This window comes from Sporosarcina sp. P20a (genome assembly GCF_002743175.1).
In the GTDB taxonomy this organism is placed as follows: domain Bacteria; phylum Bacillota; class Bacilli; order Bacillales_A; family Planococcaceae; genus Sporosarcina.
The window spans coordinates 1-57,671 of sequence record NZ_PDYT01000010.1 but is presented as its reverse complement, the minus strand read 5'-3'; the positions used below and the strand labels follow the sequence as shown (position 1 = coordinate 57,671).

The following is a 57,671-nucleotide window of genomic DNA, read 5'->3' as shown; positions in this document are numbered from 1 at the left end:
GTACTTTATTTCCATTGAAACTTTTCGATATCCCGCTCATCGCAATCATCTCTGTACACCCACTTTCAGAATATGACGCCTGACTGGACGATAATATTGGCATAAGGTGTCGACTCTCCTGTACGAATAATAACTTTCGATTGTCTTGATTGTTCTTTTAATTGATCATGTGTCAGCTCATCTATCGGACATTCTAGTTGTGTAATTTCATTATAGACTGTAGGGTTCTCTACTTTTATTTCGCCTGCAATATATACTTTTTCTGCTTGAAAGTCTTTCAGTAGTTCCAATAAAATTTCCGTGAATCCTGGTTTTCCAAGCGTATACGAAAGATCGATACATGGAATACCTTCAGGAATCGGCAGACCGCAATCTGCAATCGTTAATTGATCGGTGTGACCCATTTTAGCCAACACGGCCGCAATATCGCGATTGATCATGCCATGCTTTTTCATCGACTTTCCTCCAAACGCGCTTCCACTTCTTCAAATGAAGGCATACCACCTTGTGCACCGAACTTTTCCACAGAAAGTGAAGCCGCCGCATTGGCAAAACGAACCGCTTGTTCCAGTTCCATTCCCGCTACTATTCCATGTGCAAGAGCTCCGTTAAACGTATCACCTGCGCCTGTTGTATCCACGACATTTGTCTTAAAGCTTTCTACGATGACATGCTTTTCTCCATCAAAGAATCGCGCCCCGTCATCACCTAACGTGATAATTAAACGGTTCGGATACTTCTCTAATGCACTCACCATATCCATGCCGAAGATTTGTTCACATTCCGTTTCATTCGGCGTTAAATACGTAATTGAAGGCATCATATCGAGCTCGAATCCACGCGCTGGAGCAGGATTCAACATCACCGGAACGCCAATCGCTTGGCACTTCGCTAATGTATAAACAACAGTAGGAATCGGAATTTCTAATTGAAGCATCACCAAGTCACTGCGCTTGATAAGGTCTTCTATTTCGTCAATATGAGACGGCATCAACAATGAGTTAGCACCTGGTACGACAATAATCCGATTATCCCCTTCCGACAGCAAAATATTTGCGATGCCAGAAGCTCCGTCTACAGTAGCTACACCGGTGACGCCAACTGTATTCTGTTGAAGGTTATTCACAATACTCGTACCGAATAAATCATTTCCTACACACGCAACCATATGTGTTTCACTGCCAAGTCGCGCCGCAGCAATTGCCTGATTCGCACCTTTTCCACCTGGCACTGTATCGAATACATTTCCAAGAACCGTCTCGCCCTGGTCTGGGAAATTCTCCGTGCCAACTACCAAATCCATATTGGCACTGCCAATCACCGTTATCATCATGCTTCACTCCTTGTTGTTTGGCGAATGAGCAACTCTGCCGGAATCAATACTTCACGCTCCGTCAACTCTTGCCCTTCAATTAATTTAATAAGCATCCTCGCTGCCATCGCACCGATTCTATACAAGTCCTGCGCTACCGTCGTCAAACCTGGTGTTAATTGGCTCGCCAACATCGTACCGTCATACCCAACGATTTGAAGCTGACTCGGTACATGAATCCCCGCTGAATACGCAGCTTTCATAGCGCCAGCTGCCGTCACGTCACTGCTCGCAAAAATTCCGTCAATCGGCACTTCTTGCAACACCTTCTTCACCATCGTCTCCGCTACATCAAACTGGAATGGACATTCAATAATATGTGTTTCTATGTTCTTCCCCTTCACCGCATCATTGAACCCAGCAAATCGATCATCTGCAGGACCTAATCCTGAAGGCCCCCGCATACAAAGAATGTTTTTACAGCCGCTATCCAATAAATGCTGCGTTCCAATACGAGCACCTTCGCGGTTATCCGTTGCAATATACGGTATCGACGAATGAATTCTTCGGTCAATCGCGACAATCGGAATATCCAAGCCCATATAATGATCCGCTTCTACATGACTCGACGCAACAATAAACCCCGCCACATATTTCTGTTGCAGAGTCTTTACATAATTAATTTCCTTTTCAAGATTTTCATCTGAGTTGCACAATATCACCGTGTATCCATACACTAGCGCAACATCCTCGATCGCACGCGCCAGTTCCGGGAAAAACGGATTGACGATATCCGGAACAATCAAACCAATAAAAGTAGATTGTTTCGTACTAAGAGAACGGGCAATCATACTAGGCTGGTAGTTCAACTCATCCACCGCCTTAGCAATCACCCGTTTCGCCTCTTCACTTATGTATCCTTTATTATTTAAATAGCGTGAAACAGTCGCTACCGAAACACCAGCAGCCTTAGCCACATCCCGTATATTTGCCAACTATTTCACCTACATTCTGTTCTATGTGGTACCGGTTACACATAATGATAACAGACTGGGTTTTTTAGTGTCAATAGTGAAGTGGTTTTGCGTGGGAGCGGGGTTTATTGAGTGAATATTGGGTTAGATGGTGGGGTTGTCTGGGGTGGGATTGAGCGCTTCTGGATAGGCATTGAGCGGATGGCGTGGGCTATAGAGCACTTGAGCCAACACATTGAGCGGTCGCGGACTTGGATTGAGCGGATGGCGCGGGCTATAGAGCGCTTAGGCCAACACATTGAGCGACCGCGGACTTAGATTGAGCGGGTAGCGCGGGCTATAGAGCACTTGAACCCACACTTTGAGCAGCCGCGGACTTGCATTGAGCGGGTAGCGCGGGCTATAGAGCGCTTAAGCCAACACATTGAGCGACCGCGGACTTAGATTGAGCGGATGGCGCGGTCTATTGAGCACTTAAACCAACACATTGAGCGGCCGCGGATTTGGATTGAGCGGGTGGCGCGGGCTATAGGGCACTTAAGCCGACACATTGAGCGCTCGCGGCCTTGCTTTGAGCGTGATGGCGCGGGCTATAGAGCACTTGAACCTACACATTGAGCGGCCGCGGACCTGGATTGAGCGGGTAGCGTGGGCTATAGAGCACTTGAGACTACACATTGAGCGACCACGGACTTGCATTGAGCGGATACACATCTACATAGAGCGCTTAACCCAAACAATAGAGCACTCACCGAACAACAATGATCACTTTCCTTCCACACAATCCCTCAAGCCAATCAAGTTATCTTGTCTATACATATCTATAGAGGTAAAATGAAATTAGAGTCATAGATAATATCCATAGAGGAGAGATCCGCATGACGAATTATCGAGAAAACGAAACAGTCCAATATGAAATACCTGTGGACTTACGCAAAAGTATAGATTACGTCAGTGGGAATTTATTTATTACAAATCAACGTTTCATCTTCCAGCCATACAATATGCATTTTAAAAGAGATATTTTAGAGTTCAATATTACCGACATCAATAATATTGACTCTTCTTATGTGTTGGGTATTGTCCCAAACGGAATTACCGTCGAGTTAAAAGATGGTACTCTGCATACATTTGTTTTAGAGAGTTCACTTTTTGTGAAGTGCGATGATATTATCAAGACGGTTTGGGATTTGATGTGAAAATAATTAAGATTGAAAGAGCTGTTCCAACTTGCGGACAGCTCTTTTTGTTGTGCCGATGATACATAATAGCGCTGTCCCCCCCACCTCTCCAAACCAAAAAAAGACTGCCACTAGAAGCCATCACAACAAACATGACCTCTAGCGCAGTCTTTCTATCTACCCAATCTTCCATCACATCACAATATTACTTTCCTTCGCCTTCTCAATAAACTTATCACTCGATTTATTAAAGAACTTCTTCAATCCAAGTCCTACTACAAGCGATAACGCGAAGTAGATCATTAAAAAGAGGATTTGTTTTAACGCTACTGCCCAGATAATTCCGCCGATCGATTCACGCAATAACGTAATCGCATGCGTGAATGGCATAAATGCAGAGATCTTTTGGAAGAAATCTGGTGCCATTTGGATGGGGAATGTACCGCCTGATGCACCGAGTTGCATGACCATCAAAACGATGGCGATAACTTTACCGGTGTTACCGAATACGGACACGAGTGTGTAGACGATGGAAACGAATACGACACTGATCAGTACACCGAATAATACAAATGGTATCTTGTCGACGACGTAGACATTCATAATGAATAACTCGCCGAGTGTGACGATCAACGACTGAACCGTACCTATACCAGCGAAGATAATTAACCGTCCAAGATACGTTTGATAGCTCTTGAATCGTGTCTTCTCTCGGATATCCACTTTCAGCGTGGATACCATGAGCAATGCGCCCACCCACAATGAAAGGGTCGTATAGAATGGGCTCATCGCGGAACCGTAGTTTGGAATTGGATATAACGCATGTTCATTTAAAACGACCGGTTCAGCGAGAAACTTACTGACGCCTATCGGATCTGTTGAGAGAACATCCAATAATTTATCCAAGTCTCCTTCATCTTCTAACTTACGGATTTTTTCTGCCATTGTTTCAATCGTATCACGAGCTTCAGGGAAGAGTTGCTGAGCTTTCTCCAAATCTTTCTTCCCAAGAACCACTCCTGCATCCGCTTTTTCAAGCGCAGTACGTAAACGTGGAATCCGTCCATTTACTTCATCTAATACGTCTGACACGTCATACAATGCATTGGTTGCATCACGCATCGCGGATTTATACTTTCTCGTCAAATCACTATTGACGAAATCGATAGCTTCACCAACTGAACGATCCAATTCGCCTGATACACGATCGACTTCAGCCAAATGTCTTTTGCCGTTCGCTTTTGATTCATTGATTCGACCAACTAGACCATCAACGGATGAGTTGGCAGATGACAAGCTTTCTTGAACCGTTTTAATTCGTTCGATTTCGCCAGACAGCTTATCCGAATTAATGAATTTCTCAAGATCCTTTAATCCATTGTTAATGGAACCAATTGCTGAAAGTCCATTATCGATTCGGCCGACCATCGTTTGAAGAGCACCGATCGTAACCTTAGGATTTTCTGCTGTCTCTAGCAAGCCTGCGAGCTTCTCATCAATTTCTGTCTTCGATGCTTGTAGTTCATTGAAACGATCACGCAGTCCCTCATCGAAAGTTTGTAACTGTTCAATCGCATCTTTTATCGCTTTTTGGCTATTCGCATCAAATTGATTTCGTGCATCGACAATCTTTTGCTGACTCGCCTGTAGCTGTCCTTGAAGTTGATTCAACAACTCGAGGCTCGGTTTCTCCCCTTTATTGATGGCAGCTTGCACTTTATCGATAGCTTGTTTAGTCGACGATAACTGATCACGCAACGCGACGAATCGTTGTTGCAGACCGCCAAGTACGTCACTGCCTGTCACTTTACCCGCAGCATCTAAAACAGAAATCACAGAATCCACTTTTCCAATCTGACTTTCTATTGCAGTGGACATACTGTCGAGTTGTTCCTGATATTGGCTAAAATCAATAGATTCACGCTTATCGATCAAGCCTTGAACGACTTTCTGCGCATTGCTATTCACTTCAGTCGCACGATCCAATAAGCCCGTAATATTCGCAGACAGCTCATTTAGCTGTTTCATCAGCTTTTGAGTTTGCGGGGATAATACATTTTCGTAATTGCCTTTAATTTTATCCATATCTTCAGCGAGTTTATCCGACAACGATTGTGTTTGCGTAATTAAATCGGTCGCTGGGTTTTTACCGCTCTGCAAATCGGAAATAATTGTTTCCAAATTCTTTTTCAGACGGCTTAAATCTGTGGCGCTTTCATTCAACGAACTCTGCAAGTCCTTAATATTTGTTGAGTCTTTTAGATTTTGATCCTGTTTTTTCAAATATTCATAAATATCATCTAAGCGTGCATTCGTATCTTCCAATTTGCCTTGCTTATCACGAAGCGAATCGACAATGCGATCGACGTCTTCCCCTTTGCCTGACAGTTCACTCGTCAGATCAGGTACTTTACGGAATGCTGTTTGCGCACTCTCCAAGTTGGATGTAATGACGCGCAACGTGTTATCCACGGTCTTTTCATTCTCTTGCAACTTACTGATCAAGCGTGCATTCAACTTTTTCGCATTGGCATGCACCGCATTGACGTCGTCAAGCACAAGATCTACGCGATCGATAGAAGTATCTGCAAAATCCAAGCCTTTATCTACCATCTGTAATTTTGAATATATATCTGGAATGTCATATTCCAATTGATAAATTAAATCACGTAGCTTTTCGATATTTCCACGATTGCCTTCCAGTTCAATCCCCAAATTATTAAATACCTTGATGACTGCTTCATTCGCTTGTTCAACGAATGTTTTATCGATATTTTCTACGATAGCAGACGCACCTTTCCCCGCTACTTTCGGGGAAATCGCATTGATTTTTTCATTAATATAATAATCCAATGTCGGCTTTTTCATATCGTCCGTAACGATACTGCTTAAATTCTCTGAGAAATCTTCAGGAATGATGATCGCAGCATAGTAATCGCCATGTTTCACGCCTTTTAACGCTTCTTCTTTTGTTACGAACTGCCAGCCGAGATCATCGTTGGTGGTCAGCGAGACAATTACTTCATCTCCGACATTGAATTCCTTGTCCTCGATTTTCGCCCCTACGTCTTCACTGACGATCGCGACTTCCACGCCTTTCGTATTGGAATACGGATCCCACGAAGCGAGGATATTCATCCAGGCATAAAGGGAAGGTAGAAACGCAATCGCCGCAATGACAATGAGTGCTGCTTTATTCTTGAAGATATTCCGGAGATCCCGTCTGACTATAAACCATATTTTTTTCATTTAATATAAACCCTCACTCTATATTCCGTCATGCGCACGTTATACTAACAAACTGGAGAAGATGGTACCGTTCAAAACGTCCGTGATTTGCTTCTCTGTCAGCTGTTCATCATGCGTTTTTGACCAATCATTAACTAGTGCTAAATAAGATCTGAATAAAAGAAATGCAATCAGCTCGCTGTTACATGGCTTTAATTCACCTTTTGCGACGCCACGTTCAATCTTTCCTGCAATGAATTTCAATATTTCCTTCTCTATAGAAGTTAAAGCATCCCCTACAGCCGGTGTGCGCAACTCTTTCTCTTCTTCAATTAATTTAATGAATAACTGATGCGTCTCGCGAAATTTCAGCAACTGCATAATACGTGCATGGGCATTCTCTTGAAACGACGCACCTTCAATAGCTGTCCGTTCAGAAACATCTTTCATTTCTCCAACCATTTTCCAGACAATCGAATGAAATAATTCTTCTTTATTCGAGAAAAACGTATAGATTGTGCCCTTCCCCACATTCGCAATCTTCGCTACTTGATCCATCGTCGTTGCTTTATATCCGAACATCGAAAATGATTTTTCAGCCGCCAACATGATTTCTTCTCTGCGATCCATTATGACACTTCCTTTAAAAATGACCGAAATACCGTTTCGGTCTGTTAGTCATTATATTACATAGATTGATGGATGAATGCAAGATATTGCACAAAAAAACTATCATACAAGACATATTTTATGACTTGTATGATAGTCTACAATTTTATTTGATTACAAATACTTTTCGAATAGGTTCTATAATGATAGTACCATTTACTGATTTTACATCAGTAATTGTTAAATAGTATAGTTCGCCTTTAGTATAGCTAGTAATCGGCTTAATCTTTAATGACTTTCCATCTTCTCCGAGCGTTGTAGAAACGTTAACGATTTCGCCCGTTGCACTTCGCACGACTACTTTTTCTAAGTTCTTAGTATCATTTTTCAACGTACCAGTAAACTTAATGTTCCACTCTTTTGTTGCTTCAACTTTACTTGCAGTTGCGAAATAATTATACGGTTTGTCATTATCGAGTACTACAACTTGTCGTGTTCCTGAAGGCAGTTCAAGACCTTTTAACGCATCCTGTACTTTATCCGTTTTCCCGATTTGAACAACCATAATTCCGTCAACCACTTCTGTTTTCCCTATTTTTGCAGGTTGTAATTCCCCTGTCTTTTCATCTTTCACCTGAATTTGAAGCTTTCCATCGGTAATGGTTACTTTGACGTTTTTAGGCGCTTTGACTGGTAGTTCAGGTTTTGGATCTGGGTTGGGTGTTGGATTCCAAGTATCTCCTAAGTCTGCTCCCAAGTCCCTTGTATACTGCCAACGTAAAATATCACCCTTCTCTAATTCATAGATTCCAGCACTATATTGCGGGAACTCTCCATTTACTGAATACATCCACCCGCTTTGTGGGCCGCCATCAAATTCACCTAAATTATTAATACTCTTCACGTATATGGTTGGACCTGCACCACTATAAACGAATGGAATGGAACGACTTTCTACTTCGCGTTTTAGTGCCGTGAATGCCGTATCTCCCGATTGTATTTCAATCTGTTTCGGGCTGATAATATCCCCAGTACCCATTGTCCGTGTTTCTACAGAAAACGTAATATACGTTGGATCTGCAGGTGGAGTTACTACTGGCTTAATTATTGATTTCTCATATTGTGTAATCGCTTGTTTCAAATCACCGATTGCTACAATTACCTGTTGCTGATCTACTTCTACATTCACTTCAATTGCTTTCGCAGCTACGATTGCTGATTGCAGTTGATCACGTGAAGCTTTTGTGAATGTTCCTGCAGTTGTTCCTTCTTGAGTGGATGCTAATTTTTCCTCTGCTGTTTGAATAGCCGCTGTTAATTGTGCTTTATCAACAGTTTCTACTGGCGGCTCTACATTTTCCACTTCAGAAAATTGTTGCCAAACGGATTTGCCTGTTTTGATTTCTTGAAGCGCAATTAGGGATTGTTCTACTGCTTTCGTATTGACCCATTGATCAGCAGGTAAAGTAAAGGCAAATGCTCCATTTTTCGTTTGGAATTTGCTTAATGCATCTACAGGTGATTTTCCACCTTTTTGCCACTCTGCCGACGTTACGTCTTCTCCTAACGCAATAAGTCCTGAAATTACAGTCGCAATACTATTGGAGTTTTCTCCCCAAGTTCCCCAGCCAGCTGTATCAAGTTGTTGTTCGCGTAAGACGTGTTTTGCACGTTCAATTGCGGCATTCACCGCACTATCATCTTGATAATTTGCTAGTGCCAATAAGACCATGCCTGTCATATCAGGATCAGCTGCGTCTTTTGCATCTAATGAAAGCGAAAATCCGCCCTTTTCTTTTTCTTGCTTTAACAATTGTTGCAACGCTTTCTCTTTCGCTGTGTTATTCCATGTTCCTACATCTTGTCCGCGCTTCTCACCTGTATCTAAAGCGAGCATCGCCCAGGCGTGTTTATTTATAGCACCAATCGATCCATCTGCCTTTTGTTGTGCTGCTAGCTCTGCATAAAGATTTCGTTTAGTTGCCCATGCAGTAGATGGATCTTTTCCTACTGCTAGCAAACCGAAGATATAGCGAATATGAGCCGTATCTGATTCATCTTTCTGTAATCCAGGATCTTTAGTAAGCCAATCCGGCAATTGTGAACTAGACGCACCCAATGCAACCAATTCCGTCCAACTAATTCCAGGCACATTCCGTATGAAATTAGCCTTATTATATCTCTCCACTTCATAGAAACGTAACGTATCCGCAAGCATATCGTCTACCGTACGAATAATTTCTGGTATAGACGGAGTATTATACGCAGTAGTTTTTACATTAGACTGCACTGCTTTAGAAAGTCCAGTTATGGATAACACTTCATTTGGTACTTCACCTTGCAAAGGTAGAAGTACTTTTTGGTTACTTTCAACCGTAACAGAGCCAACTGTTAGAACTCCATTACCTATAGTCCAGTTACTAGCGTCTGAAGCGGCTTCCGTAAACGTGTCTCCACTTAATGTGAGTTCAATAGTCGGATCCTTGTCCCCGACTTTCAACTTCGTAATGGATTCAAGAACTGCATTGCGTTTATAGAAAATGTGAATCTTATCATTTTCATTGACTGCGTTATCAATTAGTGAAGTAGATGATCCTTCATTAACATCAACAACCCACTGATCACTGCCATGTAAGCTTCCATTTTGAACGTTGTTAATCGATACAAAATTCTCTTTCGCTTGATCCAACTCGTAAGGAATATTTTGTTCTTTTAGCAACTGTTCAACCACTTGTACAATCGTACTGCCTGTTTCGAAAGTTACTTCAGTATCTGAAAGAATCGGTGCATCTAACCCATCGATGTTCACGTGGGCTGCAGGTTGCTCTGCTATTAAAGCAATTCGATTCCAAACAGAATTTCCCGCTTTCATGTCTGCAAGCGCAAGCAATACTTGTTCTGTTGCCATTAAGTTCGCTCTCGGATCTTTAGCTTTCCACTTATAAGAGCCATCTCCAAACTGGAAACCTTTTATTGCATCTACTACTGTCTGATCGCCTACATGCCAATTTTCTGCTAGTACATTTTCATTGACTGCAGCTAGACCCCAAATCGCTGTCGCTGTGGAGTTGGCATTATCACCCATTCCAATTTTACCAGGTGAATTAAATCCACCAGTGGTTAAATCTAATTGTCTAGCTCGTAATAAGTTCTTCGTTCTCTTAATAGCTGCATCTGCCGCCTCTTCCCCTTGATAGTTCGACAAAGCAATCATGCCCATACCTGTCATATCTGGGTCTGAATCCGGACCGAAGAATGAATATCCGCCATCTTCATTTTGGTTATCGATTAAAAACTGGAGTGCTTTTTGTTTCTTATCCGCATTCCACTCGCCTAAATCGGCACCTAGACGTTCGCCTGTATCCATCGCAAGCAAAGCCCACATATGTTTATTAATGCCGCCAAATGAGCCTGTCTCTTCATTTTGTTGTGACGCCAATTCTACATAAAGATTCCGATTCGTTTCCCATGCATCAGCTGGATCTTCGTTCATTGCAAGTAATCCGAAGATAAAGCGAATATGCTCTGTGCCATGATGTATAGGTTCCAGATTACCTGGATCTTTTCTTTGCCAATCTGGTAATTTCCACTTACCATCATTCAGATCTTCACCTGCCGCGTAAAGTCCGACTAATGTTTGCCATGAATCCAATTTCATTCCTTTGTTTTTATAAAACTGAACGGTTTTAGCTAGTAATTCTTCCACATCTGTCTGCTCGACAACTGTTCCTTTTGTATTCTCTACACCTGTATCCACCGCTTGTACTGTCGGGGTTACAAACGACAATACCAACATCAAACTTAGCAACACAGATAATATCTTACTTATTCGACTACCATTCCTCAACGACTCCTACCCCCTATTTTTTTCAATAAAAAAATCCCGCCTCCGGAAAGAGACAAGGATGGATGGATGCGTGTTTAGACATACATAATACAACACAACATACATACCTTTTTCCGGAAGGTTGTAAGCATGGTATTATGGTAAGTCTCCTGACTTTTGGATACAAACGCAACTTCACCCTTCCCAGTACGAATACCAGTGGTTGTCTGAAGTCACTTTCCAATTACAGTGGCCGGACCGTCCAGGATTTTCACCTGATTCCTTTTTAAGTCTTGCAAGCTAGCAAGACACCAAAATACGCTATAAACTACTATTAATCATAAGGAGTCGACATAACAATTGCAATAGCAAGATTTTTGACGTGTAAGGTGTTTTCCAAATTCCTATAATTGACCAATTTATTCCTGTCCTATCTTGACTATCTTTTCAGACTATGTAACGATAAGAGATGGATAAACACTAGGGGTGCTTTAGCTGAGAGAGGCATTCGCCTTAACCCTTGAACCTGCACTAGATAATGCTAGCGGAGGGAAGTGGACATATGACGGATTTCGACCGTACTATGCAACCGCTTCGCACATAGAAGTGGTTTTTTTTGTGTGTATTTTTTGAGGAAATGAGAAGTGGTAATCATATGACTACTAATGTTTTAGAATTTACGAATGTATCCTTTCATTATCAAGCAACGAACGCTTCGAAACCAACTGCTATTTTCGATCAAGTCGATTGGCATGTGAATGAAGGCGAATTTGTCAGCATCATTGGACCAAGCGGATACGGAAAAAGCACGTTGTTCCGACTCATCACGGGTCTTGAGAATCCTGACAGTGGAGAGATTTCATTGAACGGAGAAGCGACAGCAAAGCGGTTAGGCAAAGTCGGTTATATGCCGCAGCAAGACTTACTCATGCCATGGCGAACCATTCTTGAAAATGTTCGACTGCCACTGGAACTTCAAGGAAGTACACCTTCATCAGATGAAATTATCCAGCTACTCGCTGATTTCGGATTGCCTGGAGAAGAAAACGCCTACCCTGGAAATTTATCAGGCGGGATGCGACAACGTGTTTCCTTTTTGCGAACAATCTTAACAGGTTCCACTATTTTCTTGCTGGACGAGCCATTCAGCGCTCTAGATGCGATTACACGGCTGACGATGCAAGAGTGGTTAATCGACCAATGGCAAAAGCTCGACAAAACGATCGTCTTCATCACACATGATATCGACGAAGCACTATTTCTATCGGATCGCATCTTTGTACTCGCTGAAAAACCGGTGCAGACGATTCGCGAAGTCATCGTACCACTCAGCCGACCACGTACTATGCGCGACTTGGCACGACCTAAACTGATAGAACTGAAAGAGCAACTCATCAGCGAGCTTCGTTCGGAGGCGCGGCTATGAAGAACATCACTTCGTATAGTTGGTCACTACTTTTCGTTGCGATTGTACTTGGTTTATGGGAAATCAGCGCACGTCTATACGACAAAAGCTTTCTCTTCCCGTCGCCCTCAGCGATTCTGATTCGATTATGGGAGCTGAAAACGGAGCTTTTTATCCACCACTTACCTCCGACAGCGTTAACGATTTTGATTGGCTTATCGATTTCGATCATAATCGGATCGACACTGGCAATTGCCATGTATAGTAAGAAACCGATCGAGCAGGCGTTTTACCCTATTCTGATCGCGTCGCAAACGATTCCGGTGATCGCGCTAGCACCGATTTTCGTCTTGTGGTTTGGCTACAGTATTTGGAGTAAAGTGGCGGTCACCGTACTGATCACGTTTTTCCCCATTACCGTCAGCGTTTTTGACGGCTTACGCTCGTCAGATAAAAACTTACGTGAATTAATGCTGACAATGGGCGCATCAGCAAAAGATATCTTCTATAAATTAGACCTACCTTCCGCTTTGCCGTCTTTCTTCTCCGGACTCAAAGTGGCGGTCACACTTAGCGTAATCGGTGCGGCTATTGGGGAATGGCTAGGCGCTCAGGCGGGGCTTGGGTATTTCAGCAGAAGAATGATGACGCAATTTGACAGTGCCGCCGTCTTCGCACCGATCGTCTTGCTTTCTGCAGTAGGCATTATCTTCTTTCTACTCGTCGTCGTATTGGAAAAACACTTTTTACAATGGAGGAATCACCAATGAAAAAACGTCTGTTCCTTAGCCTTACGTTTCTACTTTTATTGCTAGCTGGATGTACGAATAATACGCCTGCTACAGATCAAGAAGAGACACCGAACAATGAAAAGAAAAAAGTCAGCATCATGCTCGACTGGTATCCGAATGCAGTACATAGCTATATTTATGTAGCCCAGGAAAAAGGCTATTTCAATGAAGAAAACGTGGAATTGGACATTCAATTCCCTGCCAATCCGACAGACCCTATGAACTTGACCGCAGCAGGAAAAGTGACACTTGGACTGTATTACCAACCGGATGTCATTTTAGCGCAAGCCAATGAAGACATTCCAATTAAAGCAATCGCTTCTATCGTGCGTGAACCGCTAAATTACACCGTCATGCTAGAGGAAAGTCCGATTCAATCTCCTAAAGATCTCGAAGGCAAAACGATTGGCTACCCTGGGATTCCATTAAACGAATCTCTAATTAAAACGATGGTCACAAATGACGGCGGCGATTATGACAAAGTGAATATGATCGACGTTGGATTTGAACTCGAATCTTCACTCGTTTCAAAACGTGCCGATGCCGTGACAGGAACATTTATTAACCACGAAGTGCCTGTCATGAACTCAAAAGGATTCAAAACGCGCTACTTTAATCCAGTAGACTATGGTGTACCGAATTATAGTGAAATCGTGTTGTTAACGAGTGACGATACGTGGGATAAAGAACGAGACGCAATCCAAGCGTTCTGGCGGGCAGCACAAAAAGGCTATGAATTCATGGTAGAACAGCCTGAAGAAGCTCTCGACCTCTTGCTGAACAACCAAGATCAAGCAAACTTCCCGTTAGACAAAGCAATTGAAACAGAAAGTTTGAATGTGTTATTGCCGAAGATGGATACAGAAGGTGAAGCATTTGGGACACTGGACGAAACGTCTTGGGAAGAAGTACGAGACTGGCTACATGAAATGGAAATGATCAAGACAAAACCTGAAATCGACGACATGATTTTAGATATCAGTACGGGTGAAATGTTTTCTAAAATTACAAAGTAACACATAAAAAAGGCTATTGCGGATGTCTCCATGACTGATCGCAATAGCCTTTTTCAATTATATGAGATTAAGGTAACACCGTAAACTTCACAGCAAACGACTTCTTCATCGCAACGCCACTTTTATTCTGCAACCCTTTATCCACGCGTAAATAATGAACGCCTTGTTGCCATTCGGTAGTGGGTGTAATGAGTAATTGCATACTGTTTATAGGATCTACTCTTGCTGTAAAACTTTCGATACGTTCTGCACTATTTGGCGAGCGGGTAATATAAATATGTCTTGCATATTCTTTTCCAAGTAGCAATTCGCTAGTGAATTTGATGGTAAATACTTTATTCGTTAGTACATTTAGTTCTGGAAAATCGCCAGTAAACTCATTCGGCGGCGGGGGTGTAGCTACAGCTGGCAACGCATGGCTAAGTCGTTCTATATTAACTAATCCTGCACCGTAATACACATCTTTTCCAGGTGCCCCTAAATCCGTTGCGGTCATTTCAAGTAACTGTCTGATTTCAGCTGGCGTTGCTTCAGGCTTCAAAGATTTCACCAAAGCGGCTGCGCCTGCTACCATAGGTCCTGAAAATGAAGTTCCACTGACTGACTTATAGCCATTATGGATGGAAGTGGTATAGATTGCTGCGCCCGGAGCAACTAAGCTCACGTGAGAGTTATAGTTCGAAAACGAAGCACGCTGATTATCACTTTCCGTTGCCCCAACTGAAATAACTGTAGAATAGGACGCGGGAAACATGATCGAATTCCCCTTTGTTGCATCATTTCCGGCAGATGCTACGACCGTGATACCCGAGTCAACTGCACGCTGAATGACCTTTTCCTCCAGTTGAGATCGGTCGCTGCTTCCGTAACTCATATTGATCACATCAACTTGTTTCTTAATGGCGTAATCAATCGCCTTGATACTATCCGACACTTTACTGAGGCCGTTCAGATGCGTGATTTTCAACGGCAATATTTTGGTGTCATATATTCCCGCAATACCCACTACGCCTAGATTATTCCCAGCCTTAGCCGCGACTACACCTGCGACAGCTGTTCCGTGACCATTGACGTCTTGAACATTCGAATTGTCGGCATAAAAGTTATAACCACCCGGCTGAATGCGCCCCTGCAAATCTTCATGTTTTAGATCAATGCCAGAATCAATGACCGCCACGACGGTCTTTTTCTTTTGCTCCTGCACCCTAGACCAAAGCAACTGTGGCTTCATCTGGGGAATCCACCACTGCTTCACAAGAATAGGATCATTGAATACAACGTGCGAATAACGCTCATAATTGGGCTCAACATGTAAGACGTTCGGATCTTCTAGTAATTGTTCCTTCATTAACAGCATGTCATCTGAATCTGTAAAGCTCCATAACTCTACTTCATCCGTAATTGCTTCACGGCTTTCTACTCCAGGTAAGCTTCCATCCACAGAAAATGTCTGACGATTTTCTTCATACTCTACCAATAATTCATTTGAAAAATCTTCCGCGCTAACTATCCCTTGAAATCCGAGTAACGCCAGCAATCCAATGCATACACTCAAAACTATATGATGCTGTCTTCTCATTCGCCCCTCTTTTCTTCCCTGCCACACTTTAGTAATATGGGATTCTTTTAAACCATTATAACTCACCTTTTACCATCTTCATACATCTTACTCGTAGGATGGAACTACTTAAAATGACGGATTTTGAAAGTTCCACTGTTATGAATATCCTGCGACCTACTCCCTTTATGCAACATTCTTCCTTACTTCTAGAATAATCCCGTCAGTCATAGTATAATCTTGACTACATTGGTATCTATACTTGCGTTCAAAAGATAGAGCCATAGCATGAAGTAGGAGAATTTATATGAAAAAGTGTCCGATATGTAATGAAATGAATACAAAACAGCAAGAGTACTGTACAAACTGTAAAGCACTCCTTGCATCACGCTATTCCAATAAAAAACGGTCGTTACTGAAAACATTGCTGTCACCCATTGTATTAATAGTGGTTGTACTAGTTGCGATTACAAGTTATTACCTTATGGAAAATAAATACGGTCGGCATGCCACAACCGAGCAATTCATTTCTGCACTGATCGAGCGAGATCAAGACGCGTTGCATGAATTGATTGTACCGAAAGATAGTCGTATTTCGGTCGACGGAGAAAGCATTCAAGCCTTGCTTACATTGGTCGAGAAAAACCCTTCCATCGTACAAGTAATTGAAAACAATTTACAAGAAAACACCGACGATGGCATGTTCTCCATGCGTGTAGCAGGAAAGCGATTCGGCCTTTTCTCTTGCTATACGATCAATCCAGCAGGCTATATCCTCAAAGTGAAATCAATTGGAGAGGAAACCGTACTATCAATTCACGATACCGAGATGGGCTATATAAAAAAGAGTAAAGAACAAGCAGAATTCGGCCCGTATATGGCTGGGATTTATCCAATTAAAATGACGACAACATTGAATGACGAAAGTGTGCGGGAAGAAATTCAGGCGAATGTATTTGGCGCAAAACAATCGGTTCATCTCGCTTTTGATTCCATCAAAGAATTGGCCGTTGCAACCAACGTGGAAACCGACAATGATTTGCCAGTCGTACAAAATGACGTCCCGAAAGAAGAACCCGTCGAAACCGTTATTGTCAAAGAAGTGATTAAAGAAGTGCCAGCTGGCGGTTCTAACGAGAATTTCATCATTTCGTACAGCGGTGACGTGTTCCTCGACGAATCCGACTTAAAAGGACTGTCAAAAGATGATTTACGTTTAGCGCGCAATGAAATCTACGCTCGACACGGCTATGTATTCCAATCAAAAGAACTGCAAAACTACTTCGGCTCACAGTCATGGTACGAACCGAATCCATCCTTCGATGGAAAGATGACCAAGTGGGAGAAGCATAATATTGAATTGATCAAGTCGCTGGAATAAAAGAAGGAGCCATTCGGGAAGTCATCATGACTTCTCGAATGGCTCCTGTTTATTTGTAGTTTGGCGCAGTGATGACGCATAATAGCGCGATCTCAAGCTAACTCAATCAGCCTCTTCATCTACCTGACTACCACTTTCACCATCTACTACCAACTTCTTCATAGCCCTCGCTTCATACGTCACCCAATCTTCATCTGGCTTATTAATCAATTCATCCAGAATCGAAACAGCTTGAGTATCCTCACCAAGCTTCCACAAAGCACGGCTTTCTTGAAGATGGATTCCGTCTCGGTAAGGGGATTCCTTATAATTCTCATCTTTTTCTTTACGGAAAGCTTTCGCGATTTCCACAACGTCTTCATACTTCTTCTCGCGCAAATAACTTGATGCGAGGAAGTACGAGGCATCATCCGTGAAGTAATCCGTATCTTCCGTCCGCATAGCATATTCAAAATACACAACCGCTGCTGGGAAGTCTTCCTTTACGAATTGTCTATAGCCTTCATTATAATACATATTCGCTGCTTCAGTTGAAACGAATTCAAGCACGGCTGGTTCTTCAGGTTTTACGACTACCTCTTGAACAGGCTCGTCCTTCTTCGGCTCTGTCTCCGTTATGGCAGGATTTTTCACCGGTGCTGTAGCTTTCGACTCCGTAGCAACCTCAGGCTGTGACATGAGGTTGGCAATTAACCAGATAAAGAAGACTAATAGGACGGTCGCAATACTAGCAAGCAGTACTGCCGCCTCTTTTTTCAGCTTACGCTTAACTTTAGGCTTCGGAACCGGTCGTGCGATATCCGGACGCGGAGGTTCTGCCGCCACGACACGTTTAATGGTCGGATCATCGAGCACATACATAGGTAAACCCGCCGTATAGCGAGATAATGTGCCGCTTTCATAACGTGCCAACAACACCGTTTTTATGCGATATAATTCAATCGGGATGGGCAGTTTTTCTGCCAGTTCCATCGCGTGATCTATGATTTGTAGTGCGTTTTCACCAAACCCTAGCTGAATTTCCGATATTGCGTCGTTATATTCAGCGATGATTTGCGTATACGTGTCCCAATTGTCAACTATCGTTTGCTGTAACTTAATAGCATGAAGCTCGTCGCTGTCTAGTTCCTTCAAGTAGGCTAATGCCACATGCAAATTGCCGACCTTACTCTCAAGTAATGCTTTATGCCACAAAATCTGTTTGCGGCTAACATTCAGCTTTTCCAGTTCGCGTATCGTATCCAGCGCTAATGTGTAACGCTTCTGTCGTATCTCTTGTTGCATTTGCTGTATCAGCATAGGAACGTTAGTAAATGAACTCATCGAATCACCTCCACCTACTAAACGGGCGTACGTAGTGACTCACCCATTGATCATTTGTTATGCTCGTCATAAACGTTCCCCCTTTTACGAAACCGTTTTCACTAATGCATCTTGAATGACTTGATCTTCTATTGAAAAGGCTCTGCGGAATACAGATGCCACTTTAAAACGCTCGATCCCTTGCGCTTCTTCAGCAGGTATAGTTCCCACCACTTCCATATAGCTTTCATCGAAATACTCATCGTACACCGGCAACTCTTGTATACCGATTTCTTCAAGCAAGAGCTGCGCTTGATCCATCGCTGCATCCAATTGTGCAAGTAAATCGACCGCTTCAGGATCAACGCTCTGACGTACATCTTCAAATAAAGTAAAGATCTGCACTGCGCGTTTCGCCATTTGTACGCGATCTTCAAATGCTTCATCTTGCAAACGTGTAATCGCCTCATCAACCGGCAAGATCGCTTGATTGCTTTCGAGCAACTCTTCTAGTGAGCGGAAACTCGTCGATGTAAACTGCTGAAACTGCTTCAAATCTTCTTGCGTGACAGGCTTCTCAATCGGATCCACTTCGAAATCTTCAATTGTAATTTTCTCCAACTGCAATAATTCTTTATCCAATATACGCTGTAACTCTTCCGGCCTGTTATTCGCGGACTCATGTATAGTACTCATCGAATTCCCCTTTTCAGAAAACATATGTAATGCATAAATCAAGCAAGAAAAGCCCAGTCTAAGCTTAGGCTATTATACTGATAAGATAGCACTTTTTGATGGCTAACACAATACTAGGCCGTGAATTGTCGAAGGAATGAGGCGACTTCGGTACACTTGTTGACGTATTGTTGCACGATGTGTCATCGAAAGACAAAACATTTATCTTTAAAATTTAAGGTTGCTATTTCATCAGATACCAAGTACAGTAGGGGTAATTAAACTTTCACTTATTTCGATAATTCGGAAATAAGGATAGAGGCGCAAAAACCATTAGTACACAATCAGAGAATCATGAGGTTCTATGAAGATTGTGGAAAGGGGAATTTGCCGAAGCGACGAGACACTCATGATCTCCAAGCTGATTCTGGACTGAACAAGTGCAGGATTGTCATATGGGAAACTGTATGGTGGGCTATCTCGTGCAAAGAAATAATTCATTATTTCAACGCAACAGCGAGCCCTCGTTGTTGCTTTTTGCGTTCACTTACGTATCGCCCCCACCTCTATGTTTTTTAATAAAATGATAGGATGTGGAGAATAATGAATTTCGGATCAATTATGACAGCGATGGTTACTCCGTTTGATGAAAGAGGAGACATCGATTACCCAGCAACACAAAACTTAATCAATCACTTACTAGCCAATGGAACAGACGCACTAGTCATCGCAGGTACGACAGGAGAGTCCCCTACGCTTACGGCGCAAGAGAAAGTGGAGCTATTCAAATTCACCGTGCAAACCGTTGCAGGCCGTGCACCAGTTATTGCAGGCACAGGAACGAATAGCACGAGAGAATCCATTGACTTGACGATCCAAGCAGAAGAAGCAGGCGTCGACGGAATTATGCTCGTCGTACCGTACTACAATAAGCCGTGTCAAGAAGGCTTGTACCAGCACTTCAAGACCATTGCACAAACGACTACATTGCCGATCATGCTCTACAACATCCCAGGACGCAGCGCAGTCAATATGTTGCCTGAAACGATTATCCGATTGGCGAACAACGTATCGAATATTACGTCTGTTAAAGAAGCAAGTGGTGATCTAGAAGCCGCTGCAGCGATTATTGAGCATACGGGGGATGACTTTTTTGTCTATTCAGGTGATGACGCGTCTACACTACCTATGCTAGCTATTGGCGGCACAGGCATCGTGTCGGTTTCTGCTCATATTATAGGAAATGAAATGGCAGAAATGGTACGTCACTTCAAAACGGGCAATACTAAGCAAGCCGCTACTATCTATCGCGGACTATTGCCGATCATGAAAGCGATGTTCGCTGCACCGAACCCTTCTCCGACGAAGGCTGCATTAAACTTAACAGGCGTACCAGTTGGTGGAGTTCGTTTACCAATGATTGCGTTGCCTGAAGAACAAGTAGATTCGTTGAGAGACCTTCTAGCTCTTCGCAATCAATCCGCAGTCGGTCTTTGATCGATATTTAGAAACCACTTTAAGCTGCTCCGAGACGACCGCAACATACGGTTATCTCGGAGCAGCTTTTTAATTTACTTCTATATAATATAAATCGTAGTTACCACTCACGCATCCTGCAACTGACGCCATAAGATCTTTCCACTACTCGTAGTCGGGAAACTATCGCGGAACTCGACAATTCGCGGATATTTATAACTCGCCATCTGCCCCTTCGACCATTCGATAATCTCTTCCCCAGTCACGCTTCCTTTATATTCTGAATCCAGAATAATAAGTGCTTTTACCGTTTCACCACGCACTTCGTCAGGAGACCGAACGACACACGCTTGCTGAACCGCCGGATGTTTATAAAGGATCGACTCCACTTCCGTTGGCCACACTTTAAAGCCGGCCGCATTAATCATCCGTTTAACACGGTCTACGATAAAGAAATAACCTTCTTCATCCATTCGCACGATATCGCCAGTGCGGAAGAATGTTATACCGTCTAGCATCATATGACTCGCTTTCGTTTCTTCCTCTTGATTATAGTAGCCTTTAAACATTTGAGGTGCATTGACCACTAGCTCGCCTTCTTCTTCTACACCGAGTTCTTCACCTGTTGTCGGATCAATAATACGGGCATCTACACCGAACGCTGGAATGCCTAGACATTGCAACTTAGGACGGTTCGGTGGATTGAAATGGGTATGCGACATCGTTTCGGATAAACCATAGCCTTCTACATAATCAAGACCCGTACGCTGATGCAGTTTTTCACCTACTGCGATAGGAAGCGTAGCCCCTCCGCCACCCACAATCTCCAGGGAAGAAATATCATAATCAACGAGATGAGGATTCGTGAGGAAATCGATCAGCATCGTACTAATATTGATCCAGTGACTGACTTGGAAATGCTCAATTGCTTTCATCGCATAGTCGCGATCCCATCTCGTCATAATAACCATATTACTCCCTGCCAAAATCGGATTCAGCGCACTATGCGTGAGTCCGGTAACATGGAATAAAGGCAAGCTTGTCAAGACGACCGTATCGGGACTCATTGCCATCCAATGATACGAACCGATCGTATTGGCCTGCACCGTCCGATTCGTATGAATACATCCTTTAGGCGCTCCAGTCGTTCCTGACGTATACGGAATCATTGCCATATCATCACTCTCGCCTGTGTAAACTGAAGGAGTCTGAGCCGCATCCAGCGCAGACTTCCACGAAACAGTCTTCGCTAGTACCTTAGCAGGTGCCTTTACTTCTTCAGGAATCTCAGCTAATGCTTTTTCTTCATAAATATAATCAGAATAAGCAGCAGAAATGACTGTTTGAAGTGTCGTCGCACCAATTAGCGGCTCTAGTTTCGGGTACAATTCCTGTCCAATAAACGCCAGTTGAATGTCTCCGTCTTCCACGAAAAACTGCAAATCTTTTGTCGTACTCATCGGATTAATCGCAACAACGACTGCCCGCAAGCGTAATATCGCAAATAAACTGACGAGAAATTGTGGCGAGTTTTGCATGAGCAGCAAGACACGATCCCCTTTTTTTACCTGGCATTCCTGCTCCAAATACCCAGCCATCTTCTCTGTCTCGTCCAATAATTGGCCGTACGTTGCAGATCCGCCATAAAATTCATAGGCCGTTTTATTCGGATATTTCTTCGCAGTGATCGCTAAATTATCATAAATCGTCGTTTCAGGTAATGTAAGAGATTTTGCAATACGGGGCGGCCAAAATTCAAAATGGGCTGTATGTTTCATTCGATTCACTCCTCAATTATTGAATACGCTTACACATGGATCACAGACAACTTCCTGTCCAGACAAATAAGGGGCAACGTCAAGCTCTCCTTTTTTACTAACGAAATGTAAATCTTCACCTACATCCATCCCAAGCATCGCTCTGCCTACTTGCGTTTGTGCGAGTAACGTTTCATTTTGATCTTTCTGACTGTCGTAAAACAACTTGGCACTGAGTGCACTATCCGTTAATTGAACAGCATTCTCCCCTGCCAGCTGAATCAGCTCGGATAAAAAGTACCCCGCACCGTAAAAGTCTTCTAAGCAAAATTGATTGGCAGATCCTGCACAAGTGAGCAAAATCGTTTCGTCTTCATATTCGTCATATACTTTTCTGGCGACCGCAGGGCTATTAAGCAATGAAGCAATCCACACTTTACGCGCAGCCGTGGCTTTTCGAATAGCCACTGTACCGTTAGTCGTTCTCAGTATCAACGTTTTACCCGCCACTTTCTCTTTAAGAGCTAGCGGCAATGGATAGGAAAACCCTTCTATAGGCAAACCGTTCCACTCACCCGCCATACAATACTCATCAGTCGGCAAGTTTTTCGCAATGTCACGTGCTTCCTTTTCGTCAGCTGTCGGAATCACTGACCGTGCGCCAAATGACAGACAGGCAGAAATGGTAGAAGTCGCTAATAACACATCAAAGACTACAACCGTTTTGGTCGCATCGAGCTTCGCCTCATTCAATTCTTCTTTCTTAAAAAGCAAATGGATTCTCATCCTGTCACCCCTTACTTCCTAGCGCTAATTAACGCGTACTGAATTAGATTTTCAACAAACACATTAAAGTGAGCAAAACGTTGATCTTGCGTTTGCCCCTTTTTATAGCGGTAATAAATCTGCTGGCAAATGACGGCTAGTTTGAAGTAGGCAAACGTCAAATAATAATCAATCGAACTGACATCACGTCCGCTCTTCTCTGCATAGCGCTCGATAAATTCGTCTCTTGTGAAAAACCCTTCCATCACGGTGACCGGTGGTTTGCCAAGTCCTTTTTTCAGCATCTCAGGATCATCTGCCTGAATCCAATAACTCATCGCAGCCCCCACGTCAGCAAGCGGATCGCCTACTGTCGTCATTTCCCAGTCAAACAGCCCGGTCATTTTAGAATAGTCTTCCGAAAACATCGCATTGTTTAATTTATAATCATAATGAATAATCGTAGGCTCGGCGGACTCCGGTACATTGCTCTTCAAGTACTCGGTCAATTCTTCAATATCTTTCACTTCATCCGTTTTCGCGCGTTCATAGCGCCCGATCCACCCCGCAACTTGCCGCTCCATAAAGCCTTCAGGTTTCACCATTTCCACTAACTTTGTTTTCTTATAATCCACTTGATGCAAACTAACTAGTTGGTCCACTAGCAATTCAGAAATTTTTCGTCCGAGTTCAGGTGTGTATGCCGTGTCGCTAGGGAATTCCGTGTCTAGCACGATACCATTGCGACGTTCCATAATGAAAAACGGACTTCCAACAATCTCTTCATCTTTAGAAAAAACATAAGGTTTAGGAGCCGGCTTGAAATACGGATGCAAACTCAATAAAATTTGATATTCCCGCTCCATATCATGTGCTTTCGGTGCGACCGGCCCTAGTGGCGGTCTGCGCAACACCGCTTCCCATTCTTTGATTTGCAGAAGATACGTTAAATTGGAATGCCCCGCACTGAACTGGCGAATGTGCAATTCCCCTTCTGGCGCTTCCGGAATATGGTCACGAATGAATTGTTGCAGTTTCTCTTCATTCAGTTCTTCCCCAGATCGTACGTCAATTGTTATAGCATTCTCCATAGTAAATCCTCCTTTATACTAACCGGTTGGTATGTTATAGCTAAGCTGATTTCTCAGCTTAGCGTGGAATGATTCCTTCAAGCAATAGGCTAGAAAATAGCTCAATCAATTCATCCGCGGACATCTTGCCTTTTGGATTGAACCAGTTATAACTGTAATTCGTTATGCCCAATACGCCGAATGCCACAATATCGGCACGTAAATCTTGACGGAACTCACCCGCTTCGATGCTATCCGTAATCAACTGCTCGATATTCAAACGAAACAGATCGCGTTGTGTTTCAATCGTATCGACATTCTGTTCAACTAAATGACGCATCTCACGGAAAAATACACGTCCGCTCGGCCCGTTATTCTGAATATCATGGATCAACAACGCGATAATCGCTTCCAGCTTTTCACGGCCTGATAAGTGATCCTTCTCTAAAATCGTCTGCTGGCGTTTCAGTAAATCCGAAATATACTCCAGATGAATTTCCATCAATAATTGCTCTTTACTATTGAAATAATAATAAAATGTTCCTTTTGTTACACCGATTGCTTCCACTATATCTTGAATCGATGTATCGCTAAATCCTTTTTCTTCAAACAACAACACACTCGCTTGTGTAATTTTAGCTTTCATACTCATTCCTCGACCCTCTTCATGTTATTTACCTCATACTATATCACATTTCAGCGGATCGAATCCTCACGCGGAATGAATGAAACGGTAGTCTAATCTTATCGATCACTTATCGGTATTTTTTCAATTCCAGTCTAGCAATCTGTCTCGAATGCACTTCATCCGGACCGTCCGCAATGCGTAACGTCCGAGCCGCTGCATACATATACGCGATTGGGAAGTCTTCACTAACACCCGCTCCGCCAAATGCTTGGATCGCCCGGTCAATGACACGCAATGCCATATTCGGTGCCACCACTTTAATCATGGCGATTTCTGCCTTTGCGACTTTATTGCCGACAGTATCCATCATGTATGCAGCTTTTAATGTCAACAGACGCGCCTGTTCGATATCCATGCGTGATTCCGCAATCCATTGTTGCACGACACCGTGATCGGAAATCTTCTGTCCAAACGCCTCTCGTTCACTCGTTCTCTTACACATCAATTCAAGCGAACGTTCAGCAGCACCAATCAAACGCATACAATGATGAATCCGGCCAGGACCTAGTCTACCTTGGGCAATCGCAAACCCTTTACCTTCACCCCATAGTATATTTTCTGCCGGTACACGTACGTTCGTAAAGAGAATTTCAGCATGGCCATGCGGTGCATCATCATAGCCGAACACTGGCAACATGCGTTCTACTGTCACACCTTCCGCATCCATCGGCACGAGAATCATCGATTGCTGTTCATGCTTCGCCGCGTTCGGATCACTCTTACCCATAAAGATCATCACTTTACATCGTGGATCCCCGGCACCTGAAGTCCACCATTTCCTACCGTTTATCACATACTCATCGCCATCGCGTACAATACTCGATTCAATATTCGTCGCATCACTCGACGCCACGTCTTTCTCCGTCATCGCAAATGCAGAGCGGATTTCTCCTTCAAGTAACGGTTCAAGCCATTGCTTCTTCTGCTCATCTGTACCATAACGCGCCAACACTTCCATATTGCCAGTATCCGGCGCATTGCAATTGAATATTTCCGGCGCCAAGAATGAACGCCCCATAATTTCACAAAGTGGCGCGTATTCCAGATTCGTCAATCCCGCTCCATAGCTATTGTCTGGAAGAAATAAATTCCAAAGCCCCTTCTCTTTCGCCTTTGCCTTCAATTCATCTATAATCGGCGGGATCTTATTCCAACGGTCTCCTTGCTCCTCTTGTTGCTGGCGAAACACAGCCTCATTCGGATAAATATAGTCCTCCATAAATTGCGTCACTTGCTCTTGTAACTTTACTACTTTCTCTGAATATGAAAAGTTCATAGTCTTTGACTCCCTTTCGTTTATACTAACCAGTTGGTATGTTCTGAATATTACACTTACTATACGGGATTTGGTTTGGGGTTGCAAGGGGTTTTGACGATACGGTACCAGGTCCCCGTGCAATTCCCACACAATTCTGCTGCGACACAGTACCAGGTCCACATACAATTCGAACACAATTCTACTACGACACAGTACCAGGTCCACATACAATTCGAACACAATTTCGCTGCGATACAGTACCAGGTCCACATACAATTCGAACACTGCGACACAGTGCCAGGTCCCCGTGCAATTCAAGCATAATTCACTCAGGAATTAAATTCTTCTACTGTAACAGCCACAAAAATTCAATTCTTCAAACTCACAACGTGATTCGTATGCACTTTTCGCTATCCAAAATTCAATTTCATCCTTTTGACCAAAACAAAACTTCTCCTCTATACTCAATATATTCATGAAATAATAGGAGATGAAGTCAATGGCAAGACGTAAACGGAATTGGAGGCCAAATGCAAACTACCATGTCGTCATGCGCGGTAATAATAGACAGAGCATCTATGCTAACGAGGAAGACATGTTGCACCTGATGCGCTGCATAGGCCATGCATCTATAGATTATCAATTTACTATTTTCGCATTCTGTATTATGACAAATCACTATCATATTCTACTTCAATCTGAAGACAATCTATCTAAAATTATGCGGCATATCAATCGGAAATACAGCGATTATTACTCTAAACGATACGGGTATATCGGACAGCTTTACCAGGGCCGTTATTATTCGAAAGAAGTAAAATCTCCTTATGCCATGCTCGCCGTCAGCCGCTATATTCACCGCAATCCGATCGCAACCAAAACACCAATGGTCAAACAGTTGGCTGATTATCCATTCAGTACATTCCCCTACTACTATTATTCTTCTGATCCATCACCTTATCCGTATATTGATACATCAGAACTACCGCACTGCCTACCTCAACCATTCAAGAAAACCACAGAAGCCTACGTGAATTATTGTTTAATGGACTTGGAAGATATATTAAATGTCCGCAAAAGTACTGACATTCTAAATGTGCTTACGTAATTCCAATAAAACGAAACTCAAAAAGGCTTCTAATCCAGTGGATTAGAAGCCTTTTGTATTGCGCATTTAATTGTCAGAATAGTTCTTAATTGTGTGAGGACCTGGTACCGTCAGTCTGGTACCGTCAATCCAGCTTGTAAGTCTTCGTCTCTATCGTCCTATTCTTCTCATTATAAGCCTTGATAGTAACAGAACTACCCGCTTTTAAGTTAGTAAACGTATGACTAAACTCGTTCCACCCTGTCATACGAAGTGAAATTCCATTAATCTTTACCGAATGAACTTCAGGTTTTACGGTAATTTTAAAATGATGCAACCCTTTGCCTGAAGTATAGTGCAATGTCTCTATAGCTGCTGATGGATCGGTAACTTCAAAGGGCATTGTGGTTTTAGCGCTCAACACTTCCCCTTTGATCGAGCGCATTTTATCTGACACTTCTAGCTGGTATACCTTTCCTGGCACGTAAGATGTTCGTGGTGTCACTTTAATGGTCCTACCATCACGTAATAACTCTACAGAAGCTGCATGTTTTTTACTACCATCCATTATATAAATATTCGCTTCAGTTACGGTGCTCGGATTTACCTGTAAGCTAAATTTTATGTTCCATGTTTTCATAGTGTCATGGACTGATTTAGATGGGAATGACTTTGCCGAGGCAGCAGGTGCAATGACTAAAGTGACCAAGCACATTAGTACTGTCGATAAAAAGAATCGTTTCCACATATTCAATACTCCTCACCTTCCTTAATAGGTCGTTCCTACTTTCAAGTCTTCAAGAGAATAATATTTAAGTATGTTCGTCAATAAAGATTGATCTGTCAGTAATGAATATAATGTATAACTTCCTTCAAGTGGGCTAGCAGGAAGATCTGTAAAAACTTTATTCCCTGCGACCATTTTATTAAATGAAGAGTCTACAAGAATATCTGCATCATCATACACTACAACTTCTAAAGTACTGTCTGGCTGAACATCATCAAATACAAAAGTGAATTTACCATTCACTCTAACTTCCGACTCTTTTGATACTTCTCCATCTGCTGAATGAATTGTTGCGACTGCCTTCTTTGCAAATGCATCTGCTTCGACTTCGACTGTAGTTAGTGAGTTGTTACCGAGTTTAGTTGCATACGTGTATACCTTCTGAATTACCTTCTTTGGAACTTCAATGCGTATATTGTTAATTCCAAATTGATCGATATAATCAGCTAATCCCGAGTCGAGAATATCAGCAAATGATTCTTCAGATTGAATAACGGGGACTCTAATCAATAAATTTTGATTCACTTGTATATCATTCTTATAGTTACTAAGCACACTTTTTGGAACAGTCACTACTATCCTTTGATCTCGTACAATAGAGTAACTAGTATTTTGGGGTAATTGTATACTAAGCGTTTTGTTATTTACAATAAACTTACCATCTTTCGCTATAGCGGAAGATGCGATCGCCCACTCTTTTGTTTGGTCAGTTGTCACAAACCCTTTAAGTAATGCAGACTTTTTACTAGCATTCGTTTCAATGGTAGGATCCCATTCTGCATTCACCAACGTAATGGATATAGAACGATTGCCCGCTCGAACTTCAGACTCTGCAAAAGATGTCTGTCCTAAATTCGCAGACGCAACTCCACCTATAAAAACTGTTCCATTTTCTATATTCTTTTCTTTTAATCCCATACTATTATAGTCTTTTAATAAACTAGTTTTCATTTTCAAAGTGAAAGACTGTGCGCTTTTCGTTGAATATGTTGGAACAGCAGGCAGTTTAATCGTCAATTTGTTTTTAGCCACTGAGTAATCAGAGGGCGCGAAATTCCAAGGCAATGAACCACCACTAAACATTGCTTTTACCTCTATAACACTTAATTTATCTTTAAACTCTGCATTATTCAGTGTTACAACAAGCGTTTTACTTCCTTTTTGAACGTCTTCTGTCTCCAAATTCATTCCCGTTCCAGACAACGATGCAGTGACAGCAGCCACTTTAAATGCAGATTCCACTAGTAAGGGTTCAGATGCACGAACACTAAGTAGCTCTTTGGGTATGGAAATATTTACATTTTGATCTTCTGTCAATTCGAACGTAGTGTTATTCTCAAGCTTCAAAGTTGCAGTTGTATCATTTGTTCTGGTTATTTTATAACTAATTGATTTATTATTAGTTGTCAATAAAACAATCGGTTTGGTAGCTTGAAGACTTTCTAGATTTGATTTCCAACTATCATTTTTCAGGGAAATGATTACAGTTTGACCACCTTTTACCACGTCCAAATCATTCATTTTACTTGTGGCAGTACCTGTAATGGTTGCTGTTTGATTTTTGATAGCTTCAACTTTTAGATTATACTCTTTACTTAAGAAGTTTTGATCCGATTCTAGTAGAGACTTTTCTGTTAGCTCTCCGCTCTTAAATTTAATGTCTCCACTAAATTTTGCGGAAACTGCTGGTAACTTGATTGTGACTGTATAATTATTTGTGCGTTTCACATCTGCTCGGGCCAATACTTCTGCTTCAGATGCACCCCATGTGAACGCTTTTAAAAGACTTTCGCGCTTCGTAGTATTTGTAGATACGTCGTTTTTCCATACATTATTCACCAATGTCAGGACAACGATTTTTCCACCTTTAGCGAAGTCCGTCTGCGTAATAACTGGCACAGCTGTACCAGATAACAGAACTTTAGGTTGCGCTTTTATGCTGAATTGTTGAACAGGAATTTTCACATCGTTCTCTAGCAATTGATAAGGAATATTTATAGACAAATTCAGGTCTTTTATTAAATGAAGATTGTCCACTGTAGGAAAAGTAATAGTGACAACTGAACCATTAACATCGACATCTACATTGTTAGAGGATAATTTGTTTTTAATTAATTCCCACTGATCTTTCTGATCCTTTGCTTGAATACTTTCGAGAAGAAGATTTTTCTTTTCGGCAGAAGACAAAGCCCACTTGGCATTCTCTAATTTAAGCATCAATTTCGGTGAAGGCGATACATTCCTTAAATCTTTTTCTTGTAACGTTCCATTAATGCTCATAGTAGGAGTGACATCTGATTTGATTGTAAATGTAACAGGAGTTGCTGATATTTGATCGCCAGTAATGACCGTCCCCGTTTCACTAATAATTCCTTCGCTATTTACACTCTCAACTGTATAAAATACTTCAGGTACCTCAACTTGGACATTACCTATGTAGTTACTATTTAAGGCAGGCAATTTTATTTTTAACGTTCTCTTGTCATCAGAGTATGATATCGTTTTGTTAGGGTCGGTATTTTTCAGAGTTTTTGCTGCATCCCAAACACCTACACTCGAGTCTTTAAAACTATCTAACAATACATTGAAATTAGTAATTTTCGTTATATACTGTTCATTCCATTTGGCATTTAACAACTGCAATTCTATTACTTTGCCACCCTTTTGTATGTTATTTAGTGCTGTATCCTTCGTAATAGACCCACCTAATGAAATATTAGGCTCAGCAAAAATCGTGAAGTTTACAGGCGTTACTTCACCTGGCCATTTTTCAATTAACACAGGATTAATATTGATTGTCACGTCTTGGTTTTCAGTAGCTTTATAATCTTTTCCACTTGGTAATGTTAAGATCAACTCGGTTCTATCTAGTGGCTTTAGTTGGACGATAATATCTTTTTTGAAATTATCCCACCCTTCTTTTTCTTGATCGGCAATAATGGCATCAAGTAAGATTTTCTTTTTTTCTACATTTGTTAATATGTCAGTAGCCCATTCTTTGCCATTCGCCAATTTCAAATTAAGTATAAATCCTTTCTTGTTAATATCTGATACAGTAGTGTATTTTTTATCTAACGTGACCGTTGTGACCGTCTCATCTGCCGCTATAGCGAGTGTGGGTGATACAGTTGAAAGCACTAGCATAATCGCAATTAACGGAAAGAATATTATCCTCCATCTGTCCTTGTTCTTCATATTCCTCATTACATCTCCTCTTTTCTCTTCATCCTGTCTACATTGTAAACATAGCAGTTTGATTCACTTTACTGTTTTGCTATCGGTCAAAACCACAAGAAGTTTAGTCCTTTTTACCAATTACATTAGGTAGAACTAAAGCTCTGTATTACAAGTGAAATTAAACATTTATTGAAATTCCATTAAGTAAGAATATATTTCAAATTAACATACACTTACTCATTTCACACTACAATTTCATCAGACTCCAAAAAGACCTCTAACCCATTGGAATAGAAGTCTTTTTGAGTTGCGTATAAAATTGTCAAAATAGTTTCGAAGTTGTGCCGGGACCTGGTACCGCCACACCGCCACCGACCGACCAACCAACCCAATCAATAAATCCCCATAATCCCAAGCGCAATCGCAGGAATCAACGAAAGCATAGGGAACACTATCGCAATCACACCCATCTCCCTATACGATTCCTTATGCGTCATGCCTGTCACAATCAAAATCGTCAAGATCGCGCCGTTATGAGGAAGGGAATCCAATCCCCCGGAAGCAATCGATGCAATTCGGTGAAAGGCTTCAGGCGCAGGACCAGTAGTCGTCGCAATTTCATAGTAATGCGAGCCAAGTGCTTCCAATGTGATACCAAGACCACCGGAAGCCGACCCTGTTGCTCCCGCTAAAACGTTTACCGCAATAGCTTCAGAAATTAAGGGATTTGCATTGATTCCTAAGATCGCGTCGCTTAACTTTTCAAAGCCTGGAACAGATCGTACAATTGTTCCAAACCCTACTGCCGCACTTGTATTAATCATCGCCATGACGGAATCGCTCGCTCCACTGTTTACCGCTTTTGTGAAGCCTTTAAATTCTCTGATTGAAATGATCAATATAAGAACAATTCCTGTTGCAAGAGATATGACAATATCCCATTTTAAAAAGTTCAATGTGATGATTACAGCCAGTAAAGGTAGTAAAGAAAGAATGATATGTGGATACTTCGTACGTGGTTCTGCATTCAAATCCTCTTCACGTTCTTCGAAAACTTCTCCTGCTTCTCTTAACACGCGTACTCTACGATTCAAATACAATATGGAAGAGACAATCATGAACGCTGATGAAACAATTCCTATTATTGGAGCCGCTGCCGCTGTCGTATGAAAGTACTGTGTTGGAATTAGGTTCTGAATTTGCGGTGTGCCCGGCAATGCCGTCATGGCGAATGTCATCATCCCCGCAACAATCGTTCCCGGAAGAAGACGTCTGCTTATATTCGCTTCACGGAACATATTCAGTGCCAATGGATAGACTGCGAAAACAACAACGAAAACACTTACACCACCGTAAGCCAATACACTTGCTGCCACAATGACACCAATGATGGCACGCTCTTTACCAAAAACGCGTGAGATTCCAATAGCTACTGAATGGGCCATTCCGCTGTACTCCATCAATTTCCCGAAAATCGCCCCCAACATAAACACTGGGAACCATTGCTTCGCAAAATTAACGAAACCTGTCATATATGTATCCGTATACGCATCCAATAAGTTCAATCCACCAAATAACGCTACGATTCCTGCACAAATCGGTGCAATCCAAATGATCGACCAACCTCTATAAGCCAATACCATCAGCAACACTAAACCTATAAATATCCCTAACATCCTATCCCTCCTCCATCAGGCTGTTTACTTTTCTATCGTCAAACTACTTTATGTTAGAAATAAAGCAGGATCGAAGTTATGTATTCACTACGATCCTGCCTATGGTCAATCAACTACTTGGGAAGTCGAAATCTGTTTTACTTTCATCATTGTAAGAAGTATCGAACCATCTCTCAGAAACGGTTTTAGTTTTCGTAAAGAAACGAACAGTATCCGGACCGAACATTTGCCCTTCACCAAATCTGGAGCGTTTCCATCCACCGAAGTTATGGTAACCAACCGGAATTGGAATCGGAACATTCACTCCTACCATTCCCACTTCAATTTGATCCGTGAATGTTCTTGCAGCGCTTCCACTGTTGGTATAGATCGTAACGCCATTACCATATTCATGCTCATTAATCAGATCAACCGCTTGTTCCAGCGTATCTACCCTAACAACGATTCGTGCAGGACCGAAGACCTCTTCCTTATACACATTCATATCTGTTGTTACATGATCGAGCAATGTTGGTGCTAAGTAATAGCCATTTTCATCCGCTACTTTAGGATTTCGTCCGTCCGCTGCGAGAACGGCTCCTTCTTCTATGGCCAGATCGATGGATTTTATTACACTCGCTTTTGCCTCAGCACTAATCACAGGTCCAAAATCTGCCTCTTTGTCATCGAACTTTCCGACTTTTAGCTCGTTTACTTTTTCCGTTAGCTTCGCAACAAACGCGTCAGCTGTTTTCTCACCTACAGGAATCGCAGTAGAAATCGCCATGCATCTTTGTGATGCGGCACCATAAGCTGCACCGAGGAATGAATTGACCGCTGTATCGATATCCGCATCCGGCATGATGACCATATTATTCTTTCCGCCACCGAATGCCTGTACACGCTTATGATTTTTCGTCCCTTTTTCATAAACTGCTTCAGCTACCGGCGTCGACCCTACAAAGCTAACAGCCATAACATCTTTATTCGCAAGCAGTGCATCCACAGCCTCTTTATCACCATTGACCACATTCCAAACACCAGCTGGCAGTCCTGCTTCAGACCATAGCTCCGCAAGAATTAATGCAGAATGAGGAACTTTTTCTGAAGGTTTCAGAATCATCGCGTTACCCACTGCTACTGCCATTGTACTCATCGCGACAGGTACCATGACCGGGAAGTTAAAGGGTGAAATACAAGTTACAACACCTAATGGCTTATGCATGGAGTACGAATTAATCTCTCCCCCTACATTTACCGAGTGCTCTCCTTTTAACAAGTGTGGAGCGCCAATGGCAAAGTCCACCGACTCGATACCACGTGTAATCTCACCTGTTGCATCGGATATTGTTTTTCCGTTTTCCTCACCTATCGCATAGGCCAATCGATCCGTGTTTTCTACAAGTAGGGCACGGAACTTGTGAAGCACTTCCATCCGTTTTCCAACTGAAATCTTAGACCAGTGAGTAAATCCTTCTTTCGCTAGCTTCACGACCTCATTTACTTCTTCTGTTGAAGCCAATGGTACTTTCGCAATCTTCTCTCCAGTGGATGGATTAAAGACATCTCCAAATCGTCCACTCTTGCCTTCTACCTCTTCACCATTAATAAAATGAGTTAATGTCTTTACATCTGTTTTTTGCATATGTCCATTCCTCCTAATTTATAGTAGATTTTCTTATACGTTTTGCTTTTGTTTATTCAACTTGTCTTGGATCATCAAGTAGGAAGAAGACATATCTTCATGAGCGTGACCCTTTTCTACTTCCGCTTCATAGTATTCAATAAGTTGCGACGCAATCGGCAGCTCTCCGTCAAGAGAATCCGATACGTGCTTTGCAAGCTTTAAATCTTTTAATAGTAATGAAGTCGTGAATGCACCTTTATTGTACTCATCTTGTGAAATATACGTCTTATAGTTACGAGTAAGAATTGTACTTGCACCCGAGCTAACGTTGACGATGTCATACACGATATCCTGATCAACACCTGCAAGCTTTGCTAATGAAAGTGCCTCAGCAACCGCTTGATTGTGAATACCTGCCATCATATTATTGATGAGCTTAACGATAGTACCAACACCCGGATCTTTTCCTACATGGAATACATTCGATCCAATAGCCTGTAGATAAGGCAGTACCGATTCAAATGTTTCTTTCTCGCCACCGACCATGATGGATAACGTAGCGTTCACCGCACCACTGACACTTCCGCTGACTGGAGCTCCCAAATATTCAAGGCTTTGCTGTAATGCCTCTTTTTCAATCTTCCTGTTCAACTCAGGTGAAATCGTGCTTAAATCTACTAACACCAACGGCTTCGTAGCGCTATTCACGATTCCCTCTTCGCCTAAATACACATTTTCCGCAATAGCAGGAGTAGGTAGACTAGTGAAAACGAGATCCACTTCCTTTAATAACGAAGCAGTTGTCAGGCCGACATGCCCACCCAATTCACCGAAGCTCTTTTCCGACTCTTTATTGATATCCAAAGCATAAACCGAATAACCTTTTTTCAATAAATTACGCGCCATCGGGAAGCCCATATTCCCAAGCCCAATAAATCCAATCTTCTTTTCATTAGCCATACATATTCCTCCTCTTTAATTCGCTTAACTTATGTAAGCGTTATCATTAGTAGTAAAAAAATATAGATACCTAACAGTTTGTAAACGTTAAACTACTTTTCATTTAGCAATAATTTCTTTCGCATACCGTAGTCACATACTACAGTCACTCAATAATATCTAAAAATATCCAAACAGTCAACCCGTTTTCTAAAAATTTTAAATAAATTCGTGAACATGGTATCCTGTTAACAAACATGGTAGAGGAGGAACAGAACATGACAGAACTTACACCCCGACAATTAAAAGCGCAAGAGACCAAGAAAAACCTCCTAGAAAAAGGCTTAGAGCTTTTCCATGAAAGAGGTTTCGATAATGTAACGGTAGAAAGTATTGCAAAAGCATGTAATGTTTCCAAAGGAGCATTCTACGTCCATTTTAATTCGAAATATGATGTCTTTTTGGAAAAGTTTAAAGATATCGATGAATTTTACCTATCATTCATTCCGAGCATTCCCGCTGATCTCAAGGCTTCAGAAAAGATTCTTCTTTTCTATAAAGGTCAAATGACGTATTTGAGGGATGTCTTAGGAAAAGATTTCATTCATACGATTTACACAAGTGCACTGGCATTAACGATAAATGACGATCACTATTTAACTAACCAAAATCGCCAATTGTATCAAATCATTCGCTCTTATGTAGAAGAAGGAGTAGAACGAAAAGAGTTTAAACGAGAGCTTTCGGTCGATGAGATTTCAATGCTCGTCACACGCTGCATGCGGGGAACGATCTATGACTGGATCATATTTAGAGAACGTCTGGATCCTGTAGTAGAAATTCACAGTATTACTTCCGTAGTGTTAGATGGATTAAAATGTGATAGTAATTCTATTAAGAGAGCGTGATAACATATCAGACTCCCTTTACCCATCGCTTGTTATTTCACCGTAAAGATCGATTGCTTCTTCCATGTACAACAGAAACTACACGAAAGCATTCGGTTTCAACTTTAGTAAATTCAAACACCTTCTACCTGTTTTGGGAGAAGGTGTTTTTACTGTAGGAACGAATACATCACCAACCGAATTGTGTGGGGACCTGGCACCGTGTCCTGACTGGAGGAACGAATGCATCCACAACCGAATTGTGTCGGGACCTGGCACCGTGTCCTGACTGGAGGAACGAATGCATCCACAACCGAATTGCGTCGGGACCTGGCACCGTGTCCTGACTGGAGGAACGAATCATCCACAACCGAATTGTGTGAGGACCTGGCACCGTGTCCTGACTGTAGGAACGAATACATCCCCAACCGAATTGTGTGGAGACCTGGTACCGTGTCCTGACTGTAGGAACGAATGCATCCACAACCGAATTGTGTGGGGACCTGGCACCGTGTCCCCCAGTGTCCCCCGTCTCCACATATGTACTAATCCCCCATCCCCCAACATATAGATAGTCCGTAAGAGAAAAGGGAGGAATCATTCATGAAGTCAGCAATACAAAAGAGCAACGCAAGAGGTACTACAAAACAGACCACAATGAAAGCAGCGATCGTTAAAGAATTCCAGACAAAGTTGCAGATCGAAGACACACCAAAACCGACACCAGGAGCCGGTCAGGCATTAGTTAAACTAGAAGCATGCGGCGTTTGTCATACAGACTTACACGCAATCAACGGTGACTGGCCTGTCAAACCGAAACTTCCTCTCATTCCAGGACATGAAGGCGTAGGAATTGTAGAAGCTATTGGACCGAACGTCACGTCCGTAAAAATTGGTGACCGCGTCGGTATACCTTGGCTCTACTCTGCATGTGGTGAGTGTGATTATTGTCTAGAAGGGAAAGAAACATTGTGCCATAGTCAAGAAAATGGTGGCTATTCAGTGGACGGCGGATATGCGGAGTATTGCCTTGCAGCTGCGGATTACGTCGCGAAGATTCCTGAAAACCTAAGCTCTGTTGAAGCCGCACCGATTCTATGTGCAGGCGTGACAACATATAAAGCGTTAAAAGTTTCCGGCGCAAAACCAGGTGACTGGGTCGCGATTTATGGCATCGGTGGATTGGGCCATGTAGCGCTACAGTATGCGAAGGCTATGGGGTTCAATGTAGTGGCGGTAGATATTGCGGATGAAAAATTAGAGCTTGCGAAGAAACTCGGAGCTGACATTACAGTGAACGGCAAAAATGAAGATCCTGCCGAAGCGATTCAAAAACAAGTCGGTGGCGTACAGGCGGCCATTAGCGTAGCTGTAGCTCAAGTACCATTTGAGCAAGCGTATCGTTCCGTTAAACGTGGTGGCACTTTGGTCGCTGTTGGACTTCCACACGAAGATTTACCGATTCCTATCTTTAATACGGTTCTCAACGGTATTACTGTAAAAGGTTCTATCGTTGGAACACGAATCGATATGAAAGAAGCGTTGGATTTTGCTGCGCGTGGTAAAGTGAAGGCGCAGATTGAAACGGCTCCCCTTTCTGATGTGAATGCAGTTCTTGAAAAGATGGAAAAAGGGCAGATCAATGGGCGTATCGTGTTGACGTTTGATTGATAACAAGTAGAACAGTAACAACATAATTCCATATCCAGATCATCAGAACGAGGCTTCCAATCAGATTATCGATTGGAAGCCTCGTTTATTGTGGTTTATTCGGTTGGTAGAATAGCCTGTGTTGCAAATCCTTATCCGGTAATAGAATGAAAAACACAAAACTCCTTCTATTACTACTCAGCCAGGTAACCTTTGGCCGCTATTTATTGAAGGATGTTAAAGACTACTCTATAAATACTCTTTTATTTACAACAACCGTGTGTATTGCATTACATCGCCTTGCTGGAGGTTACATATAGTACAGCAAGGAGGTGAAGTTTATGTCGAAATGTGAAAAAGTAAGCAAAGAATGGCTTTTCTTCTTCGGGCTTATAGCCGGATATGCTTTGCTCGGCTTGTTCTTGATTATCCCCGCCATATTGCCAATCGGAAACGCGGTGCTGTTGGTCCTATTTGTGTTTATCGTGACCATCATCGTGTTGTTCGCCTTGGCGATCATTCTGAAAGGACTGTCCCGGCTGTTTCATCATCGTAAACACTGATGATTAAATGCAGCCGCCACTTTAGTAGTGGCGGCTGTGTTGTACATATTTAAGTGTACTGGCCTAGTACCTCCTCCCATTCAAGACTCAACACGTGATTTCGTCGGATTGCCTTTTGGTGATGGAATGTCAGTGGATTCAGCTAATTTCATTAAATAATATATTTCTTCACGCGCCATGTGATCTGCCATTAAGGGGGTTAGTGTCCCTAGCGTTTCTTTCTTCAAATCCATCTCTTCCTGTAAACTCTTCAATTCATTCATTCCCTAGTCATACTATGTGTAGCCGCTGCTTTTATGTATGTGTTCACGGTAGAGATACACCATGGTTATTCCAGACAAACATAGACTTTCACGCGCAACCAGTATATAGAAGCGAAGGTTAAATAACTCATGGACGTGCTGCATATAGTGAGCATAAATACAATTAGAGGACGTGGTTGCGATAATAGAAAGAGCGCTACTTTTCATTATCATCTTACGAGTCATTTCAGGAAGTATAGAAATAACAGCTGCTGCACTCATGTTTAAATTCAATGACTTGGAAAAGGCGTTTTATATTAACTCTTTACTTGCATTAGTAGGCCCTTTTATACTAATTGTTACGACAGGAATAGCCTTGCACGGTCTCACAGAAAAAATATCTTTAGTACGAATGATTTGTCTTTTTGCAGGAATCTTCCTCATTCTGTTTAGTTTAAAGTCCAAATGAATTCTTCATTCCATACATATTCGGAAATAGAAATGGACCTGACAGTTCAACATGACTGTCGGGTCCATTTTAGTTTTTTGCATTCGATTCTTCAATTTCCTCGATATTAATGAACTTAAAAACCATAACAGTCAAAATGACTCCCAGTACAGCGGCAATGATATAACTGCCGAGGAGAAAATCTTTCATCGCAATTGACATCAAAGGCGGGCCTGCTGCTACTCCAATAAATCTTGCTGAACTATAAAATGAGGAAACAGTGCCTCGCAGCTCTTTTTCAATATTTTCCGTTATAATTGCATCCAATGCAGGCAATAAGGCACCAATGGCTACTCCCACTATAGTCGTCACGATTAACAAGAAAACCAACTTTTTGCTTGTTAAGCCAACGAAAACGACACTGGCTGACATGACAATTAAGCAAATGATCATTAACCTTTTTATCGTTTTCAGATCCCCTTTAATTTTCCGACCTGATAAATAGGAAGCAATGCAGAGGAATAATAGCGGAATAGCTAAAACAAATCCTTTTTTGATCCCCATAATATCATGTGTTTTTTCAAGATTTTCTGAGAGAAAAAACAACATACTGAATAATACTAGCATGACGAGTACTCCATTGAGAAAGACGGTATATAACCATTTACCTTCTGACGCAAATATTTTCTTCGTGTTCTTTATAAACACCTTAAACTTTACTGGTTCATCCTTCTCTTTCGGCACTTTAACAAAGAAAAAGATCAATACAAAAGAAATGACACTAAGTACGGAAATAGAGAAGAACGGCAGGAACCATAATACAGCAGCAAATACTGAACCTAAAATAGGAGCTAATACTTTACCAAACGTGTTCGACGTTTCAATAATCCCTAAACAATTACTGCTTTTCTCGCCATCATCTTTATATAAATCCCCTACAAGCGGTAAAACGATTGGCATAGCACCAGCCGCTCCCATACCTTGTAATACCCGGCCGATAATAATCATCGTATACGGGTCATCCATCTTCCACGAAGCAAATCCTGCAATGAGACCCCCGATCAATGCAAAGACCAAACTTGGCAATATCACCATCTTCCGTCCGAAGCGGTCCGACAAGTATCCCGCTACTGGTATAAGGAAAATAGCCGCCACCGAATAACTGGTAATGATCATACTCGATTGGAACGATGTAATTCCCACTTTGTCTTCCAATAAGGGTAGTACGGGTATGAGCATGGAATTCCCCAGCGTCATAATAAGAGGAATTGAGGCTAGACTTACAATGCACCATACACTAACTTTGTCAGCACCTTTTTCCATTACCACACCTCATCATATTTTGCTCTACAGATTAAAGGTATGATTTCCTAACGATTTTTTTTATACTTGACTAGTTATTTCATTATCGTTGCTAACATTATATGTAAAATACCATACGAAAACATCCCAGCGAAGATTAGTTAAAATAACGCTTGATAAGCCTCGATCCCGAAGTAAATTCCAAAACCGATCATAGATATAGAAGAAATAATGGAAACGATTATTAAAAGCCGATCGGATAAGAGCTTGCGTGCCCCACTGGATAAAATGGCCATAATCAAATCCACAATCATAATTCCCGACAAAATCGCCAGACTGTTTATAATGATTTGATGTTCCGTTGAGCCACTAGCTGTTTTTGCAAGAATGGAACCGTATATACCTAACCAAAAAATAATAGTCAACGGATTCAACAATGACATCAAAAAGCCGGTCAGCATGGTTGTTCTTAGTCTGACTCTTTTACCGAATTTCCAACCCGTTTCAATCTTATTCAAAGTCAGCAAATTTTCTATACCTGTGTACATAAGAACAAAACACCCGAACGACCAGAGAATGATCTTAATTAAAGGATATTCAATAAATTGTCCAACGCCAAAGTACACGAGGAACATATACATAATATCCGTTATCACGGAACCAAAACTAAAAGCCCAAGCATGAAAAAATCCTCTTTTTAATCCCGTATTTAACAGAACGGTTTTAACAGGACCAATTGGCGCAGCTAAGGATGCTCCCAAGAATATATATACAAACAGTGAATTCACAAATCTACCCCCTCTGAAATGCAGTCCTTGCATTTTATTCGAAAATATTGACGTATAGGACTTTTCAGGAGAGATTTCAGAATGTTTTTTTAAGTACTACGAATATCAGCAGCTCAGTCTAGCCAAGTAGATTTTATAAAAGGATCTCTACTATTTAATGTTCATCATGAGAAATGCACGGGAACCCCGTCACGTCTTCAAATGGATTAAATAATAACTACTTCATATAGATGAGTAGCGCAATCAAATGTGCAATAGGCAGCCAGTGAATGCGGCCCCTACTCAACGGAGTCTATCGCAAACTGGTAGATTACTACTGGATCATCATGGTGCTCAGTCGAGTTCTAAAACTAACAGACAAGGCCAGTGTAGTAGCATTAGTTGTATTCATCTCACTCCGAATTATTGCATCTTCACGATATTAACAATGCTTTTATTTGGAATGATTAAATTGTGTGGGGACCTGGTACCACAATAAAACGACTATTCAGGAAAACTACATTCCCCAAATAGCCGTTCTATTATATTCAACGTCCCATAGCTTCATTAAAAATCTCATCACGGCGTACTTTCTTACCCTTTTCATATTCATCCCGAAAGCTTTTCGAATATGCATTACTGTAGCCATTAGCTTCCAAATCTTTCTCCAAAGATTCTATTATTCCATTAAACATAAAATCCGTCTTGGCTTCAAAGGTGTCTGCTACCCCCATATATTTGCTATACATATAGGCATAACTGAAACTCTTCTCTGCTTCTTTTTTTATACTGTATTCATCTTTCACGCGGTCGATCACGGAATTGTGTTTGTCATCCACTTGTTCATGAAAATTCGTGAATACCGGTTCGTATTTCTTTTTAATTTCGGCAACAGTTGCTTTAACAGTCGACTTTTGGCTATTTGCATCATCATTCGATACCTCGTCATCTTGCCACGTCGATATCGATGAAGGTCTGTCGATACTACTGTGATCGGCATTGTCTCCTGATAGTGTAACACTCAATAATTCAGTATCATCATCAGAACTTGATGTGGTCCCTTCGTCTGACTGCCCACCCTCCCAGTCCTCTTCTTCTAATACAGGATGTACTTTACTAAGTTTACCCTCTGTTTGATCCATCACGAGCTTTGTTCCTTTTGGCAATACTACATCGTACGGATCTTCTAAAATATTATCTATCTGATCATCTGCCACATCGTATTCTTTGAATTGAAAGATATAAAGAAGATAGCTGCCACTAACGATAATAAGTGCTATTACTACAGATAATAAAATGAATAATTTCTTCTTCATAAAGAACCCCTTCACTTGATATATTTTATATAAGTTTATCAGATTGCTTAATAGATAGGGAACAACAATTGGTATATTGAGGATTTTTTTTGTAATGTACGACTTGGCGTTCTTGCTATAATTTAAGTTGAATCCTTTGATTGTGGTTCACTTAGGTAATAAAAAAATGTCTACCAGCGAATTGTATCGCTGGTAGACACCTATTGGTACAAAACAAGTAAAGCATCGCAAAGTATTTTAGCCGCCATACTCTCGAATCATTTCAGTCGTCTTAGTTTTCTCTTCATCTGGTACCAACAAATACCAAATGTCATTAATCACTTTATTCTCACCTGTTATTTGATACGTTGATATATCACGTCGTACGTTTTTATAATTTTTATATAATTCTTGAATTTCGTCAAAATCCAAGTTTGTTACTACGTTTTTCCCAAGTATACCGATTAATTTATTGATTCTAGTGACAGACTTGACATTGACTCCCTTGTCAATAACGGCTTGGATCACTTTTCTCTGTCTTTCATTACGACCTACGTCGCCTTCCGGATCGTTTTTACGCATACGTACATACGAAAGAGCTTCTTTACCATTAAGCGTGACCTCGCCCTCTTTAAAGGTTCGTCCACCTTCAGTAAACTCAAAATTATTATGAATGGTAATACCGTCAACCGCATCTACTAAATCCTCTAACCCTTCCATATTCACCCGCACATAATAATCCAAGTCAATATCTAAAAACTTTTCAACCGTATCAACAGACATTTCACTGCCGCCAAATGCGTACGCATGATTGATCTTATCCTTTACACCTTTTCCGACAATTTCTGTCAAAGTATCACGAGGAATACTTACCATTTGCGCTCTTGAATTGTCCGCATCTAATGTCATAACAATCATCGTATCCGACCGGCCTTTATCTCCTGCGCGCTCGTCCACTCCCATTAACAAGACATTCAAAGAATCACGCTTGGCCACTTTTTCTTTTGTGACTTCTGTGTCAATAGCTTTAACAGATTCATGAGTATCTTTATTCACAGTAGATTTAACAGAGCCATACACAGTGAATAAATAAATCCCGCCAGCCACTACGAGAATTGCGATCGTTATGAGTGTAATCCATAACCACTTTAATTTACTTTTTTTCTTTCTTGCCAATCCATTCATCCCCTAAATCCCTATATTCTACAGAGTATGTAATTTACAAATTTATAGTATGTATGACACAATCTATTATATTCTATAATATCACACTACTTTTTGCCCTGCTAATTTTATTTTGATTGTGAGGATGTTTTGAAATGGATGTATAAATATAAAAATTCTTTTATCTGATTGCTCGGCTTGCTTTTTATTGTCTCAGTTTAATTGGTGGCTGTACTATACATATATAATTGTGTGCGGACCTGGCACATTCTATGATATCCCTATCAATAAGCACGAGTAACCCATAGTTTCTCCCAATCCTTATATTCACTATTTCCTTGTCCAGCATCATAATCAATTGTCACTTTATTTAAATCGATCCACCTAATCATCTGATCACCATCGAAATAAAATCGTTGTTCTTTATCGCCCTCATATTGGAAAATGAAAAATACTTCTCCATTTCCAGTATAGTAGTACTCGACAGTACCTTCAGAAGAACGATCTATTGTTTTCCGTATAACTCCATCGCTATCACTATAATTAATCATGGTATTTGAAAAAACTGCTTCATCCATCGAAGATATATGGTCATTAATCCAATGATACTCTTTTCTAATATCTAAGATAATAGGTTCTATCTCACCTGGATGTATTAATGGTTCTTCTTCCATCGTCTTCGAAGCACTAGAATGGATAGATTGATTAAAAGCGATAACTTTATAGATAGGTTGATCCTTTTCCGCTTCTGAATAAAAAGTCAACGTGGAATCTTCAGTGCCATACGATATATAATACGAACTATCTTCCTGTCCGCTATCTACAGACAATTGATCACTTTTCTCCTTGAGCACGGCACGGACATCTTCAAGATCTGCTGTAGATTTTGAATCCAATAGTAGAAGCGCTGAATGGATACGATGATAGCCAGGTACACGACTGTAGGTAGCATCCTCATAATCCATGCGATCTTCACCTTCCCTAACATACTCCACATTAGCTGCTCCAAGCATGTCTAGTAGTTCTTCCCTCGTACTACCTAGATGGTATACCGAAAGCATATCGCCATTTCTCATATTCTCGAGTATATCTACGTCTTGATAAAGCAGAGTAGCCGTCGACTCATCACGTACAACAACATTTGACTCTTCTTTTTCTTCTTTGACTACCGGAGCGGCCACAGCTTCAAGCGGTGGTTCATCTTTGTTCATTCCGAATACAAAGTATACTGCTACCAAAATGACGATTGCACTACCAACAAGTAAAAATATGTATGGTCGCTTTTTTGTTTTATTGGATGCATTCTCCGTACTTCTATCCATTTGGGATGAAACACTCGGTAATTTAGCTCCACAGTTTTCACAAAAAGCTTCACCGTTTGCAACAGTTCCGCAGTTTTCACAATGTACCATAGCCACTTTCCTTTCATCTTACCTCTGCATATATATACCTAATTAAAGCATATACCTCTATAAATAAGAAGTAGTAATACGGAAAGATTAAAAAAATTCCTGAATTTAACTGAATTAGTAATTTCCTTTTCCTCTCTTGCATTTAATTATAGTTATATAAGACTCAGGTCCTTTAAAATTTCCACTTATCCATTATTTATACCTACTAATGAATTTTTCATGTATAATTCATAGGACCAATACAAAGGAGTGAATCAAATGAAGTTTTGTACCGAATGCGGCCAAAAGAGCGATGAAACGTCCACATTCTGCGAAAACTGCGGCACACCGTTTGGCGACGAAAAGAATTCTTCTAGTTCGCCAGCCACCAACCTACATAGTACATCTTTCCAACCGGTCCAAGTACCAGCAAAGAAAATGAGTAAAAAGCAAAAGATTGGGGGAACGATCGCAGGCTTAGCTATCCTTCTACTCATTGTCGCTCACTTGATATTGAGCAGTGTGTATGACCCTGTAAAGAAAGTGCAGGCGATGAACGAAGCGTATAACAGCCAAGATAAACCAGCCTTACTCCAGCAGTTTGCTCTTAAGAAAGGAACCGTCGCAAGTCCTGAAAACTTTTATTCTATTGTAAATGAATATGGCTGGACCGATTTACGCAACCAACTGATGATCGAAGCAGAACACGTCAAAACTAAGCAGCCAACCGATCTTATTTATCATAATGGCGAATTCATCTCCGTCAATCCTAAACCTAAAGTATTTGGTTTATATCAAGATGCTGAATTTACGATCATACCTACTGAAGTTTCAATTGAAGTCCCCTACAAAAACATAAAACTGACGTTTGACAAGCAAGAGGTAACTAGTCAGCAAGATGATGAAATCATTGTTTTAGGAGACTATCTTCCAGGAGAATATACATGGACTTATGAGTACGCGGATGGACCACTACCTCTTTCAGGCAGTAACACGTATGACTTGAATGGACATGAAGATAGTAAACAGCTAATTGTTCCAGACTGGAATTTCACAGCGATAGAATTATCTTCAGATATCGAGGATGCGATCGTATACATCAATGATCAATCGACTAAGAAGACGATTGCTGAGTTACAAAAAATCTATCCCGTGCAACTTGATCCTACTCTCAAGATTCACGCGGTCTTCACAGACAAAGAAGGTAAAGCTCATACATCTGAAACAGTAGCCGGGGATAGTACTAGTATATACTTGCCTTTTCAATATGTAGAAAAACAACAAGAGCTTAAAAATAATGAAGAAACAGTTAAAAATATATACAAGAACTTCCGTGACGATTATGCCAATAGTATCTATTATGCCGACTTCGATTACATACAAAATTATTTTAAAGACGGAACTAAAATCAAACAAGACTATGCTAAGTTCGTCTATGATCATCGGAATATACCAGGGTATAATTACGACTTTCTATTAAACGATATTACTGCTTTCAAGACCATTTCTGATACGCAGTTCGAACTCCACTCTCTTGAAACGTTTGATTTTGTATCTGATAAGGAACAAAAGGTTTTCTATGAGCGGAAAAAGAAATATTCAATTTCCAAAGTAGGCGATGACTATTATTTTGATGCGATAGTAGATCTAGATACAAAAAAGACTGTCTATTAATGAAAAGAGGTTTTCACAATGAAAATTTGTACAGTATGCAACAATACACAAGCCGGCGGGAATTTCTGCGGGAAATGTGGCGGCCCATTGGAAACGGAAGTAGCAGCAACAGCCAATCCAGAAACGCCAAATTCTTTTACACCGCCTAATCATGCAAATATCCAACAGCCTTCTCCCTCTACAGAAGTAACTGTTCAAAGTAACGAGCAATTGGATCAATTAAAAGAGCATTCCAAAGCCTATTTCACGTACTTTGTCCAGCAACTAAAATCACCATCTACTAATGCACATGAAGTAGCCAATCAAAAAAATCATCTCACTAGCCTAATCGTATACATGGTCTTAACTGCTATCTCGGTTTACTCATTATTGAATAGCACTATTGGAGCAAGCGCCTTCAGCATCGCTACTCCCTCATTTATCCAAATCTTATTGTACAGTATTATCTTTTTAGCCATATTGATTGGCGTAAGTTTAGTATCCATATATGTTACATCCAAACTATTCTCTGATACACTAACGTTTAAAAACATACTCAGTAAAATCGGCAGCTACTTTGCATTACCCATCACCTTATCAGCCGTGGGGATTTTGTTGAGTATCTTAGGATCAAATCTAATTGCAAGCTTCAGTGTGTATATAGGTATTTGTCTAGCCGTCGGTCTAATCCCTCTATATGTCATGATCAAACAACTACAAATCAAGACAAAAGGAATAGATGGTTTTTACGCATTTATATTCTATTTGATCGTAACGGCTATTATAGGAGCGATCATCGGCGTATTCATCATGGATTCTACTATTGGAGATATGTTAGATTATATTTGATTGCAACCGCTATATGATTTTGATTGTTTATTCACTATACGTAAAAAATCTTCTACCCAGATAACTGGATAGAAGATTTTTTTGTTAGCTACTATAAGTTAGGTAGATAAGTGAATTCTATCTTCTTTCCTAAACTAGGAGTTAATCCTATTAATCTTTACTGGGTCAAATGTAGGGACAACACAAAATCAAATCTATCCCAGATCCATCCAGATTCCCTCTAACACGATTTCATAGTTTCCTTAAAGTATGCATAATTAATTTTCGGACTAATACGGTACATCGGATGGGTGAACTCAACAAAACGAGTGCCGAAAGCATCTCCATAGAGCGCACCTGATTCACATACCTCAGTCTGAAAGTCTAGTATTTCTCTAACGATTGAGAACGTCCCACAGCACAACACAATATCTGGATTGATCAATTCAATTTCCTTAATCCACAACTCTTTTGACACTATAGCATAAGACTTAACATCAGCCATATTACTGCTTCCCTTGCCACCACTCTTCTTCAGATTGGTTATAGCTAGGCTCGATAAACCCTCTGCAATGTTCTTTTCTTTCCGCTCGAGTATGGAATTATACGAAGGAAACCCTTGCTGCATACTGGAACTCCATAAACCTAGAATTACCATCGTACGATAGAACTTCAATTCTTCAATCTGTTTACGAATAAAGTAAACAAGCGACCAATTTCCATTTTGCTTTTCATCATTCACTTCTTTGAGTAGATACAATACCTTTGTTTCACACGATTCATACCATTCCTCATTGACAATTCCGCCGCCAACAAAGTGACCGGGATACTCCTTTCGCCACTCTTCATACAGCGTAGATAATTTTTGATTAATGAGCATTCCTTTTCAGCCCCTTAGTGTAAGAAAGTTTACTAAATGAATTCTAAGACTTAATTGGATCGGGTCCTGGTATCATCTATGGAAAGGGTCATCTATAATGGATTATATGTTCTTTAAATTCTTTATAATTCCATACTTGTAATTTTGAAGATTGTGCTTGTACTTTCTGTTTCAGTTTTTTATCTTCAGTGACAAGAATGTCCGCATTAGCATTGGCTGTAACTGCAATAATGGCATCATTAATATGTTTTGGGTTGTCTTTATGGATAGAAATAAATTTAATGCCATTCTCTTTTCCAATTCCAATTTTTGATTTACCTATGCGGGAATGCCCAATAACTAATATTCTTGTTTTAATTTCGTTAGTTGGTACTGTGAGTAAATTATTCCTCATAGTTATATCATTAACATTATTAACTTCATCTATCTGGATATGTGTCGTTAATATCTCAATAATCTCTTCACCTATTAGGCTTCTAACTAAACTCAAGACCTCTTCATCAACTATTAAGCAATCATAAATATTTGTATCTATCATAACTTTCATGAGGTTCTCCTCCTCTTATAGTCAATAAACATCTTGGTCCCAACTTGTTGTATCTAGAGGATAAGCATTTCAATTGAATTGTGTGGGGCCTGATACCTGGTTCTTAAACACAATAGGTACAGTTTTTTAAGATTTTAAATGTCAATACCATGAGCTAATAACCAAGCTTTATAACTAATTGCTACTGTTTCAACAACAATTTTTTCACTAATAGATTTCAAAAATGCTATTGATTTTGTATTTCCCTGCTTTGCCTGATTTAATTCATTTTCAATACGGGGATTAGAATTTAATGATTTAATAAATTTATTTGGGTCATTAAAGTCCAAAGTTTCCATAACGGAGTTAACAACTTTTATATCACTTGAATTTAAAATATCTACCCCTATATCAAAACCTTGAATATAGTTATTAGAAAGTAGAACATCTTTGCTGTTTTCAATTCTTATACCTGTGCTTTTATGGTTCATAATTATCCCTCCTTACCTACATAATACAACCAGAAGTTATATTTTCTTACGTGATCTCTTATTTGATTACATTTTAATCTAGTTTGGTCTATACTGATAATAATTGTATAGGAATCTAATACCTTTTTCAGGTGCCAACGGTTGTATTACAGGTACTAGGTCTCGGCACATTTCAAAAGTCTCCAAAATCATGTTCATGATTGGAAGGCTTTTTCTCTATAAACATATCCCACTGTAAAACAAGCAGAATCTCTATTTCACCTAATTGTGTGGGAACCTGGAACCCTTTCGAAGTAGCTATTCTACTTTATCTCTCGCAAGCAATACCATCTTTATCACGATCAAGGCCCTTATGTGAGTTATAGACACTAGCTGAAATCGCGGGCTTTAGCTTAGTCTCACCCCCTTTATTCTTCACGGTAGCATTCATTGCAACTCCACCCGGATATACTTTATTCAACTGCGTACAATTCTTAAACTTCGCTGCTGCCGCTTCGGTTGATTGGACTGGTAGTAAAACGATACTGCATGCTAATAGTGCGGGTAAAACTTTCTTCGATAACTTGTTCATCATTCATTCTCCTCTTTTACCACTCATATTTTTACACCCACTATGGATAAATCACCAGCTCCAGTTACGAGCCTTAACTCTTACTTCAGTAACTATTCCCTTAATCACTTAGCTGGCAGAAACTGGCTATCATAATAATACCAAGTTGCTAGATATTAGTATAGATATATTTGGTGAAATTGAATTTCCTACAAGCGAATATAAATATCGTTTCTTATTAATCTGGATACTCCCATTAATATAATTGTCTGGTAACCCTTTTTCCCCAATTGTGTGGGAACCTGGTACCTTTTAAGAGAATTCCTACTAAAGCTCTAAAGGACTATTGAACCTTATATTAAATATTTAAACTATTAGACTAGTACGAGAACAAAAAAATTAGGAAAAGGAGAATGTCTAATGAAAACAATGACAAGAAATTGGCTTATGATTATTGCGTTTGCCGTCATAATTAGTGGTATCGGAGGTTTGGTTGCACCTAAGGAAACAGAAGCTATGTTCATTGAATACAAAAGTGGCTATTTTACTAATTACGTTGAAACACAAAGTTATAAGAAGACTTATGGAAGTAACGTTAAAAATATCTATATTCTCACTGGTTCAATCAAGGCAAATAGTACAGCAGGTGGGTCATTCATGCTATACATAGAGAAGAGACCATACGGTAGTAAAAACTGGCAGATAATTAAAACGGTTATAGCAAATAAAAATGGTACAACTGATTTTGATTCCCCTAAATTCTCACAACGGGATGAATACAGGTTCAAGTTGGTGAATCTTGGAATAAAAAACAGAGTAAATTACCAACTAGATTGGGTTCCATGGCCTGCTAAAAATTAATAGACAGCTAGCCGTAATCAAATGCGCCAAAGTGTAGGTATGAAGTATCCCTATCATTACTGATCCACAGTCCAAGACTTTATGAATTCCTATTATATTAAAAAGGATCAACCATATCGAAATGGTTGATCCTTTTCTCATGATAAGTACTAGGTGCTCATTGAATTCGTAGTTGTTTTATAACCTGGCAGCTTTCACTAGTTTTGAAATGTAAACGGCAAATAACGAATAGATTGTATCTAAACGTGTGGGGACCTGGTACCTATTTCAAAAAACCTGTATCCTTTTCAAGAAAACTCTCTATATGAAGTATGAGGAGTACAAAACGAGTACTCCAATAACACTTATCTCTAGGGGGACAACGATATGAAATTATTAATTAACGAAGAGCCGATTCCATTATTACCATCATTGGCAATAAAAGTTGGATTAAACGCCGCGCTATTCCTACAGCAACTTCACTACCGCTTGAACATCTCAAAAAATATACGGGATGGTCATAAATGGGTGTTCAATACATACGACGACTGGATAGAAGAGTTTCCATTTTGGTCGCTCAACACGATCAAACGTATTACGTACGACTTGGAACAAAAGGGATATCTGATTTCCACTTCAAAGCACAACAAGATGAAAATCGATAACACGAAATGGTATCGAATCGATTATGAAAAGCTACCATCTTCCTATAAGCCAAATGACATACCGTCTGACCCAATAGTGGACGCGGCACCATCCCAACATGAGACGACTGCCAACTCACATTGAAACGGTGGCGTATCCCACTTTGGGACGGCCTATAACCAAAGAACTTAAGAATATAAAGAATAAACCCATTGTCGAGAAGAATCTCGACGTCGCACATTCTGTGATTCAGTACCTAAATGACAAAACCGGAAAACATTTTAAACCTCAATCCGCTGCTACCCGTAAATTCATCAACGGTCGAATCAAAGAAGGCTACACGCAAGAAGACTTTATCCGTGTCATCGATCTAAAGACCAAGCAGTGGTTGAACCGTCATGAATTCAGCGCATTCCTGCGCCCATCTACGTTGTTTAACGCAACGAACTTTGAAAACTACGTCAATGAACTGGTCACGCCAAAGACATCGAAAAGACGCCTACTCGTTGCACCCGTGCTCGATTTCAACAGGGGTGATGAGTATGCGATAAATAGTGAACTGGTGGAATCAAAGACTTCTTTTTAAGAGTAGCCAGTGCATCATTTTTTTAATATTGAAGTGTGAAGCGGACAATCTTTAACTTTTCTTGAGACTTGTAAAAGTAACTCCTAAAATTGATACACTGATTGTACCAAGGAGGTGCTGCGTTTTATATGTATTATTTGATTGAAGCCTTACAGTTGTTTGTAGGTGGATCGCAAATAGTTATACTTTTCTCTTCTATTTCCCCTTTTTAACTACTCGAATTGTGTGGAAGTTGTGTGGGGACAGGTAACCTAACTAAACACCTCGTACTCGACAATAGGATATAAGTACGCTTACTCAATCCATATACTCTTCCATACCGAGAAGTTCGTCTATCTTAAGCAAACAGTAAGTAACGTAGCCGGAACGAGTTTTCTCAAAAGGTGGCGGCAAGTACCGAAGAATGGAATGCGTATCTATAAAGGTCAATGAAGATTCAGTATCCAAACTATAGGATGGAAAAGAGCTGAATGGATAATCAGTGAGGCGATAAACCATAGGAATCTTCGTTTCAATTGGATTGCGGTGAATATAGCGGCTGACTGCGAGGAGGGCTTGTGGAGTATCGACTTCTTTGGCAAAATAGAGACTTTGGTAAATGCGTCCGACATGGCGATAGCGCTTCGAATAATAGTCGCTATATCTCCGGTTGATCTGCCGCATGATGTGGGACAAGTCATCTTCCGATCGTATGAGTAAATGAAAATGATTGATCATGATGCAAAAAGCAATTAACGCGAAACGATAGCGCTCCGCCGCATGGCTGATACAGCGCATTAGGTGATACATGTCCTCTTCACACGAGAAAATATTCTGACGGTTATTGCCACGCATCACGACATGAAAATAGACATTCGGACGCCAATTTGGTTTACGTTTGGACAGCACTTTCACCTCCTATCGACTTCAAGCCAGTAGGCAGCTGTTTCCACTCAATCGCCTCTTCCAAAGCTTCCATCGAAATATCCGGCCTTCCTTGCAAGTCCGATATTGTGCGGGCGATCCGAATGAGTTTGACCTGTGTCCGATTACTCCATTTCCGTTCGAAACAGACATCACCAATTATATTCAACTGCTCAGCCGCAAATCTGGCAGTCTTCTCCAGTTGTTGAAATGAAACCGTGCCATTGCGTAGATCATTTCCGTATCGCACACGTTGAAGTTCGCGCGCTTTCCCTATGCGTTTTCGAATATCTATAGAGCTTTCGGAAGTAGTTTCTCTTTCAATCAACTGCTCTGCAAAGACAACACAAAATCCAATCTTTCTAAAATCGGACCAGATACTTTCAGTTGGTAGTTCGTCACCTGTTTCGAAGAACATGTACAGTATCGTTCATGGGAACCATAATAACCACATGGACAAGGATTCGTTGCAGCAATCAAAGTAAACGATGCCGGATAACTCACAGTCTGCTTGACCCGACTAATCGTCACTTCTCCAGACTCCATCGGCTGCCGCAACATATCCAAGGTCTTTCTTGAAAATTCACCCAGCTCATCAAGAAACAGTATTACGCGGTGCGCCAAAGAAATCTCTCCAGGCTTCGGATAAGTACCCCCACCAATAAATGAAATAGCAGAAGCGGAATGATGTGGTTGACGATACGGCGGACGTAAAGTCATCCCCTGCTTTTCCCGCGCAAGATGATACAAGCTATACACTTCAAGCGCCTCTTCCTGTGCCAAGTCAGACATAATAGAAGAAAATGCACTGGCCAACATACTCTTACCGTACCCCGGCGGACCGATCAATAACGTATGATGTCCCCCTGCCGCCGCAATTTCCAATGCGCGCTTCGCCTGCTGCTGGACACGGATCGAAGAAAAATCCGTCTCTGGCTGCTCGTGAGTAGGTGCCTGTTCTATAATAACAGGAGAAAGAAAGCCCTCAAACAAGAGCGTAGACTATCCTCGAAGATGCTCAAGCAACGCTTCCACTGTCGGAAGCGGAATCAATCCACATCTTGCGCAAAGTCAAGAAACGACACATCCACTGGCGGAAAAAGATCCGTTTGAAGCCTAACGTCAACGCTTACTGGATTGCAGGCAACAAGCCATGGAACGGAACCAACTCGCCATGCAGCGATAGTGACATAATCACGCGGATGGAATCATCTTTCAGCAAAGGCTGAACCGTCAGCTCCTGAATAGCAGCAAGCAACATCGCACCATCAAAACCCGTCCCACTCTTCCGTATATCCACAGGTGATAAATGAATCGTAATCTTCTTCATCGTCATATCAAAATCCAAATGGTGCAAACAACTTAAAATACGCTCTTTCGATTCCTTGTTACTCACATCCGGCAACCCGATAATTACACACTGTTCCTTATCAACACGTATATCGGCCTCCACACGGACCCGTTCCCCTTTTAACCCCTGCAGCCCAATACTCATCACAGTCTACGCAATCTCTTCACCTTCTTTGCTAGATATGATTGTACTGAGTATGTAAGTGTCAAATAGTGAACACATATTAATAGAAGCAGATACGTGAGATACTCCTCCCATAGAACATATTTTGGGAGGTATTTATTTGAAAAGAAAAGAAAAAGAAGCATACTGGTCTGCAAAAATCGATGAATATTAAAACAGTGGACTAGCACTTTCTGAATGGTGTGAAACCGCAAAGGTTGCCGTTCACAATATGAAGTATTGGCTAAGGAAGCAGTCACCAGTTAATCATACCGAACTTAAGGAGACCAGTTGGGTCTCCTGCGTAGTGGAAGAATCGATAGAGAACTCGATTTCCTTGAAAGTAAGTCATGTGGATATCGAGGTGACGAGTGGCTATGATGAAACTCTGTTACTTCAAGTTATCCGGACGCTACGTCAGATATGATGAATGGTCGCGCCGTTGGGCGCGTCTATCTGGCTGCTGGTCCGACAGATCTTCGGAAGTCGATTGACGGACTAGCTGTCATTGTCCAAGAGCTGTTCTAACTTGATCCTTTTTCCAAAGCGCTTTTTGTCTTCTGTAATCGAAAGAGAGACAAACTCAAGATTCTATTCTGGGATCACAATGGATTCTGGCTCTATTACCGAAGGCTTGTGTTTTGCAAGAAGAAAGTGCATAAGTTTGCAATGAAAAATACACAAGCTTGCCAGCCTTCAATTTAGTTTTTATCTTTGTCGCGATAAAGCGTTTGTAACTCTGAAACTATCTCCAGTGAAATTCAAAATGTGAGCATGATGGATCACACGATCTACTAATGCGGCAGTTAGTCTAGAATCACTAAATACACGATTCCATTGACTAAACTCCAGGTTTGACGTGATAATCAAGCTTTTCTGTTCGTACCAATCTGAAATAAGTTGGAAAAGGAGCTCAGCTCCTTCTTTGTTGAAGGGTACGTATCCCATCTCATCTAAAATAATTAAATCCACACTTTTGAATCGACCTCTAAACTGCGCTAATTTGCCGTCGCGCCATGCTTTTTCCAATGATTCAGCGAGATCAGAAACTCTGTAAAAGCGTACTTCTAATCCACGCTTACAAGCCTCATAACCTATGCCAGTTGCGAGATGTGTTTTCCCTGTACCTGGTGCTCCAGTTAATATCAAGTTCTCTCTACGACCGATAAAGTCTATCTTACATAGTTCCTCACTATCAATGTGTGCTGGAAAATGAATTTGTTCATTCCATTGAAATGAAGAAAGTGACTTCTTCTGAGTAAATTTAGCTTTCTTTATTAAGCGTTCTGATTTTGCTTCCTCCCGGAATTGAAGTTCCTTTTGAAACAACTCATCTAAAAATTGAGTAGGATTCTCGAAAGGGATATCTTCGTAAATCTCATTCACATAAGCCAAGCGTAATGTTTTACAAATACTTTTCAGATTAGAAGTCATGGAGTTTCACCTTCAATCTGTGACGTACTTTGTAACTGATCATACATACTCCAATTAACATCATAAGGATGCTCTTCAGGTTCTTTTAAGACTTCAGATTGGCCACTCAAGAGGTCGTAGAATTCATCATTGATTTGGTTCATATTATGAGTTGCTAATAGCGCTATTAACCAATGTAAACGTTCTTTACGAATCGTCAGATTTGAGATATTGATGTATTCATAGATACGACCTGGAAGATACGGAGAGAACCGTGAATAGCTTACTGCACGCGGTTTACTTAACCAAGATTTTAAGATTGATTGCCAGGGAATCTCACGATTCTTATGCATGTAAGGACGGTTGTCTTCATATAGAATCTCTCCGTGAGGAGATAGTACTTTGAATCGGTCCCAATACTTCACAATAGATAAGGATGGATAGTTATTTCCTCTTGGAATATAGACTCTCACTTTATCTAAAGTGATTTCACCATACTTATTAGACTGAACCTTACTCTCTTTAAACACGGGGAATTCTTCATCTGGTAGAGCCAATAAGTATTCAAATTCTTCCTCCAAAAGTTTTTGTATCGAGATTTTCTTCTCATAATGAATTCGTTCTCGATCTTTTGTATGCTTTTGCTGCAATAAGTTCGTCAGATGTTCCAAGTTCTCTATAACTGGTGCGGGCGTGATGAAGTTATATCGAACATAGCCAACTTTATTTTCTACATTTCCTTTCTCGTGTCCTGAATACGGATTACAGGCTTGAGGTTCGAATCCGTAATGATTCGCAAACTGTAAGAATTCATTTGCAAACACAGTTTCTTCGTGTTTATTTCTTGGTTTAGTGACAGCGGTTACCATGTTGTCGATTCGGATTTTTCTTGGTACGCCACCTAGCTGCTGAAATATTCTCTTGAGTCCATAGAGAAGACATTCTTGATTTTCTGATGGCAACGGAATTGAATAGGCATCATTACTGAACGGTAGGGTCATAATTAAACAGTGAATATCACGATACTTACCATCTTGTACAGCTTCCATTAACCCGAAATCTAACTGCGCTTCTGCAGGCGGATGTATAAGACGCTCATAGTTTTTATCTGTAGTTTCATCTTCAATATCCTCTCTACTTTCTCGCCACTCTTTAATAAAGTACGATACGGTCCGATAGGAACCTTTGAATCCTAGAGCTTGTAGCCCAGTAAAGATCCCTTGGTTTGTTCTCCGTTTCTTTCTCTTTAGCTTTTGATCTTCCCAAAGCCAATCACTAACAATTTCTCCCCATTTTTCTTCGTACATCATACCGGATCTTTTCAACACTTTCTCTTGAGGCAGTTGGTCTTCATCCGCATACTTTTTAACAGTTCTCCAATTAAGATGTAACGTTTTTGCTATGTGATTTATAGATAATGATTTCTGATTCCTCATTAATTTGATACAATTGATTTCAGGCATTGCCAGCATTCCTCTCAACCTCCACTGATTTGATTCGACACCAATACAGTAGAGAAATTTTGGAAGGCTGGCAAGCCTTTTTTTATTATTTTACAATTGCAGCGTTATGTACTTATTCCTTTCAAAC

The 57,671-nt window shown here is 41.0% G+C and carries 52 protein-coding genes, 2 pseudogenes and 3 riboswitches (1 of these 57 running past the window's edge); of the genes and pseudogenes, 18 read left to right on the top strand and 36 right to left on the bottom strand.

Translation table 11 applies throughout. The features are described from left to right. The 4 genes in view from CSV72_RS10090 to CSV72_RS10075 are tightly spaced (at most 16 nt apart) and all read right to left on the bottom strand, a layout consistent with a single transcriptional unit that may run on beyond the window. Nucleotides 1-49: the 5' portion of a sugar ABC transporter ATP-binding protein gene (locus CSV72_RS10090; RefSeq protein ID WP_099678247.1), read on the bottom strand. The gene continues 1,448 nt to the left of window position 1, outside the view; 49 of the gene's 1,497 nt are visible here — the first part of the coding sequence; the start codon lies at nucleotides 47-49; its stop codon lies beyond the left edge, outside the window. 16 nt (nucleotides 50-65) lie between these two features. Continuing rightward, on the bottom strand, nucleotides 66-455 hold the full coding sequence (gene rbsD, locus CSV72_RS10085) for a D-ribose pyranase (RefSeq protein WP_099678246.1): 390 nt from the start codon (nucleotides 453-455) through the stop codon (nucleotides 66-68). Next, entirely contained in the window at nucleotides 452-1,330 is an 879-nt protein-coding gene (gene rbsK, locus CSV72_RS10080) for a ribokinase (protein WP_099678245.1), read from the bottom strand. The genes rbsD and rbsK overlap by 4 nt, the downstream gene beginning before the upstream one ends. Further along, the gene (locus CSV72_RS10075; protein WP_099678244.1) at nucleotides 1,330-2,307 is read right to left on the bottom strand and encodes a LacI family DNA-binding transcriptional regulator; all 978 of its coding nucleotides are present in this window, start codon (nucleotides 2,305-2,307) and stop codon (nucleotides 1,330-1,332) included. Before CSV72_RS10075 ends, rbsK begins: the two co-directional genes overlap by 1 nt. An 857-nt stretch (nucleotides 2,308-3,164) precedes the next feature. Between CSV72_RS10075 and CSV72_RS10065 the strand changes: the two genes are divergently transcribed. After that, nucleotides 3,165-3,485, top strand: coding sequence for a GRAM domain-containing protein (locus CSV72_RS10065; protein ID WP_099678242.1), 321 nt, complete (start codon nucleotides 3,165-3,167; stop codon nucleotides 3,483-3,485). Nucleotides 3,486-3,659: 174 nt separating this feature from the next. On the opposite strand, the gene CSV72_RS10060 is transcribed toward CSV72_RS10065, so the two are convergent. From CSV72_RS10060 to CSV72_RS10050, 3 genes are all read right to left on the bottom strand, one after another. After that, nucleotides 3,660-6,716: a YhgE/Pip domain-containing protein gene (locus tag CSV72_RS10060; protein ID WP_099678241.1), complete on the bottom strand. Its 3,057-nt coding sequence runs from the start codon at nucleotides 6,714-6,716 to the stop codon at nucleotides 3,660-3,662. A 39-nt stretch (nucleotides 6,717-6,755) separates the two neighbouring features. After that, nucleotides 6,756-7,325, bottom strand: a complete 570-nt coding sequence (locus tag CSV72_RS10055; RefSeq protein WP_099678240.1) for a TetR/AcrR family transcriptional regulator — start codon at nucleotides 7,323-7,325, stop codon at nucleotides 6,756-6,758. Nucleotides 7,326-7,470: 145 nt separating this feature from the next. Next, a complete protein-coding gene (locus CSV72_RS10050; RefSeq protein WP_099678239.1) occupies nucleotides 7,471-11,151 on the bottom strand; it encodes a DUF4430 domain-containing protein in 3,681 nt (1,226 codons plus the stop codon). A 122-nt stretch (nucleotides 11,152-11,273) separates the two neighbouring features. Continuing rightward, nucleotides 11,274-11,461, bottom strand: a riboswitch (cobalamin riboswitch). Nucleotides 11,462-11,602: 141 nt separating this feature from the next. Continuing rightward, nucleotides 11,603-11,700, top strand: a riboswitch (TPP riboswitch). Between the two features lie 85 nt (nucleotides 11,701-11,785). On the opposite strand from CSV72_RS10050, the gene CSV72_RS10045 reads away from it, so the two are divergent. The 3 genes from CSV72_RS10045 to CSV72_RS10035 are packed head-to-tail and all read left to right on the top strand — an operon-like array spanning nucleotide 11,786 to nucleotide 14,342. Next, on the top strand, nucleotides 11,786-12,556 hold the full coding sequence (locus tag CSV72_RS10045; protein WP_099678238.1) for an ABC transporter ATP-binding protein: 771 nt from the start codon (nucleotides 11,786-11,788) through the stop codon (nucleotides 12,554-12,556). Next, the gene (locus tag CSV72_RS10040) at nucleotides 12,553-13,305 is read left to right on the top strand and encodes an ABC transporter permease (protein WP_099678237.1); all 753 of its coding nucleotides are present in this window, start codon (nucleotides 12,553-12,555) and stop codon (nucleotides 13,303-13,305) included. The genes CSV72_RS10045 and CSV72_RS10040 overlap by 4 nt, the downstream gene beginning before the upstream one ends. Beyond that, nucleotides 13,302-14,342, top strand: coding sequence for an ABC transporter substrate-binding protein (locus CSV72_RS10035; RefSeq protein ID WP_099678236.1), 1,041 nt, complete (start codon nucleotides 13,302-13,304; stop codon nucleotides 14,340-14,342). The genes CSV72_RS10040 and CSV72_RS10035 overlap by 4 nt, the downstream gene beginning before the upstream one ends. Nucleotides 14,343-14,409: 67 nt before the next feature. Here the strand turns inward: CSV72_RS10035 and CSV72_RS10030 are convergent, their stop codons facing one another. Further along, complete coding sequence (locus CSV72_RS10030) at nucleotides 14,410-15,897, bottom strand: S8 family peptidase (RefSeq protein WP_158232193.1); 1,488 nt, start codon at nucleotides 15,895-15,897, stop codon at nucleotides 14,410-14,412. A gap of 310 nt (nucleotides 15,898-16,207) precedes the next feature. On the opposite strand from CSV72_RS10030, the gene CSV72_RS10025 reads away from it, so the two are divergent. Continuing rightward, nucleotides 16,208-17,281 carry a YARHG domain-containing protein gene (locus CSV72_RS10025; RefSeq protein WP_099678234.1) on the top strand — a complete coding sequence of 358 codons (1,074 nt, stop codon included), beginning with the start codon at nucleotides 16,208-16,210 and terminating at the stop codon, nucleotides 17,279-17,281. 102 nt (nucleotides 17,282-17,383) lie between these two features. Here the strand turns inward: CSV72_RS10025 and CSV72_RS10020 are convergent, their stop codons facing one another. Next, nucleotides 17,384-18,604 (bottom strand): tetratricopeptide repeat protein, encoded by a 1,221-nt coding sequence (locus CSV72_RS10020; RefSeq protein ID WP_099678233.1) that lies wholly within the window; start codon nucleotides 18,602-18,604, stop codon nucleotides 17,384-17,386. A gap of 84 nt (nucleotides 18,605-18,688) precedes the next feature. Continuing rightward, nucleotides 18,689-19,279, bottom strand: a complete 591-nt coding sequence (gene grpE / locus CSV72_RS10015) for a nucleotide exchange factor GrpE (protein WP_158232192.1) — start codon at nucleotides 19,277-19,279, stop codon at nucleotides 18,689-18,691. Nucleotides 19,280-19,566: 287 nt separating this feature from the next. Next, nucleotides 19,567-19,744: riboswitch (Lysine riboswitch) on the top strand. A 117-nt stretch (nucleotides 19,745-19,861) separates the two neighbouring features. Here grpE and dapA point away from each other — a divergent pair. After that, entirely contained in the window at nucleotides 19,862-20,755 is an 894-nt protein-coding gene (gene dapA / locus CSV72_RS10010; RefSeq protein WP_099678231.1) for a 4-hydroxy-tetrahydrodipicolinate synthase, read from the top strand. Between the two features lie 107 nt (nucleotides 20,756-20,862). On the opposite strand, the gene CSV72_RS10005 is transcribed toward dapA, so the two are convergent. The 5 genes from CSV72_RS10005 to CSV72_RS09985 all read right to left on the bottom strand — a co-directional run bounded on the left by CSV72_RS10005 (nucleotide 20,863) and on the right by CSV72_RS09985 (nucleotide 26,290). Beyond that, the gene (locus CSV72_RS10005) at nucleotides 20,863-22,512 is read right to left on the bottom strand and encodes a long-chain-fatty-acid--CoA ligase (protein WP_099678230.1); all 1,650 of its coding nucleotides are present in this window, start codon (nucleotides 22,510-22,512) and stop codon (nucleotides 20,863-20,865) included. A gap of 12 nt (nucleotides 22,513-22,524) precedes the next feature. Then, nucleotides 22,525-23,277, bottom strand: coding sequence for a 2-phosphosulfolactate phosphatase (locus CSV72_RS10000; RefSeq protein ID WP_099678229.1), 753 nt, complete (start codon nucleotides 23,275-23,277; stop codon nucleotides 22,525-22,527). Nucleotides 23,278-23,288: 11 nt separating this feature from the next. Continuing rightward, nucleotides 23,289-24,347 carry a phosphotransferase family protein gene (locus CSV72_RS09995; RefSeq protein ID WP_099678228.1) on the bottom strand — a complete coding sequence of 353 codons (1,059 nt, stop codon included), beginning with the start codon at nucleotides 24,345-24,347 and terminating at the stop codon, nucleotides 23,289-23,291. Nucleotides 24,348-24,405: 58 nt separating this feature from the next. After that, nucleotides 24,406-24,978 carry a TetR/AcrR family transcriptional regulator gene (locus CSV72_RS09990; protein ID WP_369802902.1) on the bottom strand — a complete coding sequence of 191 codons (573 nt, stop codon included), beginning with the start codon at nucleotides 24,976-24,978 and terminating at the stop codon, nucleotides 24,406-24,408. Nucleotides 24,979-25,081: 103 nt separating this feature from the next. Next, nucleotides 25,082-26,290 (bottom strand): acyl-CoA dehydrogenase, encoded by a 1,209-nt coding sequence (locus tag CSV72_RS09985; protein ID WP_099678227.1) that lies wholly within the window; start codon nucleotides 26,288-26,290, stop codon nucleotides 25,082-25,084. A 481-nt stretch (nucleotides 26,291-26,771) separates the two neighbouring features. Between CSV72_RS09985 and CSV72_RS09980 the strand changes: the two genes are divergently transcribed. After that, nucleotides 26,772-27,380, top strand: a complete 609-nt coding sequence (locus CSV72_RS09980) for a transposase (protein ID WP_099661657.1) — start codon at nucleotides 26,772-26,774, stop codon at nucleotides 27,378-27,380. Nucleotides 27,381-27,504: 124 nt separating this feature from the next. On the opposite strand, the gene CSV72_RS09975 is transcribed toward CSV72_RS09980, so the two are convergent. The 5 genes from CSV72_RS09975 to CSV72_RS09955 all read right to left on the bottom strand — a co-directional run bounded on the left by CSV72_RS09975 (nucleotide 27,505) and on the right by CSV72_RS09955 (nucleotide 35,565). Beyond that, a complete protein-coding gene (locus CSV72_RS09975) occupies nucleotides 27,505-28,107 on the bottom strand; it encodes an Ig-like domain-containing domain (RefSeq protein WP_099678226.1) in 603 nt (200 codons plus the stop codon). Between the two features lie 21 nt (nucleotides 28,108-28,128). Further along, nucleotides 28,129-31,350, bottom strand: coding sequence for a hypothetical protein (locus CSV72_RS09970; RefSeq protein WP_099678225.1), 3,222 nt, complete (start codon nucleotides 31,348-31,350; stop codon nucleotides 28,129-28,131). Nucleotides 31,351-31,715: 365 nt separating this feature from the next. Then, nucleotides 31,716-32,999 (bottom strand): GntP family permease, encoded by a 1,284-nt coding sequence (locus CSV72_RS09965; protein ID WP_099678224.1) that lies wholly within the window; start codon nucleotides 32,997-32,999, stop codon nucleotides 31,716-31,718. A gap of 109 nt (nucleotides 33,000-33,108) precedes the next feature. After that, on the bottom strand, nucleotides 33,109-34,623 hold the full coding sequence (locus CSV72_RS09960) for a CoA-acylating methylmalonate-semialdehyde dehydrogenase (RefSeq protein ID WP_099678223.1): 1,515 nt from the start codon (nucleotides 34,621-34,623) through the stop codon (nucleotides 33,109-33,111). A gap of 33 nt (nucleotides 34,624-34,656) precedes the next feature. After that, the gene (locus CSV72_RS09955; protein WP_099678222.1) at nucleotides 34,657-35,565 is read right to left on the bottom strand and encodes an NAD(P)-dependent oxidoreductase; all 909 of its coding nucleotides are present in this window, start codon (nucleotides 35,563-35,565) and stop codon (nucleotides 34,657-34,659) included. A 257-nt stretch (nucleotides 35,566-35,822) separates the two neighbouring features. Between CSV72_RS09955 and CSV72_RS09950 the strand changes: the two genes are divergently transcribed. The 3 genes from CSV72_RS09950 to CSV72_RS09940 all read left to right on the top strand — a co-directional run bounded on the left by CSV72_RS09950 (nucleotide 35,823) and on the right by CSV72_RS09940 (nucleotide 38,644). Continuing rightward, the gene (locus tag CSV72_RS09950) at nucleotides 35,823-36,452 is read left to right on the top strand and encodes a TetR/AcrR family transcriptional regulator (RefSeq protein ID WP_099678221.1); all 630 of its coding nucleotides are present in this window, start codon (nucleotides 35,823-35,825) and stop codon (nucleotides 36,450-36,452) included. 636 nt (nucleotides 36,453-37,088) lie between these two features. Beyond that, entirely contained in the window at nucleotides 37,089-38,102 is a 1,014-nt protein-coding gene (gene adhP, locus CSV72_RS09945) for an alcohol dehydrogenase AdhP (protein WP_099678273.1), read from the top strand. A gap of 320 nt (nucleotides 38,103-38,422) precedes the next feature. After that, nucleotides 38,423-38,644: a hypothetical protein gene (locus CSV72_RS09940; protein WP_099678220.1), complete on the top strand. Its 222-nt coding sequence runs from the start codon at nucleotides 38,423-38,425 to the stop codon at nucleotides 38,642-38,644. An 80-nt stretch (nucleotides 38,645-38,724) separates the two neighbouring features. Here the strand turns inward: CSV72_RS09940 and CSV72_RS09935 are convergent, their stop codons facing one another. Continuing rightward, nucleotides 38,725-38,898 (bottom strand): DUF2935 domain-containing protein, encoded by a 174-nt coding sequence (locus CSV72_RS09935; protein WP_369802900.1) that lies wholly within the window; start codon nucleotides 38,896-38,898, stop codon nucleotides 38,725-38,727. A gap of 181 nt (nucleotides 38,899-39,079) precedes the next feature. On the opposite strand from CSV72_RS09935, the gene CSV72_RS09930 reads away from it, so the two are divergent. Next, nucleotides 39,080-39,355 (top strand): YqhV family protein, encoded by a 276-nt coding sequence (locus CSV72_RS09930; RefSeq protein ID WP_099678219.1) that lies wholly within the window; start codon nucleotides 39,080-39,082, stop codon nucleotides 39,353-39,355. Between the two features lie 69 nt (nucleotides 39,356-39,424). Here CSV72_RS09930 and CSV72_RS09925 read toward each other — a convergent pair whose 3' ends face one another. From CSV72_RS09925 to CSV72_RS09905, 5 genes are all read right to left on the bottom strand, one after another. Beyond that, complete coding sequence (locus CSV72_RS09925) at nucleotides 39,425-40,657, bottom strand: MFS transporter (protein WP_099678218.1); 1,233 nt, start codon at nucleotides 40,655-40,657, stop codon at nucleotides 39,425-39,427. Nucleotides 40,658-40,797: 140 nt separating this feature from the next. Beyond that, a complete protein-coding gene (locus CSV72_RS09920; RefSeq protein ID WP_099678217.1) occupies nucleotides 40,798-41,424 on the bottom strand; it encodes a LysE family transporter in 627 nt (208 codons plus the stop codon). Nucleotides 41,425-41,951: 527 nt separating this feature from the next. Then, nucleotides 41,952-42,719 carry a hypothetical protein gene (locus CSV72_RS09915; RefSeq protein ID WP_099678216.1) on the bottom strand — a complete coding sequence of 256 codons (768 nt, stop codon included), beginning with the start codon at nucleotides 42,717-42,719 and terminating at the stop codon, nucleotides 41,952-41,954. A 237-nt stretch (nucleotides 42,720-42,956) separates the two neighbouring features. After that, on the bottom strand, nucleotides 42,957-43,883 hold the full coding sequence (locus tag CSV72_RS09910; RefSeq protein ID WP_099678215.1) for an LCP family glycopolymer transferase: 927 nt from the start codon (nucleotides 43,881-43,883) through the stop codon (nucleotides 42,957-42,959). A 263-nt stretch (nucleotides 43,884-44,146) separates the two neighbouring features. After that, nucleotides 44,147-45,274, bottom strand: coding sequence for a hypothetical protein (locus CSV72_RS09905; protein ID WP_099678214.1), 1,128 nt, complete (start codon nucleotides 45,272-45,274; stop codon nucleotides 44,147-44,149). Between the two features lie 258 nt (nucleotides 45,275-45,532). On the opposite strand from CSV72_RS09905, the gene CSV72_RS09900 reads away from it, so the two are divergent. Then, nucleotides 45,533-46,927 (top strand): TcaA 3rd/4th domain-containing protein, encoded by a 1,395-nt coding sequence (locus CSV72_RS09900; protein WP_099678213.1) that lies wholly within the window; start codon nucleotides 45,533-45,535, stop codon nucleotides 46,925-46,927. Nucleotides 46,928-46,945: 18 nt separating this feature from the next. Then, nucleotides 46,946-47,755: a DUF6574 domain-containing protein gene (locus CSV72_RS09895; RefSeq protein WP_099678212.1), complete on the top strand. Its 810-nt coding sequence runs from the start codon at nucleotides 46,946-46,948 to the stop codon at nucleotides 47,753-47,755. Nucleotides 47,756-47,975: 220 nt separating this feature from the next. Here the strand turns inward: CSV72_RS09895 and CSV72_RS09890 are convergent, their stop codons facing one another. The 4 genes from CSV72_RS09890 to CSV72_RS09875 form a co-directional block, all read right to left on the bottom strand. Further along, nucleotides 47,976-48,614, bottom strand: coding sequence for a hypothetical protein (locus tag CSV72_RS09890; protein WP_099678211.1), 639 nt, complete (start codon nucleotides 48,612-48,614; stop codon nucleotides 47,976-47,978). Between the two features lie 88 nt (nucleotides 48,615-48,702). Then, entirely contained in the window at nucleotides 48,703-49,161 is a 459-nt protein-coding gene (locus CSV72_RS09885) for a hypothetical protein (protein WP_099678210.1), read from the bottom strand. A gap of 134 nt (nucleotides 49,162-49,295) precedes the next feature. Further along, the gene (locus CSV72_RS09880; protein ID WP_099678209.1) at nucleotides 49,296-49,631 is read right to left on the bottom strand and encodes a hypothetical protein; all 336 of its coding nucleotides are present in this window, start codon (nucleotides 49,629-49,631) and stop codon (nucleotides 49,296-49,298) included. Nucleotides 49,632-49,938: 307 nt separating this feature from the next. Beyond that, entirely contained in the window at nucleotides 49,939-50,205 is a 267-nt protein-coding gene (locus tag CSV72_RS09875) for an excalibur calcium-binding domain-containing protein (RefSeq protein WP_369802899.1), read from the bottom strand. Nucleotides 50,206-50,601: 396 nt separating this feature from the next. Here CSV72_RS09875 and CSV72_RS09870 point away from each other — a divergent pair, with 396 nt between their 5' ends. From CSV72_RS09870 to CSV72_RS09860, 3 genes are all read left to right on the top strand, one after another. Then, complete coding sequence (locus CSV72_RS09870; RefSeq protein ID WP_099678207.1) at nucleotides 50,602-51,042, top strand: hypothetical protein; 441 nt, start codon at nucleotides 50,602-50,604, stop codon at nucleotides 51,040-51,042. Between the two features lie 366 nt (nucleotides 51,043-51,408). After that, nucleotides 51,409-51,810, top strand: coding sequence for a hypothetical protein (locus CSV72_RS09865; protein ID WP_099678206.1), 402 nt, complete (start codon nucleotides 51,409-51,411; stop codon nucleotides 51,808-51,810). Between the two features lie 19 nt (nucleotides 51,811-51,829). Continuing rightward, on the top strand, nucleotides 51,830-52,252 hold the full coding sequence (locus CSV72_RS09860; RefSeq protein ID WP_158232191.1) for a conserved phage C-terminal domain-containing protein: 423 nt from the start codon (nucleotides 51,830-51,832) through the stop codon (nucleotides 52,250-52,252). A gap of 297 nt (nucleotides 52,253-52,549) precedes the next feature. On the opposite strand, the gene CSV72_RS09855 is transcribed toward CSV72_RS09860, so the two are convergent. From CSV72_RS09855 to CSV72_RS09840, 4 genes are all read right to left on the bottom strand, one after another. Beyond that, nucleotides 52,550-53,140 carry a transposase gene (locus tag CSV72_RS09855; protein WP_233191223.1) on the bottom strand — a complete coding sequence of 197 codons (591 nt, stop codon included), beginning with the start codon at nucleotides 53,138-53,140 and terminating at the stop codon, nucleotides 52,550-52,552. Continuing rightward, entirely contained in the window at nucleotides 53,124-53,483 is a 360-nt protein-coding gene (locus CSV72_RS09850; RefSeq protein WP_158232190.1) for a magnesium chelatase subunit ChlI family protein, read from the bottom strand. Before CSV72_RS09850 ends, CSV72_RS09855 begins: the two co-directional genes overlap by 17 nt. Then, nucleotides 53,480-54,148, bottom strand: coding sequence for an ATP-binding protein (locus tag CSV72_RS09845; protein ID WP_099678203.1), 669 nt, complete (start codon nucleotides 54,146-54,148; stop codon nucleotides 53,480-53,482). The genes CSV72_RS09850 and CSV72_RS09845 overlap by 4 nt, the downstream gene beginning before the upstream one ends. Before the next feature lie 136 nt (nucleotides 54,149-54,284). Beyond that, entirely contained in the window at nucleotides 54,285-54,650 is a 366-nt protein-coding gene (locus CSV72_RS09840) for a magnesium chelatase domain-containing protein (RefSeq protein ID WP_158232189.1), read from the bottom strand. Nucleotides 54,651-54,855: 205 nt separating this feature from the next. Here CSV72_RS09840 and CSV72_RS16750 point away from each other — a divergent pair. Continuing rightward, nucleotides 54,856-55,095, top strand: a pseudogene (locus tag CSV72_RS16750) (hypothetical protein); the annotation flags it as partial. Next, nucleotides 55,092-55,373, top strand: a pseudogene (tnpB, locus tag CSV72_RS17045) (IS66 family insertion sequence element accessory protein TnpB). The pseudogenes CSV72_RS16750 and tnpB, both read left to right, overlap by 4 nt. Before the next feature lie 3 nt (nucleotides 55,374-55,376). Here tnpB and istB read toward each other — a convergent pair. Both istB and istA read right to left on the bottom strand, forming a co-directional pair. Continuing rightward, the gene (gene istB, locus CSV72_RS09830) at nucleotides 55,377-56,102 is read right to left on the bottom strand and encodes an IS21-like element helper ATPase IstB (RefSeq protein WP_085428212.1); all 726 of its coding nucleotides are present in this window, start codon (nucleotides 56,100-56,102) and stop codon (nucleotides 55,377-55,379) included. Beyond that, entirely contained in the window at nucleotides 56,099-57,517 is a 1,419-nt protein-coding gene (istA, locus tag CSV72_RS09825; RefSeq protein ID WP_233191221.1) for an IS21 family transposase, read from the bottom strand. The genes istB and istA overlap by 4 nt, the downstream gene beginning before the upstream one ends. Between the last annotated feature and the right edge of the window lie 154 nt (nucleotides 57,518-57,671).

Coding starts and splice junctions, on each gene's coding strand:
- rbsD (WP_099678246.1), bottom strand. CDS start 455: ATGAAAAAGCATGGCATGATCAATCGCGATATTGCGGCCGTGTTGGCT.
- rbsK (WP_099678245.1), bottom strand. CDS start 1,330: ATGATAACGGTGATTGGCAGTGCCAATATGGATTTGGTAGTTGGCACG.
- CSV72_RS10065 (WP_099678242.1), top strand. CDS start 3,165: ATGACGAATTATCGAGAAAACGAAACAGTCCAATATGAAATACCTGTG.
- CSV72_RS10060 (WP_099678241.1), bottom strand. CDS start 6,716: ATGAAAAAAATATGGTTTATAGTCAGACGGGATCTCCGGAATATCTTC.
- CSV72_RS10055 (WP_099678240.1), bottom strand. CDS start 7,325: ATGGATCGCAGAGAAGAAATCATGTTGGCGGCTGAAAAATCATTTTCG.
- CSV72_RS10045 (WP_099678238.1), top strand. CDS start 11,786: ATGACTACTAATGTTTTAGAATTTACGAATGTATCCTTTCATTATCAA.
- CSV72_RS10040 (WP_099678237.1), top strand. CDS start 12,553: ATGAAGAACATCACTTCGTATAGTTGGTCACTACTTTTCGTTGCGATT.
- CSV72_RS10035 (WP_099678236.1), top strand. CDS start 13,302: ATGAAAAAACGTCTGTTCCTTAGCCTTACGTTTCTACTTTTATTGCTA.
- CSV72_RS10025 (WP_099678234.1), top strand. CDS start 16,208: ATGAAAAAGTGTCCGATATGTAATGAAATGAATACAAAACAGCAAGAG.
- CSV72_RS10020 (WP_099678233.1), bottom strand. CDS start 18,604: ATGAGTTCATTTACTAACGTTCCTATGCTGATACAGCAAATGCAACAA.
- grpE (WP_158232192.1), bottom strand. CDS start 19,279: ATGAGTACTATACATGAGTCCGCGAATAACAGGCCGGAAGAGTTACAG.
- dapA (WP_099678231.1), top strand. CDS start 19,862: ATGAATTTCGGATCAATTATGACAGCGATGGTTACTCCGTTTGATGAA.
- CSV72_RS10005 (WP_099678230.1), bottom strand. CDS start 22,512: ATGAAACATACAGCCCATTTTGAATTTTGGCCGCCCCGTATTGCAAAA.
- CSV72_RS10000 (WP_099678229.1), bottom strand. CDS start 23,277: ATGAGAATCCATTTGCTTTTTAAGAAAGAAGAATTGAATGAGGCGAAG.
- CSV72_RS09995 (WP_099678228.1), bottom strand. CDS start 24,347: ATGGAGAATGCTATAACAATTGACGTACGATCTGGGGAAGAACTGAAT.
- CSV72_RS09990 (WP_369802902.1), bottom strand. CDS start 24,978: ATGAGTATGAAAGCTAAAATTACACAAGCGAGTGTGTTGTTGTTTGAA.
- CSV72_RS09985 (WP_099678227.1), bottom strand. CDS start 26,290: ATGAACTTTTCATATTCAGAGAAAGTAGTAAAGTTACAAGAGCAAGTG.
- CSV72_RS09980 (WP_099661657.1), top strand. CDS start 26,772: ATGGCAAGACGTAAACGGAATTGGAGGCCAAATGCAAACTACCATGTC.
- CSV72_RS09975 (WP_099678226.1), bottom strand. CDS start 28,107: ATGTGGAAACGATTCTTTTTATCGACAGTACTAATGTGCTTGGTCACT.
- CSV72_RS09970 (WP_099678225.1), bottom strand. CDS start 31,350: ATGAGGAATATGAAGAACAAGGACAGATGGAGGATAATATTCTTTCCG.
- CSV72_RS09965 (WP_099678224.1), bottom strand. CDS start 32,999: ATGTTAGGGATATTTATAGGTTTAGTGTTGCTGATGGTATTGGCTTAT.
- CSV72_RS09960 (WP_099678223.1), bottom strand. CDS start 34,623: ATGCAAAAAACAGATGTAAAGACATTAACTCATTTTATTAATGGTGAA.
- CSV72_RS09955 (WP_099678222.1), bottom strand. CDS start 35,565: ATGGCTAATGAAAAGAAGATTGGATTTATTGGGCTTGGGAATATGGGC.
- CSV72_RS09950 (WP_099678221.1), top strand. CDS start 35,823: ATGACAGAACTTACACCCCGACAATTAAAAGCGCAAGAGACCAAGAAA.
- adhP (WP_099678273.1), top strand. CDS start 37,089: ATGAAAGCAGCGATCGTTAAAGAATTCCAGACAAAGTTGCAGATCGAA.
- CSV72_RS09940 (WP_099678220.1), top strand. CDS start 38,423: ATGTCGAAATGTGAAAAAGTAAGCAAAGAATGGCTTTTCTTCTTCGGG.
- CSV72_RS09925 (WP_099678218.1), bottom strand. CDS start 40,657: ATGGAAAAAGGTGCTGACAAAGTTAGTGTATGGTGCATTGTAAGTCTA.
- CSV72_RS09915 (WP_099678216.1), bottom strand. CDS start 42,719: ATGAAGAAGAAATTATTCATTTTATTATCTGTAGTAATAGCACTTATT.
- CSV72_RS09910 (WP_099678215.1), bottom strand. CDS start 43,883: ATGAATGGATTGGCAAGAAAGAAAAAAAGTAAATTAAAGTGGTTATGG.
- CSV72_RS09905 (WP_099678214.1), bottom strand. CDS start 45,274: ATGGTACATTGTGAAAACTGCGGAACTGTTGCAAACGGTGAAGCTTTT.
- CSV72_RS09900 (WP_099678213.1), top strand. CDS start 45,533: ATGAAGTTTTGTACCGAATGCGGCCAAAAGAGCGATGAAACGTCCACA.
- CSV72_RS09895 (WP_099678212.1), top strand. CDS start 46,946: ATGAAAATTTGTACAGTATGCAACAATACACAAGCCGGCGGGAATTTC.
- CSV72_RS09890 (WP_099678211.1), bottom strand. CDS start 48,614: ATGCTCATTAATCAAAAATTATCTACGCTGTATGAAGAGTGGCGAAAG.
- CSV72_RS09885 (WP_099678210.1), bottom strand. CDS start 49,161: ATGAAAGTTATGATAGATACAAATATTTATGATTGCTTAATAGTTGAT.
- CSV72_RS09880 (WP_099678209.1), bottom strand. CDS start 49,631: ATGAACCATAAAAGCACAGGTATAAGAATTGAAAACAGCAAAGATGTT.
- CSV72_RS09875 (WP_369802899.1), bottom strand. CDS start 50,205: ATGATGAACAAGTTATCGAAGAAAGTTTTACCCGCACTATTAGCATGC.
- CSV72_RS09870 (WP_099678207.1), top strand. CDS start 50,602: ATGAAAACAATGACAAGAAATTGGCTTATGATTATTGCGTTTGCCGTC.
- CSV72_RS09865 (WP_099678206.1), top strand. CDS start 51,409: ATGAAATTATTAATTAACGAAGAGCCGATTCCATTATTACCATCATTG.
- CSV72_RS09840 (WP_158232189.1), bottom strand. CDS start 54,650: ATGAGTATTGGGCTGCAGGGGTTAAAAGGGGAACGGGTCCGTGTGGAG.
- istB (WP_085428212.1), bottom strand. CDS start 56,102: ATGACTTCTAATCTGAAAAGTATTTGTAAAACATTACGCTTGGCTTAT.
- istA (WP_233191221.1), bottom strand. CDS start 57,517: ATGAGGAATCAGAAATCATTATCTATAAATCACATAGCAAAAACGTTA.